This is a genomic window from Flagellimonas olearia (genome assembly GCF_004150225.1).
GTDB classification, from domain to species: domain Bacteria; phylum Bacteroidota; class Bacteroidia; order Flavobacteriales; family Flavobacteriaceae; genus Flagellimonas; species Flagellimonas olearia.
On the sequence record NZ_ML142907.1, the window covers coordinates 692,057 to 749,086 of the forward strand.

The 57,030-nt window shown below is 44.1% G+C and carries 63 protein-coding genes (2 of these 63 only partly in view); 37 read left to right on the forward strand and 26 right to left on the reverse strand.

Annotation, left to right across the window (positions count from 1 at the left end; genetic code table 11):
- A protein-coding gene (locus tag DN53_RS03125; protein ID WP_129652948.1) for a family 20 glycosylhydrolase crosses the window boundary here: on the forward strand, positions 1-1,355 show its 3' portion. The gene continues 223 nt to the left of window position 1, outside the view; the window shows 1,355 of its 1,578 coding nt (coding positions 224-1,578); the start codon falls outside the window, past its left edge; it ends in the stop codon at positions 1,353-1,355.
- Here the strand turns inward: DN53_RS03125 and DN53_RS03130 are convergent, their stop codons facing one another.
- From DN53_RS03130 to ruvX, 3 genes are read right to left on the reverse strand one after another with little or no spacing between them, the layout of a single operon-like run.
- On the reverse strand, positions 1,356-1,802 hold the full coding sequence (locus tag DN53_RS03130) for a DUF5606 family protein (protein ID WP_116218234.1): 447 nt from the start codon (positions 1,800-1,802) through the stop codon (positions 1,356-1,358). It lies immediately after the preceding gene.
- Between the two features lie 54 nt (positions 1,803-1,856).
- Positions 1,857-2,447: a peptide deformylase gene (def, locus tag DN53_RS03135; protein ID WP_129652949.1), complete on the reverse strand. Its 591-nt coding sequence runs from the start codon at positions 2,445-2,447 to the stop codon at positions 1,857-1,859.
- Between the two features lie 3 nt (positions 2,448-2,450).
- Positions 2,451-2,861, reverse strand: a complete 411-nt coding sequence (ruvX, locus tag DN53_RS03140; RefSeq protein ID WP_129652950.1) for a Holliday junction resolvase RuvX — start codon at positions 2,859-2,861, stop codon at positions 2,451-2,453.
- Positions 2,862-2,962: 101 nt separating this feature from the next.
- Here ruvX and DN53_RS03145 point away from each other — a divergent pair, with 101 nt between their 5' ends.
- Positions 2,963-3,778 (forward strand): 2,3,4,5-tetrahydropyridine-2,6-dicarboxylate N-succinyltransferase, encoded by an 816-nt coding sequence (locus DN53_RS03145; RefSeq protein WP_129652951.1) that lies wholly within the window; start codon positions 2,963-2,965, stop codon positions 3,776-3,778.
- Between the two features lie 254 nt (positions 3,779-4,032).
- Positions 4,033-4,836, forward strand: a complete 804-nt coding sequence (locus tag DN53_RS03150) for a glycosyltransferase family 2 protein (RefSeq protein WP_129653344.1) — start codon at positions 4,033-4,035, stop codon at positions 4,834-4,836.
- Here the strand turns inward: DN53_RS03150 and DN53_RS03155 are convergent.
- Complete coding sequence (locus tag DN53_RS03155) at positions 4,818-5,630, reverse strand: glycosyltransferase family 2 protein (protein WP_129652952.1); 813 nt, start codon at positions 5,628-5,630, stop codon at positions 4,818-4,820. The two genes, DN53_RS03150 and DN53_RS03155, sit on opposite strands and share 19 nt — an antisense overlap.
- Before the next feature lie 86 nt (positions 5,631-5,716).
- Here DN53_RS03155 and DN53_RS03160 point away from each other — a divergent pair, with 86 nt between their 5' ends.
- Genes DN53_RS03160 through DN53_RS03195 form a run of 8 tightly spaced genes read left to right on the forward strand, consistent with a single transcriptional unit; the run spans position 5,717 to position 13,458 of the window.
- A complete protein-coding gene (locus DN53_RS03160) occupies positions 5,717-6,760 on the forward strand; it encodes a glycosyltransferase family 52 (protein WP_129652953.1) in 1,044 nt (347 codons plus the stop codon).
- A gap of 9 nt (positions 6,761-6,769) precedes the next feature.
- Positions 6,770-7,942 carry an acylneuraminate cytidylyltransferase gene (locus DN53_RS03165; RefSeq protein ID WP_129652954.1) on the forward strand — a complete coding sequence of 391 codons (1,173 nt, stop codon included), beginning with the start codon at positions 6,770-6,772 and terminating at the stop codon, positions 7,940-7,942.
- Complete coding sequence (locus DN53_RS03170; protein ID WP_129652955.1) at positions 7,932-8,801, forward strand: N-acetylneuraminate synthase family protein; 870 nt, start codon at positions 7,932-7,934, stop codon at positions 8,799-8,801. The genes DN53_RS03165 and DN53_RS03170 overlap by 11 nt, the downstream gene beginning before the upstream one ends.
- Positions 8,802-9,374 (forward strand): L-threonylcarbamoyladenylate synthase, encoded by a 573-nt coding sequence (locus DN53_RS03175; RefSeq protein ID WP_129652956.1) that lies wholly within the window; start codon positions 8,802-8,804, stop codon positions 9,372-9,374. It abuts the gene before it with no gap.
- 1 nt (position 9,375) lies between these two features.
- Positions 9,376-10,806, forward strand: coding sequence for a CCA tRNA nucleotidyltransferase (locus DN53_RS03180; RefSeq protein WP_129652957.1), 1,431 nt, complete (start codon positions 9,376-9,378; stop codon positions 10,804-10,806).
- The gene (locus DN53_RS03185) at positions 10,803-11,816 is read left to right on the forward strand and encodes a COX15/CtaA family protein (protein WP_129652958.1); all 1,014 of its coding nucleotides are present in this window, start codon (positions 10,803-10,805) and stop codon (positions 11,814-11,816) included. The genes DN53_RS03180 and DN53_RS03185 overlap by 4 nt, the downstream gene beginning before the upstream one ends.
- Before the next feature lie 43 nt (positions 11,817-11,859).
- Complete coding sequence (locus DN53_RS03190; protein ID WP_129652959.1) at positions 11,860-12,360, forward strand: IS1096 element passenger TnpR family protein; 501 nt, start codon at positions 11,860-11,862, stop codon at positions 12,358-12,360.
- Positions 12,361-12,399: 39 nt separating this feature from the next.
- Positions 12,400-13,458 carry a nucleoid-associated protein gene (locus tag DN53_RS03195; protein WP_129652960.1) on the forward strand — a complete coding sequence of 353 codons (1,059 nt, stop codon included), beginning with the start codon at positions 12,400-12,402 and terminating at the stop codon, positions 13,456-13,458.
- On the opposite strand, the gene DN53_RS03200 is transcribed toward DN53_RS03195, so the two are convergent.
- Positions 13,455-14,531 carry a hypothetical protein gene (locus DN53_RS03200; protein ID WP_129652961.1) on the reverse strand — a complete coding sequence of 359 codons (1,077 nt, stop codon included), beginning with the start codon at positions 14,529-14,531 and terminating at the stop codon, positions 13,455-13,457. The two genes, DN53_RS03195 and DN53_RS03200, sit on opposite strands and share 4 nt — an antisense overlap.
- Before the next feature lie 74 nt (positions 14,532-14,605).
- Between DN53_RS03200 and DN53_RS03205 the strand changes: the two genes are divergently transcribed.
- The 4 genes from DN53_RS03205 to uvrB are packed head-to-tail and all read left to right on the forward strand — an operon-like array spanning position 14,606 to position 20,144.
- Positions 14,606-15,502: an ABC transporter ATP-binding protein gene (locus DN53_RS03205; RefSeq protein WP_129652962.1), complete on the forward strand. Its 897-nt coding sequence runs from the start codon at positions 14,606-14,608 to the stop codon at positions 15,500-15,502.
- A gap of 12 nt (positions 15,503-15,514) precedes the next feature.
- Entirely contained in the window at positions 15,515-16,348 is an 834-nt protein-coding gene (locus tag DN53_RS03210) for an ABC transporter permease (RefSeq protein WP_129652963.1), read from the forward strand.
- A 27-nt stretch (positions 16,349-16,375) separates the two neighbouring features.
- The gene (locus DN53_RS03215; protein ID WP_129652964.1) at positions 16,376-18,106 is read left to right on the forward strand and encodes a T9SS type B sorting domain-containing protein; all 1,731 of its coding nucleotides are present in this window, start codon (positions 16,376-16,378) and stop codon (positions 18,104-18,106) included.
- A gap of 49 nt (positions 18,107-18,155) precedes the next feature.
- A complete protein-coding gene (gene uvrB / locus DN53_RS03220; protein WP_129652965.1) occupies positions 18,156-20,144 on the forward strand; it encodes an excinuclease ABC subunit UvrB in 1,989 nt (662 codons plus the stop codon).
- Positions 20,145-20,246: 102 nt separating this feature from the next.
- Here uvrB and DN53_RS03225 read toward each other — a convergent pair whose 3' ends face one another.
- The 4 genes from DN53_RS03225 to DN53_RS03240 all read right to left on the reverse strand — a co-directional run bounded on the left by DN53_RS03225 (position 20,247) and on the right by DN53_RS03240 (position 23,364).
- Entirely contained in the window at positions 20,247-20,672 is a 426-nt protein-coding gene (locus tag DN53_RS03225; RefSeq protein WP_129652966.1) for an Hsp20/alpha crystallin family protein, read from the reverse strand.
- A gap of 116 nt (positions 20,673-20,788) precedes the next feature.
- Positions 20,789-21,190, reverse strand: coding sequence for a TerB family tellurite resistance protein (locus tag DN53_RS03230; protein WP_129652967.1), 402 nt, complete (start codon positions 21,188-21,190; stop codon positions 20,789-20,791).
- Between the two features lie 213 nt (positions 21,191-21,403).
- Positions 21,404-22,597, reverse strand: a complete 1,194-nt coding sequence (gene sucC, locus DN53_RS03235; RefSeq protein WP_116218257.1) for an ADP-forming succinate--CoA ligase subunit beta — start codon at positions 22,595-22,597, stop codon at positions 21,404-21,406.
- Positions 22,598-22,725: 128 nt separating this feature from the next.
- Complete coding sequence (locus DN53_RS03240; RefSeq protein ID WP_129652968.1) at positions 22,726-23,364, reverse strand: LON peptidase substrate-binding domain-containing protein; 639 nt, start codon at positions 23,362-23,364, stop codon at positions 22,726-22,728.
- Positions 23,365-23,525: 161 nt separating this feature from the next.
- Between DN53_RS03240 and lysA the strand changes: the two genes are divergently transcribed.
- The 3 genes from lysA to DN53_RS03255 all read left to right on the forward strand — a co-directional run bounded on the left by lysA (position 23,526) and on the right by DN53_RS03255 (position 25,764).
- Positions 23,526-24,764: a diaminopimelate decarboxylase gene (gene lysA, locus DN53_RS03245; RefSeq protein WP_129652969.1), complete on the forward strand. Its 1,239-nt coding sequence runs from the start codon at positions 23,526-23,528 to the stop codon at positions 24,762-24,764.
- Entirely contained in the window at positions 24,765-25,178 is a 414-nt protein-coding gene (locus DN53_RS03250) for a DUF3995 domain-containing protein (protein WP_129652970.1), read from the forward strand.
- A 70-nt stretch (positions 25,179-25,248) separates the two neighbouring features.
- Positions 25,249-25,764 carry a thioredoxin family protein gene (locus DN53_RS03255; RefSeq protein ID WP_129652971.1) on the forward strand — a complete coding sequence of 172 codons (516 nt, stop codon included), beginning with the start codon at positions 25,249-25,251 and terminating at the stop codon, positions 25,762-25,764.
- 15 nt (positions 25,765-25,779) lie between these two features.
- On the opposite strand, the gene guaB is transcribed toward DN53_RS03255, so the two are convergent.
- The gene (guaB, locus tag DN53_RS03260) at positions 25,780-27,252 is read right to left on the reverse strand and encodes an IMP dehydrogenase (RefSeq protein ID WP_129652972.1); all 1,473 of its coding nucleotides are present in this window, start codon (positions 27,250-27,252) and stop codon (positions 25,780-25,782) included.
- 147 nt (positions 27,253-27,399) lie between these two features.
- On the opposite strand from guaB, the gene DN53_RS03265 reads away from it, so the two are divergent.
- Complete coding sequence (locus DN53_RS03265) at positions 27,400-27,750, forward strand: DUF6686 family protein (protein ID WP_129652973.1); 351 nt, start codon at positions 27,400-27,402, stop codon at positions 27,748-27,750.
- 31 nt (positions 27,751-27,781) lie between these two features.
- Here the strand turns inward: DN53_RS03265 and DN53_RS03270 are convergent, their stop codons facing one another.
- From DN53_RS03270 to DN53_RS03300, 7 genes are all read right to left on the reverse strand, one after another.
- Positions 27,782-28,279 carry a hypothetical protein gene (locus DN53_RS03270; protein ID WP_129652974.1) on the reverse strand — a complete coding sequence of 166 codons (498 nt, stop codon included), beginning with the start codon at positions 28,277-28,279 and terminating at the stop codon, positions 27,782-27,784.
- Complete coding sequence (locus tag DN53_RS03275) at positions 28,279-28,809, reverse strand: FMN-binding protein (protein WP_165357247.1); 531 nt, start codon at positions 28,807-28,809, stop codon at positions 28,279-28,281. The genes DN53_RS03270 and DN53_RS03275 overlap by 1 nt, the downstream gene beginning before the upstream one ends.
- Positions 28,810-28,884: 75 nt before the next feature.
- Complete coding sequence (locus tag DN53_RS03280; RefSeq protein WP_129652975.1) at positions 28,885-30,063, reverse strand: hypothetical protein; 1,179 nt, start codon at positions 30,061-30,063, stop codon at positions 28,885-28,887.
- A 118-nt stretch (positions 30,064-30,181) separates the two neighbouring features.
- The gene (locus DN53_RS03285; RefSeq protein ID WP_129652976.1) at positions 30,182-31,045 is read right to left on the reverse strand and encodes a hydroxymethylglutaryl-CoA lyase; all 864 of its coding nucleotides are present in this window, start codon (positions 31,043-31,045) and stop codon (positions 30,182-30,184) included.
- Positions 31,046-31,066: 21 nt separating this feature from the next.
- Complete coding sequence (locus DN53_RS03290; RefSeq protein ID WP_242502054.1) at positions 31,067-31,726, reverse strand: LysE family translocator; 660 nt, start codon at positions 31,724-31,726, stop codon at positions 31,067-31,069.
- Between the two features lie 6 nt (positions 31,727-31,732).
- Positions 31,733-32,773, reverse strand: a complete 1,041-nt coding sequence (locus tag DN53_RS03295) for a quinone-dependent dihydroorotate dehydrogenase (RefSeq protein ID WP_129652977.1) — start codon at positions 32,771-32,773, stop codon at positions 31,733-31,735.
- Positions 32,774-32,827: 54 nt separating this feature from the next.
- On the reverse strand, positions 32,828-33,247 hold the full coding sequence (locus tag DN53_RS03300) for a hypothetical protein (protein WP_129652978.1): 420 nt from the start codon (positions 33,245-33,247) through the stop codon (positions 32,828-32,830).
- 100 nt (positions 33,248-33,347) lie between these two features.
- On the opposite strand from DN53_RS03300, the gene pepT reads away from it, so the two are divergent.
- From pepT to DN53_RS03315, 3 genes are all read left to right on the forward strand, one after another.
- Positions 33,348-34,577, forward strand: coding sequence for a peptidase T (pepT, locus tag DN53_RS03305; protein WP_129652979.1), 1,230 nt, complete (start codon positions 33,348-33,350; stop codon positions 34,575-34,577).
- A 1-nt stretch (position 34,578) separates the two neighbouring features.
- The gene (locus DN53_RS03310; RefSeq protein ID WP_129652980.1) at positions 34,579-35,169 is read left to right on the forward strand and encodes a YdeI/OmpD-associated family protein; all 591 of its coding nucleotides are present in this window, start codon (positions 34,579-34,581) and stop codon (positions 35,167-35,169) included.
- Positions 35,170-35,314: 145 nt separating this feature from the next.
- Positions 35,315-36,373, forward strand: coding sequence for a class I SAM-dependent methyltransferase (locus DN53_RS03315; protein ID WP_165357249.1), 1,059 nt, complete (start codon positions 35,315-35,317; stop codon positions 36,371-36,373).
- Here DN53_RS03315 and DN53_RS03320 read toward each other — a convergent pair.
- The 5 genes from DN53_RS03320 to nusB all read right to left on the reverse strand — a co-directional run bounded on the left by DN53_RS03320 (position 36,363) and on the right by nusB (position 40,497).
- Positions 36,363-37,280 carry a hypothetical protein gene (locus DN53_RS03320; protein WP_129652982.1) on the reverse strand — a complete coding sequence of 306 codons (918 nt, stop codon included), beginning with the start codon at positions 37,278-37,280 and terminating at the stop codon, positions 36,363-36,365. The genes DN53_RS03315 and DN53_RS03320 overlap by 11 nt on opposite strands.
- A gap of 15 nt (positions 37,281-37,295) precedes the next feature.
- Positions 37,296-38,642, reverse strand: coding sequence for a Gfo/Idh/MocA family protein (locus DN53_RS03325; RefSeq protein WP_129652983.1), 1,347 nt, complete (start codon positions 38,640-38,642; stop codon positions 37,296-37,298).
- A gap of 88 nt (positions 38,643-38,730) precedes the next feature.
- Complete coding sequence (gene yajC / locus DN53_RS03330) at positions 38,731-39,018, reverse strand: preprotein translocase subunit YajC (protein ID WP_116218275.1); 288 nt, start codon at positions 39,016-39,018, stop codon at positions 38,731-38,733.
- A gap of 13 nt (positions 39,019-39,031) precedes the next feature.
- Positions 39,032-39,511 (reverse strand): DUF1573 domain-containing protein, encoded by a 480-nt coding sequence (locus DN53_RS03335; protein ID WP_129652984.1) that lies wholly within the window; start codon positions 39,509-39,511, stop codon positions 39,032-39,034.
- Positions 39,512-39,549: 38 nt separating this feature from the next.
- Positions 39,550-40,497, reverse strand: a complete 948-nt coding sequence (gene nusB, locus DN53_RS03340; protein ID WP_129652985.1) for a transcription antitermination factor NusB — start codon at positions 40,495-40,497, stop codon at positions 39,550-39,552.
- Positions 40,498-40,675: 178 nt separating this feature from the next.
- Between nusB and DN53_RS03345 the strand changes: the two genes are divergently transcribed.
- The 3 genes from DN53_RS03345 to DN53_RS03355 all read left to right on the forward strand — a co-directional run bounded on the left by DN53_RS03345 (position 40,676) and on the right by DN53_RS03355 (position 45,500).
- Positions 40,676-42,427 carry an ABC transporter ATP-binding protein gene (locus DN53_RS03345; RefSeq protein ID WP_129652986.1) on the forward strand — a complete coding sequence of 584 codons (1,752 nt, stop codon included), beginning with the start codon at positions 40,676-40,678 and terminating at the stop codon, positions 42,425-42,427.
- A gap of 83 nt (positions 42,428-42,510) precedes the next feature.
- Positions 42,511-42,882 carry a PUR family DNA/RNA-binding protein gene (locus DN53_RS03350; protein WP_129652987.1) on the forward strand — a complete coding sequence of 124 codons (372 nt, stop codon included), beginning with the start codon at positions 42,511-42,513 and terminating at the stop codon, positions 42,880-42,882.
- Between the two features lie 89 nt (positions 42,883-42,971).
- Entirely contained in the window at positions 42,972-45,500 is a 2,529-nt protein-coding gene (locus DN53_RS03355; RefSeq protein WP_129652988.1) for a M14 family zinc carboxypeptidase, read from the forward strand.
- Here DN53_RS03355 and DN53_RS03360 read toward each other — a convergent pair.
- On the reverse strand, positions 45,475-46,521 hold the full coding sequence (locus tag DN53_RS03360; protein WP_129652989.1) for a lysophospholipid acyltransferase family protein: 1,047 nt from the start codon (positions 46,519-46,521) through the stop codon (positions 45,475-45,477). The two genes, DN53_RS03355 and DN53_RS03360, sit on opposite strands and share 26 nt — an antisense overlap.
- Entirely contained in the window at positions 46,521-47,438 is a 918-nt protein-coding gene (locus DN53_RS03365; protein ID WP_165357251.1) for a bile acid:sodium symporter family protein, read from the reverse strand. Before DN53_RS03365 ends, DN53_RS03360 begins: the two co-directional genes overlap by 1 nt.
- Before the next feature lie 88 nt (positions 47,439-47,526).
- Between DN53_RS03365 and DN53_RS03370 the strand changes: the two genes are divergently transcribed.
- The 3 genes from DN53_RS03370 to DN53_RS03380 are packed head-to-tail and all read left to right on the forward strand — an operon-like array spanning position 47,527 to position 48,929.
- Positions 47,527-48,081 (forward strand): thioredoxin family protein, encoded by a 555-nt coding sequence (locus DN53_RS03370; protein ID WP_129652990.1) that lies wholly within the window; start codon positions 47,527-47,529, stop codon positions 48,079-48,081.
- Positions 48,082-48,405: a cupin domain-containing protein gene (locus tag DN53_RS03375; protein ID WP_129652991.1), complete on the forward strand. Its 324-nt coding sequence runs from the start codon at positions 48,082-48,084 to the stop codon at positions 48,403-48,405. It abuts the gene before it with no gap.
- 2 nt (positions 48,406-48,407) lie between these two features.
- Positions 48,408-48,929, forward strand: a complete 522-nt coding sequence (locus tag DN53_RS03380; RefSeq protein WP_165357252.1) for a GNAT family N-acetyltransferase — start codon at positions 48,408-48,410, stop codon at positions 48,927-48,929.
- A 1-nt stretch (position 48,930) separates the two neighbouring features.
- Here DN53_RS03380 and DN53_RS03385 read toward each other — a convergent pair whose 3' ends face one another.
- Positions 48,931-49,473 (reverse strand): YfiT family bacillithiol transferase, encoded by a 543-nt coding sequence (locus DN53_RS03385; RefSeq protein ID WP_129652993.1) that lies wholly within the window; start codon positions 49,471-49,473, stop codon positions 48,931-48,933.
- Positions 49,474-49,637: 164 nt separating this feature from the next.
- Between DN53_RS03385 and DN53_RS03390 the strand changes: the two genes are divergently transcribed.
- Together DN53_RS03390 and DN53_RS03395 are read left to right on the forward strand one after the other, a co-directional pair.
- On the forward strand, positions 49,638-50,276 hold the full coding sequence (locus tag DN53_RS03390; protein ID WP_129652994.1) for a peroxiredoxin: 639 nt from the start codon (positions 49,638-49,640) through the stop codon (positions 50,274-50,276).
- Positions 50,277-50,364: 88 nt separating this feature from the next.
- Complete coding sequence (locus tag DN53_RS03395; protein ID WP_116218286.1) at positions 50,365-50,559, forward strand: cold-shock protein; 195 nt, start codon at positions 50,365-50,367, stop codon at positions 50,557-50,559.
- Positions 50,560-51,027: 468 nt separating this feature from the next.
- Here DN53_RS03395 and DN53_RS03400 read toward each other — a convergent pair whose 3' ends face one another.
- Positions 51,028-51,960: a peptidylprolyl isomerase gene (locus DN53_RS03400; RefSeq protein ID WP_129652995.1), complete on the reverse strand. Its 933-nt coding sequence runs from the start codon at positions 51,958-51,960 to the stop codon at positions 51,028-51,030.
- 135 nt (positions 51,961-52,095) lie between these two features.
- Between DN53_RS03400 and DN53_RS03405 the strand changes: the two genes are divergently transcribed.
- The 7 genes from DN53_RS03405 to DN53_RS03430 all read left to right on the forward strand — a co-directional run.
- Positions 52,096-53,181 carry a TlpA disulfide reductase family protein gene (locus DN53_RS03405; protein ID WP_129652996.1) on the forward strand — a complete coding sequence of 362 codons (1,086 nt, stop codon included), beginning with the start codon at positions 52,096-52,098 and terminating at the stop codon, positions 53,179-53,181.
- A 24-nt stretch (positions 53,182-53,205) separates the two neighbouring features.
- Positions 53,206-53,829, forward strand: a complete 624-nt coding sequence (locus tag DN53_RS03410) for a class I SAM-dependent methyltransferase (RefSeq protein WP_129652997.1) — start codon at positions 53,206-53,208, stop codon at positions 53,827-53,829.
- Positions 53,830-53,925: 96 nt separating this feature from the next.
- Positions 53,926-54,351 carry a hypothetical protein gene (locus DN53_RS18140; protein ID WP_313790124.1) on the forward strand — a complete coding sequence of 142 codons (426 nt, stop codon included), beginning with the start codon at positions 53,926-53,928 and terminating at the stop codon, positions 54,349-54,351.
- Positions 54,352-54,367: 16 nt separating this feature from the next.
- Complete coding sequence (locus DN53_RS18145) at positions 54,368-54,679, forward strand: helix-turn-helix domain-containing protein (RefSeq protein WP_313790125.1); 312 nt, start codon at positions 54,368-54,370, stop codon at positions 54,677-54,679.
- A gap of 93 nt (positions 54,680-54,772) precedes the next feature.
- Complete coding sequence (locus tag DN53_RS03420) at positions 54,773-55,345, forward strand: sugar O-acetyltransferase (protein WP_129652998.1); 573 nt, start codon at positions 54,773-54,775, stop codon at positions 55,343-55,345.
- Positions 55,342-55,842, forward strand: a complete 501-nt coding sequence (locus DN53_RS03425; RefSeq protein WP_129652999.1) for a cupin domain-containing protein — start codon at positions 55,342-55,344, stop codon at positions 55,840-55,842. The genes DN53_RS03420 and DN53_RS03425 overlap by 4 nt, the downstream gene beginning before the upstream one ends.
- Positions 55,843-55,974: 132 nt before the next feature.
- Positions 55,975-57,030, forward strand: the 5' portion of a protein-coding gene (locus DN53_RS03430; RefSeq protein WP_242502055.1) for an NAD(P)-dependent alcohol dehydrogenase. Its footprint extends 9 nt past the window's final position; 1,056 of the gene's 1,065 nt are visible here — the first part of the coding sequence; its start codon is at positions 55,975-55,977; the stop codon falls past the right edge of the window.

A 57,030-nucleotide genomic window follows, 5' to 3' on the forward strand; every position in this document is an offset into this window, starting at 1 on the left:
TTTCCGAAAAAATCAAATGGTCCACTGGGTTGGATCTTGCCGTGAATGCAACGGACGACTCAAAATCCGTGGAACGGTTCATCTACATCAATTTGGCCGATGATGCCAGCTTGGAAACAGAAGAGTCCTATCAATTGGACATTAAAAAAGATTCCATCCTATTGAATGCCAAGACCGCTGCGGGAGCTTTTAGGGGAATACAGACCTTGCGACAGCTCATTCCTGAAAAAAGCAACGATACCTTGACGGACCATGCCCTTTGGCCTATCCCTTCGGGACAAATTGTGGATAGTCCAAAGTTTGAATACCGAGGTGCCATGTTGGATGTGGCCAGACACTTCTTCACTTTGGATGAAGTAAAGAAATACCTCGATATCTTGGCGTATTACAAGTACAACACCCTGCATTTGCACCTGACCGATGACCAAGGATGGCGTTTGGAGATCAAATCCTGGCCCAAATTGACCGAAGTTGGTGGTGAATTTGAAGTGGGTGGCGGTAAAGGTGGTTTTTACACCCAAGAAGAGTACAAGGAGCTTGTGGCCTATGCTGCAGATAGACACATCACCATAGTCCCTGAAGTGGACATGCCGGGACACACCAATGCCGCTTCAGTAAGCTATCCATTCCTTAATGGAAATGGAAAACCTGTCAAAACCTACACTGGTACCCAAGTGGGCTTCAGCACCTTTGATGCCCAAAAAGATACCGTATACAGTTTTCTGGATGATGTAATCGGTGAGATTGTTGAACTGACCCCTGGCCCATACTTCCACATGGGAGGCGATGAAAGCCACGTTACCAAGAAAAGTGATTACATCCTGTTCGTGGAAAAGGTGGAGAAAATCATCCAAAAACACGGTAAAAAAATGGTGGGATGGAACGAAGTGGCCCAAGCCGACATCAGCTCTTCCAGCGTGCTCCAACTTTGGAACGAGGCAAAATATGCCACCAAGGCCGCACAAGATGGTTCCAAAATTATTCTTTCCCCAGCCGAAAAAGCCTATCTGGACATGCAGTATGATTCACTTTCCAAATTTGGATTGCACTGGGCCGCGTATATTCCTGTTGATGAAGCTTACAACTGGAATCCCGAAACTTACATTGAAGGGTTGCCCAGAGAAAGCATTTTGGGTATTGAAGCCCCACTATGGTCCGAGACCATAAGCAATAGTGCCGAAATGGAGTACTTGGCCTTTCCACGCGCCATTGGATATGCCGAATTGGGCTGGTCCCCTGCAGAGCACTGCAACTGGGAGGACTACAGACAGCGCTTGGCGCAGCAGGTAGCGTACCTCAATAAAAAACAAGTAGCTTACTATCCCACCAAACTGGTGGATTGGAAAGAGGAGTAATTATTCTTCTTCACTGGAGGCGACGGCGGATTCTTCCCCTTCGCCTTCAGTTTTTTCTTCCACAAAATCCGTGATGTTGTTATCGGTAAGAAGGTTGTACCACTGGATAATTTTCTTGATATCACTGGCATACACCCTATCTTCATCATAGTTGGGCAGTACACTGAAAAAATATTCCTCCAAATCTATTTTGTCCGCCTTATGGCTAACGGAGGTCTTTTCCCCTCCTTCTTTCTCCTTGATCTTCTGAAAGACTTCCCGTAATGGCATTTCTTCCTCCAAGGTGTAGATGGCAATTTCCGACAAGACACTCACATTGCTCCGCATTCCAACGGTAATACGCTTGCCGTCCAAAAGGGATTCACCCACAAAACCACTTCTGGTCTGGGTCAATAATTTGTAAAGTCCTGGTTTACCACCTATCGATAAAATCTTGTCCAATGCCATTCAAAATAAATTTATGCGCGCAAAAATATGTTTTTATCGCGAACGCCGATTTTTTTAACGTGCTTTTTTGATATTGGGAAATCGCATCTTGTAGTCCACACTGATCTTTCCCTTGGAAATTTTATCCAATCGGTTTTTCAAAAGACGCTTTTTAAGGGATGATAGCTTATCCGTGAACAAAACTCCCTCTATATGATCATATTCATGCTGGATGACCCGGGCTAACAGACCATTGTAGGTTTCCTTATGAGGTTCAAAGTTTTCATCCAAATAGCTAATGGTCACCTCAGGTTTGCGCTTTACATCCTCCCGAATATCAGGAATGCTCAAACAACCTTCATTAAAATCCCATTCGGTTCCGCTTTCTTCTTCAATTTTGGCATTGATGAACACTTTTTTGAAACCTTTCAATTGCTCCTGTTCTTCTTTGCTGAGATCTTCATCATCTGAAAAAGGGGAGGTATCCACCATGAACAAGCGGATGGGCAATCCCACCTGTGGCGCGGCCAACCCAACACCATGGGCATTGTACATGGTCTCCCACATATTGGGGATCAACGTGTCCAATTTGGGGTAGTCTTTTGTAATATCGGTTGCGACCTTACGCAAAACGGGGTCACCGTATGCTACTATGGGTAAAATCATAAATCAGTTTCTGTTAAGGTATGCCTGCAATATTAGCGTGGCACTTATTTCATCAACCAGGCCCTTGTCCTGACGTTTTTTCTTTTTCATTCCACTGTCCAGCATGGATTGAAATGCCATTTTGGAAGTAAATCGTTCATCTTGGCGTTCCACAGGAATATCTGGAAACTGGGCCGTGAGTTTTTGCAAAAAGGCTTGAATCAACCCTTCCGATTCAGAAGGGGTATTATCCATTTGCTTGGGCAATCCCACCACAAACCGTTCCACCGACTCGGTTCCCACGTAATCGATAAGGAACGAAATCAAGTCCTTGGTCTGGACTGTGGTAAGACCCGAGGCTATCAATTGCAGCTCATCCGTAACCGCAACCCCCGTTCTTACTTTCCCATAATCCAACGCCACGATTCTTGCCAAATCAATTTTTTTGGCAAAAATAACCCTAAAAATGTTATGCCCTTAAAATAGGCCTTAATATTCTCGGGAGGGGGTTATCTTTGTCAAAATTTTAAGAAAAAATGACAGATTTAAGGGCACTTATTGAAAAAGCATGGGACAATAGGGAATTGTTGTCTGAGGAAAAAACCCAGAATGCCATCCGCAAGGTGATCAACCTGATTGATTTGGGAGAACTGCGATGTGCGGAACCCACAGAAGATGGTTGGCAAATCAATGAATGGGTAAAAAAAGCAGTGGTCCTTTATTTCCCCATCCAAAAAATGGAGGTGCTCGAAGCTGGCATTTTTGAATACCATGACAAGATTCCATTAAAGAAAGGATATCAGGAAAAGGGAGTCCGTGTGGTTCCCCATGCAGTGGCCAGACACGGCGCCTATATCTCCAAAGGAACCATTCTTATGCCCAGCTACGTTAACATAGGTGCTTATGTGGATGAAGGTACGATGGTAGACACATGGGCCACAGTGGGTAGTTGTGCCCAAATTGGAAAGAACGTCCACTTAAGTGGTGGCGTAGGTATTGGCGGGGTATTGGAACCCTTACAAGCCGCTCCCGTAATTATTGAGGATAATGCCTTTATAGGTTCCCGGTGCATTGTTGTTGAAGGGGTCCGGGTTGAAAAAGAAGCCGTTCTCGGAGCCAATGTGGTCTTGACCGCCTCCACCAAAATCATTGATGTTACCGGAAATGAGCCTGTGGAACTTAAAGGAAGGGTCCCAGCAAGATCCGTGGTCATTCCAGGAAGTTATACCAAGCAATTTCCTGCAGGGGAATACCAAGTGCCTTGTGCCCTGATCATTGGAAAACGAAAGGAAAGTACGGACAAAAAGACCTCACTGAACAATGCGTTACGTGAGCATGATGTAGCTGTATAACAACCTTAACGGGCAATCGCGACTGCCATTCCCAAAAAAACTCCATTGGGTTGTTTTCTTTAGCTTTAAAAAAAAAAAAAAAGAAGCAACCCATTCGGGTTTTCATACTCTATTGTATATAATACAACTATAAAATCAATCAAAAAGTAGGGGATTCTGATGTTCAATTGTTGTAAGAAAAATAAACGGCTGAACAATTTTATGCCTGTTTTTTTGTTATAGTTTTGTATTTACTAAACCGTATGCCATTGAAAATGCCCGAATTGAGTACCCCAAAGCAAAAAATATCAGCGTTGATCATTACCTACAATGAAATGGGTTACATTGAAAAATGTATCGATTCCGTTTCATTTGCTGATGAAATTATCGTTGTTGACTCGTACAGCACCGATGGCACCTACGAGCATTTACTGGCGCATCCCAAAGTAAAGGTCATACAAAACCCTTTTGAGAATTTTACCGCCCAAAAATCATTTACCCTAAAACAGGCAAAAAATGATTGGGTCCTATTTTTGGATGCTGACGAGGTGGTGACCCAAAAATTACAAAACGAAATTACTGCCACCATAAATGACCCTGAAGCTTGCGAAGCCTATTGGTTTTATCGCAAGTTCATGTTCCAAAACACACCTCTTAATTTCAGTGGATGGCAAACAGACAAGAACCATAGACTCTTCAGGAAAAGTAAAGTGCGTTTCACCGACAAAAAATTGGTGCATGAAACGCTGGAAGTGGACGGTTGTTCCGGTATCTTAAAAGAGAAACTTACCCATTATTGCTATAAAGATTACGAAGATTATAAAGGCAAAATGCTTAAGTACGGACAGTTAAAGGCCAAAGAGGACTTTTACAAGGAAAAGCATTTTAACTATGTGCTCATGACCGTGAAGCCCCTTTGGAAATTCTTCAACCACTACATTATTCGATTTGGTTTCTTGGATGGCAAAAAAGGCATCAAAATCTGTTACCTAAACGCCCTTGGGGTATTGGAAAGGTTCCGTGAGCTTAAGCGACTGGAAAAGAAAAACGAATTGGCCTACTATTTGGTGATGCCATAGTACGTCCAAACTGCCTTTTTGGACTTTGTCTCTTTACGAATCAATTGATTTTTAGCAATCGCTTCTGGGGTTTTGTACCCCCTCTTATGGTCCAAATGAACGCAGACCGCACTATATCTAAGCTGTTTTGACCTAATTCCAAAATTGAACAGACGCTCTCCCAATTCCCTGTCCTCACCTCCATATTGCATCCGTTCATCAAAACCGTTCACATTAAGGATATCCTTTTTCCATGCTGAAGAATTATGACCGTTCCAACTGGCATTGGTCGGTGTAATTGTATTCAAAAGCTTTGAAATAAACCCACTTGCAGTCAATTTGTTGTTCTTAAAGGTCTTGGGGATACCCTTTTCCTTCAACCATTGGATATTGAAACAGTTCTGTTTTTCAATATCTTCCAAGGTAATGGCCTTTGAAATATTCATGGGTAGCATATAATACCCCCCAGAAATAAAATAACCTTGCTCTTTGTTAATATAATGCACCTGGACAAAATCTTCCCTGGGGATACAATCTCCATCAGTCATGATAATGTACTCGGCATCGCACACATCAATGGCCTTGTTCAGGATTCGGCATTTCTGGAATCCATCATCTTCTTGCCAAACATGCTTAATGTCGTAGAAGACCTGTTCCCGCATTTCCTCTACCATCTGTTTCGTCTCCGGCCCCGAACCATCATCGGCCACAATAAGCTCAAAACCCTTGTATGTTTGGCAATTGAAACCCCATAGGACTTTTTTCAACCATTCCGGGTTGTTGTAGGTACTAACTATGACGCTTACCTGAATCACTGAATATTGTTTACTTTTGAGTAATTTTACAAAAGTAGTTTTTTGCCATTCATCTCCAATAAATTCCGTCTATTAATCTGACCCGTATGTCCAGAACCTATGTGGGATCCACCATATATCACATTTATCTTGCACTCCTGCATATCCTAAAAGATTCGAGATACGAAACGGAAAACCTAGGGGAAAACTTGCTTTTTTTAGTGGAGAGTACCCCCATGATCGAAACCCTTATCCCCAACCTAAAAAAGCATTTTTTTAGGGACGTCCACATTATATCGGAACGGAAAGACCATGTTTCCGACCTTGGGAAATTCAATTATTCATTTCGAAGGAAACAAAAACTCATTCCTTATCTGGAGTCCAAACACCCTGTTCTTGCCAAGGAAAAACCCTTTATCCAAAATTCCGATATCTATCTATGCGACACCGATTCGTCCAAAAGCTATTTTCTCTACGAGTTTGGCAAAAAGGACCTCAATATGATAGAGGATGGTGCGCGAACCTATAGCCAAAGGCACAGCGGCTTTGAACAATTCATAAAGGCCTACCTCACCAAGACACCCATTGGTGGGGGTTTTGATAAAGAGATAAAGACCATTTTTGCCCAATTCCCTGAAAAATTGCCCCGTCCACTCCCCAAAAAGGCTGTTGAGCTGAACATTAAAAAAGAGGTGGCCAAGCTGGATGAAAAAACCAAACAGGAAATTTTCTCCATTTTTCTTCCTGAAAATGCCTTTGCCATCAAAGGGGACAACAACGCCCTTATCCTGACCCAACCCATATCCGAGGACAAGGTCATAAAGAGCGAGGCCGAAAAAATAGCCATCTACCGGGATGTGATTTCCAAGGTACCTTCGGACATGAATATCATTTTGAAAACCCATCCAAGGGAGACCACCCAATACGAAAACCATTTTAAGGACATTACCGTGTTACCAGCGCTTTTCCCAATAGAAATATTAGGGCTACGTGAAGGTTTTTTCTTTGAGCAGGGCTATACCCTATTTTCCACCGCACTTTCCAATTTGGAAATTGTTAAGCACAGATTTTTTCTGGGCAAGGATTATTTGGATAAATTTACCGTTAAAGCAACCAAGAACCTGATAAAGAACATGGACGTTCATCCATAACATTCAGTTATGTCAAAAAAAAGCATCGGATTCATACCACTACGAAAAAACTCAAAGGGCATCCCTGGCAAGAACAAAAAGAAATTGCTGGGCAGACCCTTGTTCACCTGGGTGTTGACAGAAGCCATCTTCTCAAACCTTGACGAGGTCTATGTCTTTACCGATGACAATGACATCATCGATTACATCTCCCAGCATTTTAAATGGGCACCCAAGGTAAAACCCTTGAAACGCTCCGATGAAAATGCCTCGGATACGGCTTCCACCGAAGCGGCCATGTTGGAATTTTGTGAGTCCGCGCAGATTGATTTTGATGTGTTTTGCCTGTTGCAAGCTACATCTCCCCTCACCAAAAGAAAGGACATCAACGCTGCCTTGGCCAAATTGGACGATGAAGGTTTTGATGCCGTCCTCAGCGTGGTAAATACGCACCGCTTTACTTGGTCCAAAGACGGCAAACCGTTGAACTACGATTTCAAAGCAAGACCAAGACGACAGGATTTTGATGGACTTCTTATTGAAAATGGGGCGGTCTACTGCACCAATAAAGAAGCACTTCTGGAGTCCAAAAACAGGTTGAGTGGTTCCATTGGCCTTATTGAAATGCATGAGGAAACCTTGGTGGAGATTGATTCCGAAACCGACTTTCAGATTATTGAACAATTGCTGATTTCCCATTTCAAATCCAACAAATCTGCACAACGCATCAACCATTTCATTTTGGATGTGGATGGTGTTTTCACGGATGGCAGTGTCACCTTCAACAAAGAAGGGGAATTCTCCAAACGCTTTGACATGCGCGATGGTATGGGGCTGGAAGTGTTGCGCGAGCATGGGGTCAATGTCATGGTCATGACCTCCGAAAATTCCCAAGTAGTGAGTCAGCGTATGAAAAAATTAAAAATAGCGGATACCTTTTTGGGGGTAAAGGACAAATACTCTTTTCTGGAAAACCTTTGTTCCGAAAGAAATATTTCTCCAAAGGAGATTGCCTATATTGGGGACGATGTAAACGATTGGAGCAACATCCTTAGGGCCGGTTGGTCTTTTTGCCCCTCAAACGCTACCAAGCACATCAAGTACCATGTGGATATGGTCTTAAAGAACAAATCTGCACAAGGTGCCATTCGCGAGGCTTGCGAATTTATCATCAACTATAATCTAAGATTCAATGACCTATAAAGAACCCTATATTATTGCCGAAATCGGATGCAACCACAAAGGCGACATGAAAATCGCCAAGGAGTTGATCAATATGGCCAAAATTTTTGGTAATGCCAACGCGGTAAAATTCCAAAAACGGAACAATAAAGAATTGCTCACCGAGGCACAGTACAATGCCCCCCACCCCAATCCCATCAACTCTTACGGGAATACCTATGGGGCGCACCGGGAGTTTTTGGAGTTCGATGTGGACCAACACCAAGAATTGAAGGACTATTGCGAAGAAGTAGGTATTACTTACTCCACTTCGGTTTGGGAAACCACCTCCGCCAAGGAAATTGCTGGATTGAATCCCGACTTTATAAAAATCCCTTCAGCCTGTAACAACAATTTTGAGATGTTGGAATGGCTGTGCGATAATTACCATGGGGAAATCCACATCTCAACAGGAATGACCACCAAGGATGAGATTAAAATCCTTGTGGACTTTTTTGATGAGCGAGGTAGAGGCAAAGACTTGGTCGTCTACAATTGCACCTCGGGCTATCCGGTCCCTTTTGAAGACGTCTGCCTCTTGGATATTCTGACCCTTCAGGAAAAATATGGGGACAAGGTCAAGAGCATTGGATTTTCTGGTCACCACTTGGGAATTGCCATAGATGTTGCCGCCTACACCTTGGGCGCCCATGTCATAGAAAGGCATTTTACCCTAGACCGAACATGGAAAGGAACCGACCATGCCGCTTCTTTGGAACCCATGGGGCTCAGAAAGCTGTGCCGGGACCTAAGGGCCACCCACAAAGCACTGACCTACAAACAAAAAGACATTCTGGATATTGAAAGCGTTCAGCGCGAAAAGTTGAAATACAAAAAATAAATGGGTGCCGATTTTAATGAAGAGCTGCAAAAATGCTTCGAGGTTCTGAAGCAAGGCGGACTGATCCTTTACCCCACCGATACCGTTTGGGGCATTGGTTGCGACGCCACCAACCCTGAAGCCGTCCAGAAAGTATATGCCCTTAAAAACAGGGAAGACAGTAAGGCCCTTATTTGCCTTGTGGCCAATCAGGCCATGTTGGAGCGCCATGTAAAAGAGGTGCCCGAAGTGGCCTATGACATTATGGATTTGGCTACCAAACCCACTACCATCGTATTTGATGAACCCATTGGTGTGGCCCAAAACCTGGTTGCCGAAGACAATACTTTGGCCATACGGGTGGCTTCAGACAAGTTTTGCCAGTACCTTATCAACAAATTTAGAAAGCCCATTGTATCCACATCGGCCAATATCTCTGGAGAACCCACTCCAAAACGGTTCAAGGATATCGGCCCTGAAATTTTAAAAGGAGTGGACTATGTGGTAAATTTGCCGGACGAAAACAAAGATCCTTCCCCATCATCCATTATAAAATTAGGCAATGATGGGCAGGTGAAGGTAATCCGGGAATAAAATGACGCAGGAATTCCATAAAGAGGCCATACAACACCCTATTTTTCAGCTTATCGGAGAAGCTTCCGATGAATTGGGTGTGGATTCCTATGTGATTGGTGGATATGTCCGTGATTACTTTTTGAACCGAAAAACACCCAAGGACATTGATATCGTTGCCGTGGGCAGTGGAATTCAGCTTGCCAAAGCCGTGGCCAAAAAATTAAAGGGAAGACCGGACATATCGGTTTTCAAGAATTTTGGGACGGCCATGATCAAACATAAGGATTTGGAACTGGAGTTTGTGGGCGCAAGGAAAGAAAGTTACCACCGGGATAGCAGAAAACCCATAGTGGAAGATGGCACTTTGGAAGATGACCAAAATCGACGTGATTTCACCATCAATGCCATGGCTTTGGCACTGAACAAAGCTAATTTTGGGCAACTTCTGGACCCTTTTGACGGATTGGCCGATCTGGATAGGGAAATCATCCGAACTCCTTTGGAGCCGGGCATCACTTATTCCGATGATCCCTTGCGGATGATGCGGGCCATTCGGTTTGCCTCCCAACTCCATTTTACCATAGAATTGAAATCGCTCCAAGCCATTTCTGAAAATCAGGAACGCATCAAGATTGTTTCCGGGGAACGCATTGTGGACGAACTTCATAAAATATTGCTCAGTGAAAAGCCATCCGTAGGTCTTTCGTTGCTGCACAAAACGGGACTCTTGTCCATTATACTTCCTGAATTGACGGCTTTACAGGGCATAGAAGAGATTGAAGGGCAGCGGCACAAGGACAATTTTTGGCATACGTTGGAAGTAGTGGACAATATTTCTGAAACCACGGACAACATTTGGTTGCGATGGGCAGCACTTCTGCACGACATTGGAAAGGCGCCCACAAAAAAGTTCCATAAAAAAATCGGATGGACCTTCCATGCCCATGAATTTGTGGGGTCCAAAATGGTTTACAAACTCTTCAAGCGGTTACGGATGCCCTTGAACGAGAAAATGAAATTTGTGCAGAAAATGGTATTGATGAGTTCTAGGCCCATTGTCCTGGCCGAAGACCATGTTACCGATTCTGCGGTACGACGATTGGTATTTGATGCCGGCGATCATGTGGACGACCTCATGACCCTCTGCGAGGCGGATATCACCACCAAAAATCCCAAGAAACAAAGAAGGTACAAGAACAACTTCCAATTGGTCCGTCAAAAAATAGTGGAAGTGGAAGAACGGGACCACGTTCGCAATTTCCAGCCCCCGGTTTCTGGCGAGGAGATCATGAAAACCTTCAATTTAAAGCCCTCAAAGGAAATCGGCATCATCAAAGAGGCCATTAAGGAAGCCATTTTGGAAGGTGAAATTCCCAATGAATATGAGGCCGCTTACCAGTTTATGCTGGAAAAAGGCAAAAAATTGAACTTAAAAGTCCAATCGGAATGAAAACGAACAAAGCTGTTGTGTATTGGTTGTTGACGGGCTGCGCGCTCATTTTTGTGATGGTATTGGTAGGCGGAATTACCCGTCTTACCCATTCCGGGCTTTCCATATCGGATTATAAATTGATCCACGGCACCCTTCCACCCATGAACGAGCAAGCCTGGCAGGAGGCGTTTGACCTATACAAACAGTACCCAGAGTACCAAAAGCTGAATTCCCATTTTGATATCGAAGATTTCAAGGATATTTACTTTTGGGAGTGGTTGCACCGCTTCATTGGAAGGTTTATTGGCATTGTCTTTATTTTACCTTTCCTCTACTTTTTGTTCACTAAAAAACTGGACCGGCCTACCATTAAAAAATGTTTGGTCCTTTTGTTTTTAGGTGGATTTCAAGGTTTTTTGGGTTGGTATATGGTAAAAAGCGGGTTGGTGGACCATCCCGATGTGTCCCATTTCAGGTTGGCATCCCACCTCACCATGGCCTTCCTCACCTTTGCGTTCAGTCTTTGGGTGGCCTTGGACCTGATCTACCCCACTAAAAAAGAAATCAACCGCAACATACGAAACCTCATCCGTGTTGGGTATGTGGTCTTATTGCTCCAAATTATCTGGGGTGCCTTTGTGGCCGGATTGGACGCCGGTTTTATCCACAACCATTGGCCCATGATGAGTGAGGGAAAATTAATGCACGAGACCGTTTACATAGAACATCAGCCTGTAATAAAGAACTTTTTTGAAGGCAAGAGTGGTGTACAATTTGTGCACCGCTACTTGGCTTATATTGTGGTTGGATTTATAGCACTTATCTGGCATAAAACCCGAAAAGTGGAACGTACACCCCTTCAGGAAAAAGGATTGAAATTGTTACTGGCCTTGGTCGGTTTACAATTTGTTCTGGGAGTACTTACGCTAATATATGCGGTTCCCCTGTGGTTGGGCATTGCGCACCAAATCGGAGCATTTTTCCTGTTGGCGGCCATGACCTTTACCCTACATCGGTTCACCAAATAACACCTATTTGTCGTAAATTTGTGCCCACTCTAAAAATTTTTGGATGATTTATAAGATCAGGATTATTCTTGATGCTGAGGAAGATATCTTCAGGGACATTGAAATTGAGGATAACAACACGTTGGAAGAATTCCACAATGCTATAACCCAAGCCTTTGGTTTTGAAGGTGGTGAAATGGCCTCTTTTTATACCTGTGATGAGGAATGGAACCAAGACGAGGAAATCGCCCTGTTCGATATGAGCGAGAACGGTTCCGATGTGCGGTTGATGAACGAAACCGCACTGGATGATGTCATGACCGAAAAGACTCCAAAGATGATCTATGTGTACGATTTTTTCAGCATGTGGACCTTTTTTGTGGAATTGGCGGATATCGTGGACAAAGAAGATGGAAGAATATACCCCAATGTCCTCTTTAGTTTTGGGGAACTCCCGGATTCCCCACCAGAAAAAAAGTTCGAATCCGACCCTGATGCTTCCGTTGATTTTGACAATCTTCTAGACAGTTATGACGACATGGATTTTGACGAAAACTGGAACTAACAACCCCTAACTCCTAATTCCTAATTCCTAACTTAAAAAATGCTAAACCTATATTCCGCCCAAATTGAAAGTATCTCCCTCCACAGAGTAGGCAATAAGAGCAAGAACGAATCCGCCTTTTTGTCCGCGGAGCCTTTTTCATTGAATGATGAAATGGCCGGATTGCTCAAAGAATACTTCTTTAAGCCTTTTCGGGAGAAGGAAGAAAACTATTTTAGGTTCTTCAACGATGTGGATTTGGAGTTCAATGAGGTATACAAATCAGTTGCCGAATTGTTCTTGGATCACGGAACGGCGCACCAAGCCTCCAAAAAAATCACCACACACCTGTTTGAACAATCCAACCACCCCCACATCAAAAGCGGGGAAGTGTATGTAGTGCATTTTTCGGACATGGTCATCGACAATAAAAAGACCGATGCCGTTGGTATTTTTAAAAGTGAGCTGAAGCATGATTTCCTTCAATTCCAAGAAAAGGAACAGAACCTGGAAATTTTGATCCGCCAAGGCATCAACATCAACAAATTGGACAAGGGCTGTATCATTTTCAACATGGAAAAGGAAGAAGGGTTCAAAGTTTTGTCCGTTGATAGTAACCGCTACGATGCCAAATATTGGCTGGAGAACTTTTTGGGTATTGTTCCCTTGACCGATGAAAACTTTTATACCAAAAACTACCTTAAGTTCTGTCAAAACTTCGCCAAGGATGTGGTATTGCCCGCCGAGGACAAACAACAGGAAGTGCTGTTCATGAACCGCGCGGTGAACCACTTTGCCAAGAACGATGCCTTCGAAGAAACCTCTTTTTTAAATGAGGTGATGGAAAACCCGGAATTGATTCCCGAGTTTAAGCATTACAAGGTTGAAAAAGGCCCCAAATACAGCATTGAGGACGTTTCCAATTTTGATATTGCCAACAAGGCTGTATCCGATGCCCGGAAAAAAATCAAGAATGTCATCAATCTGGATACCAACATCCAGATAAAAATGGACTTCATCAATCCGGAATCCGCCCAAAAATTTGTGGAAAAGGGTTGGGACGAGGAACGGCAGATGTACTACTATTTGGTGTATTTCAACAAGGAGCAGAAGAGCTAGAATTTCTTCTCGATGATCTGTTTCATGCTCACATCCTCATAATTTCGTTTGACAAAATCCAACGCAAGGGCCAATACTTCGCCCATGGTTGTGCTTTTTTTGAAATCCATGTCCTTGGTAAGGTCATAGATTTCGAGCTTTAGTTGCTCAATGTTCTCTGGTAACGATATGGTATCCGGCTTAACGGCAGCAATCAACCTACGGATACGGTTTCCTGAACTTAAAATCCGTTTAGCCACAATGGAACGCTCCTCAATTTTATACTGGTCTACCGAATCTTTTTGCAGTTTGGTACGTACCAGTTCCACCATTTTATAATTCTCCTTAAAAAACTGGGGGCGGTACACCTTTAATTTCCCTTCAAAACACTGCTGGTCAAAATCAATGGCCCTGATCTTATAGACCACATGATCAAAATCATGGACCGGGACAATGACATAGTTATAAGAGCGCATATCGCCCAATAACCGAATCATACAACGCTCATTGAACTTCACAAATTCTTTGGCCAATTGGGCCTTCTCGGATTCGGAACATTTGGGCAGCATGTCCTTGATGAAGACATCCCCCGGAATCCCAGCAATATGTTCTTCGATAAGTGTTCCCTTGTAGACCAAAAAGTTAAGATTGTACGGGGAGAGCATATGCTCCAACTCCAAGCCGTATATCCGTGACGCATCGGTCTTCTTTACGTAAAAATAGGTGTAGTTGTCGTTGAGGATGTTCCGCACTTTGATACGGAAAGGTTGGGAATTCCCGAAGGTGCAAAAATCAATGGCATCAACATTCAAGTACTCCAGAATTCGATCACTACCATCCGAATGCAAAATAGAATACACCTGTTTTAAGCTCATATCGATTTCCTGCCGATCAAAATCCGAATAATACACCCTTACCCAAAGTGTGTCTTCCTCGTTGGCATCGTAGACCACCACGGAACCCGAAAAGCGGAGTAAATCATCATAAAAAATGGGGATTTCTATCTTTCTATTGTATTTATGGAGGTAACTATCCAGTTTTTTATGGACCGGATAGGCAGGCTTTTTCTTGGACATCAGTCTTTCCTCGGACATTCTTTTCCTATTTTGTAACAAATTACGCTATACCTCGTCAAGTTACTATAAACTAATCAAAAAACGATTCCATCTTGGAGACTATACTCACCGTAAATCACCTCACCAAAAAATTTGGCCCATTGACCGCGGTCAAAGACCTTTCTTTCACCATAGAGAAAGGTAACGTCTATGGTATTTTGGGACCCAATGGCAGTGGCAAGTCCACCACCTTGGGCATTATTTTGAACGTGGTGAACCGGACTTCCGGTGATTTTAGTTGGTTTGATGGCTCCACCTCTACCCATGAGGCCTTGAAGAAAGTGGGCGCCATTATAGAGCGCCCCAATTTTTACCCGTACATGACCGCTATCCAAAATCTTAAGCTGGTGTGCAAGATCAAGGAGGTGCCCGAAACCAAGATTCAGGAAAAACTGGAATTGGTGGGTCTTTGGGACAGGAAAGACAGTAAATTCAAGACCTATTCCCTTGGAATGAAACAGCGTTTGGCCATTGCTTCTGCGTTGCTCAATGACCCTGAAATCCTTATTCTGGACGAGCCCACCAACGGATTGGACCCCCAAGGCATCCATCAGATACGGGAAATCATTAAAAAAATTGCCGGACAAGGCACTACCATTCTTCTCGCCTCCCATTTGTTGGACGAGGTGGAAAAGGTATGCTCCCACGTGGTCATCCTTCGGAAAGGTGAAAAACTATATTCGGGTCTTGTAGATGGTATGATGGCCAGCCATGGTTTTTTTGAACTTCGCGCTACCGACATGGAACAACTAAAATCCTTTTTGGAACAGCATGCCAGTTTTGGGAAAATCGATAGTTTCAATGGTACCCTCACCGCCTATCTGAAGGAAGAAATGGACGCTGAATCGCTCAACAAAATATTGTTTGAAAAAGGCATAGTGCTTTCCCATCTGGTAAAACGCAAGGAAAGTCTGGAGCAACAATTTTTAAACCTGACCAAGAACAACTAATCCACCAAACGAATGCTACGTCTCCTACAAATAGAATTCATAAAGCTTTGGAACAATAGGGCCAGTAAAGTACTGATCATCTCCTATTTTATCCTATTGACCTCCATTGCGCTGATTGCCGCCATCAAGTTTGACATTGGCCCGGTACAATTCCACTTGGCCGACCAAGGAATTTTTAATTTCCCCTATATCTGGCATTTCAACACCTTTGTGGCCGCGATTTTCAAGCTATTTTTGGCCATAGTCATTGTTTCCATGATGGCCAACGAATACAGCAACAAGACCATCAAACAAAATTTGATAGACGGGTTTTCCAAAAAGGAGTTCCTCATGTCCAAGGTACTTACTGTGATTTCCTTTGCCTTGATTTCAACCGTTTTTGTGTTTGTGGTGTCCTTGATTTTGGGGTTGACTTATTCGGACTACAACGAGTTGTCCATCATTTTTTCGGATTTGGAGTTTCTATTGGCTTTTTTTGTAAAGCTGGTCGGTTTTTTCTCTTTCTGTCTCTTTTTGGGCATTTTGGTAAAACGATCGGCCTTCGCCCTTGGATTCCTGATTCTATGGACCATATTGGAGCAGGTCGTCTTTGGCCTACTGGGTTGGAAGGTCATGAGTTGGCCCGCCGCCAAACGGGTCAAGGATTTCTTTCCTTTGGAATCCATGATGAATTTGATCAAGGAACCTGGATCTAGGCTTTCCGCAGTACAGAATATTGGAGACCAGATTGGGGAAAACCTTCGGTTTGATTACCACACCTACTGGTACGAGTTTTTGATTGTTATCTGTTGGACGGCCATATTCATCTATTTGTCCTACCTACTACTCAAAAAGCGTGATTTGTAGTATCTTATGATGATTTAATCATCTTGGATGTTAAAAAAAGTACTCTTTTTTTTCACCTTTTCCTTCATGGTCTTTGCTCAAGCACAGGTATGTCCCAACTTGGTCAGTCCCGCTGAAGGTTCCTCCAATGTCCCTGTGGATACGGCCATCAGTTGGCAACCTGATGAGGATGCACAGGCCTATATTGTTTCCTTGGGAACCACTCCGGGAGGCACCGACCTCTTGGCTCCTCAATTTTCCGGAGGAACGTCCTACACCCCTCCGTTGGGGCTACCGGAGGATACGGACATTTATGTGACCATTACCTTATTCTTTTTTGACCAACCCAACATCACCTGCCCAAGTAGGCAATTTAGAACCGGGCTATTGACCTCGGCTCCTACTTGTACCCAATTGACCAATCCTTTGGATATGGCCGTCAATATAAACCCCTCCACTAATATCTCATGGGCCTATGTGTCAGGAGCCACTGGGTACCGTATAAGTTTGGGCACTACGGCTGGAGGCACAGATATTTTAAACAATTTTGACGCGGGAAATACGTTGACCTTCAACCCCATTGATGACCTCCCCCCGGAACAGACCATATACGTCACCATAACACCCTATAATAGAATTGGGCAAGCCATAGGCTGCTCTTCCCAACAATTTACCACCAGTGCCGTTTCTGAATTGCCCAACTGTACCAGCATGATCTATCCTCCCAACGGCGAGATCAACGTACCGCTTACACCTTTGCTGCAATGGAATGAAGTTTCAGATGCCATAGGGTATCGGGTAACTATTGGGTCATCTCCCAACCAAAGCGATATTTTGGACAATGCCACATTTTATACCAATTCCACGCTGGTAATTGACTTTGAGCCCAACAACACTTTTTTTATCAGAGTGACTCCTTTCAACGATGCCGGTGAAGCCGTGGGCTGCATTCAGGAAAGCTTTACCACCTTATTGGGGTGTGGGCCCTATTTGGATATAGACTCGGGGGAATTTGTAACCCTCAACCCAAAAATCAATTTCCCGGAAACCGTATCCTTTTGCGAAGACCAAGCTCCCTTATCCATTTCCTCAAGTGATGACGCAGATGGTTTTCGATGGTTTCAAGTTGATCAATTTGGCCAAGAAACCTTAATTTCCGAAACAAGGGAAGCCTCCATTCTAGAAGAAGGAACCTATAGATATGAGGCCTACACATTGGTTTCCCAAAACGGCAATGAGATAGAATGTCCAACAAGCATGGAATTCAATGTTGTCTCTTCCGAAACTCCGACCATTGACCGTTTGGACTTTGTTGAGAACACAAGTTCGCTCCAAGTTACCGTGCAAACCTTAGGAGCCGGAAGCTACGAGTATGCCGTGGACAATAGGAATGGGCCCTATTCCGACAGTAATATTTTCAGTGGATTGGAACCCGGTTCGCATACCTTTTACGTGCGGGATAAAAACGGATGCGGCATCGCCGAAAAAACATTCACCCAAGATCTTACGGTAGAAGGGTTCCCCAAATTTTTCACCCCCAACGGGGACAACATCAATGATTTCTGGCAATTCATACAACCTCCCAACGGGGATAAAATCATACTAAAACGTATTTATATTTTTAATCGGTACGGCACCCTTTTGAAGGAATTCTCCCAAAATTCAAGTGGTTGGGACGGCAATTTCCGGGGGCGACCGTTACCTGCCGGGGAATATTGGTTCAAGGCCATTGACGATTCCAACAGGGAAGTCCAGGGACACTTTGCCCTAAAGCGATAATATTTCCCATTCGCTTTATTATAGCCCCTCCCTTTACTATTTTTATCCTATGAAATTTCAGGTAGTATCAGACTTTAAACCGACCGGTGACCAACCGCAGGCGATAAAACAATTGGTAGAGGGTATTGAAGGCAGTGAACGTCATCAAACCCTACTGGGTGTGACCGGTTCCGGGAAGACTTTTACCGTGGCCAACGTGGTGGAATCCGTACAACGGCCCACGTTGGTATTGGCCCACAACAAGACCCTGGCCGCACAGCTGTATTCCGAGTTCAAGCAGTTTTTCCCGAACAATGCCGTGGAATACTTTGTGTCCTATTACGATTACTACCAGCCTGAAGCCTATATTCCCACCAGTGGATTGTACATAGAAAAAGACCTTTCCATCAACGAGGATATTGAAAAGCTCCGGTTAAGTGCCACTTCTTCCCTCCTTTCGGGGCGCAGGGATGTATTGGTGGTCGCATCGGTTTCCTGTCTATATGGTATTGGAAACCCCATTGAATTTCAAAAGAACGTGATCACCATCCACAGGGACCAAGTGATTTCACGCACAAAATTCCTGAAACAATTGGTGCAAAGCCTCTATTCCCGTACCACGGCAGATTTTAGAAATGGGAATTTCAGGGTAAAGGGTGACGTAGTGGATGTATTCCCCGGTTATGCGGACCATGCTTTCCGCATTCATTTTTTTGGGGATGAAATCGAGGAAATAGAAGCCTTGGACCCCTTCAACAACAAGGTCATTGAAATCTATGATTCCTTGAACATTTATCCGGCAAACATGTTTGTTACCTCCCCAGATATACTCCAAAATGCCATTCGACAAATACAGGATGATTTGGTAAAGCAAGTGGATTATTTCAAGGAGATTGGGCGACCCTTGGAAGCCAAACGCTTGGATGAACGAACGAATTTTGATTTGGAAATGATCCGCGAGCTTGGGTATTGTTCCGGAATTGAAAACTATTCCCGCTACTTGGACGGCAGGGAACCCGGTACCCGACCTTTCTGTTTGTTGGATTATTTTCCGGACGATTACCTTATGGTGGTCGATGAAAGCCATGTGACCATCCCTCAAGTCCACGCCATGTACGGTGGGGACCGCTCTAGAAAGGAAAATCTGGTGGAATACGGATTTCGACTTCCGGCAGCCATGGACAACCGTCCCTTGAAATTTGAGGAGTTCGAGACTCTTCAAAACCAGGTCATCTATGTGAGTGCCACTCCGGCAGATTACGAATTGGAACTGAGCCAAGGCATTTATGTGGAGCAGGTCATTCGCCCTACAGGGCTTTTGGACCCCATCATTGAGGTGCGACCCAGTGCCAATCAAATTGATGATCTGGTGGAAGAGATACAACAACGTGTGGAATTGGACGAGCGCACCCTTGTGACCACGCTGACCAAACGAATGGCCGAGGAACTGACCAAATATTTGGCGCGAATAGACATTCGATGCCGCTATATACACAGTGATGTGGATACCTTGGAGCGGGTAGAAATCATGCAGGATCTTAGAAAGGGACTTTTTGATGTTCTGATCGGGGTAAACCTGCTCAGGGAGGGATTGGATTTGCCTGAAGTCTCCCTTGTGGCCATTTTGGATGCGGATAAGGAAGGATTTTTGCGAAGCAATCGTTCTCTTACCCAAACGGTGGGCCGTGCCGCCAGAAACCTTAACGGGAAGGCCATCATGTATGCGGACAAGATTACGGAAAGCATGCAAAAAACCATTGATGAGACCAATTACCGCAGGGAAAAACAAATGGCCTATAATACGGAGCATAACATTACCCCGAAGGCCTTGAAAAAGAATCTGGACAATGCACTGGCCAAAAACTCAGTGTCCACCTATCATTTTCAAAAAGAAGAGTTACGGGCCGCAGAACCCGATTTGGCGTACCTGACCCAAGATCAACGTGAAAAACTGATACGGGACAAGCGCAAGGCCATGGAAAAAGCAGCCAAAGAGCTCAACTTTATGGAAGCCGCCAAATTACGTGATGAAATAAAGATGCTCCAGGAACAGGAATAAAAGAAAGCGCGCCCCGAACAGTACTGCAGGAGCGCGCCAACTAACTAACCAACTAATCCAACCATCATGAAACACCTATAGTTGGTGCTCTTCATATTTTACTTATCCGATTGAAATCAATCGTTTGGGTTTGGGCAATGCCTCTTGTTTTTTGGGCAAGGTCAACTTCAATATACCGTCCTCGTATTTTGCATCGATTTTGGAACCGTCTACGGTTTCCGGCAAGGTAAAGGCCCTTTTGAAGGAAGAATAGGAAAATTCCTTTCGGGTGTAATTATCCTTGGCCTCTTCATTTTCAGATTTCATTTCGCTGGAAATGGTAAGGACATCGTGGTCCACCTCTACGGTAAAATCATCTTTCTTGACCCCGGGAACTGCCAATTCCAATTCAAATTCCTTTTCATTGTCCTTGATATTGACCGCGGGGACCGTAGTGTTCCACTTATCGGTACCTCCAAGCCAATCAGGACCCATAAAATCGTTTAACAAGGATGGAAAAATCAGATTGTTTCTTTTTACTATACTCATGGCGATTTATTTTTTAGGTTAAACTTTCAATCACCATGCATAGGGCAAATTGTATACCACTAGCCAACACATGCCTATTTGACATGTTTTTAACATAAAATTATGTCAACATGTCATTAATTGTAATGTGCCTTGAAAATATTGATCAATACATCTGGTGGAATGACCTTATCGGGATAGTTGTGCATCACTTCGAGTACTTGACTGATAGCGGCCGGTGGAAGTCCCATATGAAGACCAATATTGTAGAGGGTACTCACTTCCTTTTTATGCTGTTCTTGGTCAACGTTCATCAAGAGCAACAACCTGTGGAACTGAACTATACGCTCTGCCTGGGTTTTAAGGATGACTTTAGGGGATTTTTCACTCAAAAGGTGGTCAAAGACTTCTTTTTCAACACCAAGGTTCGTTGCAACCTTGAGCAAAAATTGGTATTCAGATTCCTTCAAAGTATGATCCACCCTTGCAAAGGCAATCATCTCCGAAAGAATACTAAGTTTTTCCTTGTAGGTACCCATGGGCGCTCACTATTTAACAGGTTCCTCTAATACATAACTCCAAAACGCCCATTTTAGTACATTAAAAGCCGTTTTGGAAATCCTTGTCCAACACGGATTTTTACACCGAATCCCATATTCTTTGACGAACAGAAAAAGGTTTAAGCTAAAACCTTATAAAATAAAAAGGGCAACGTTTAAAACGTTGCCCCATATCTTGAATACAAAGGGAGATTATCCCAAAACTTCTTTTACTTTATCAGCAGCTTCCTGGAATTGTACGGCAGAATGTACCGCCAGTCCAGAGTTGTCGATAATTTCTTTGGCCAACTCTGCATTGGTACCCTGCAACCTAACAATGATAGGAACCTTGATGGCATCACCCATATTTTTATAGGCATCCACTACACCTTGGGCCACTCGATCACAACGTACGATACCTCCAAAGATGTTGATCAATATGGCTTTTACGTTGGGATCCTTAAGAATGATCCTAAAGGCCTCTTCTACCCTTTTGGCATCAGCTGTACCTCCTACATCCAAAAAGTTGGCAGGCTCACCACCGGCCATTTTGATCAAATCCATTGTGGCCATGGCCAATCCGGCCCCGTTCACCATACATCCCACGTTACCATCCAAATCCACATAGTTCAATCCTACTTCACGCGCTTCAACCTCAATAGGGTTTTCCTCGCGAAGGTCACGCATTTCAGCATAGGTCTTTCTTCTGTACAATGCATTGTCGTCAATGGATACTTTGGCATCAACAGCCATGATTTTATCGTCCGAGGTCTTCAATACTGGATTGATCTCGAACAAACTGGCATCACTTTGCTCATACGCCTTGTACAACGCAGTGACAAATTTTACCATTTCCTTGAATGCAGTTCCGGAAAGCCCTAGGTTAAAGGCAATACGTCTTGCCTGAAAAGGCAAAAGTCCAGTTGCGGGATCTATTTCTTCGGTAAAAATAAGGTGAGGAGTCTTTTCGGCTACTTCCTCAATATCCATTCCTCCTTCAGTGGAGTACATGACCATGTTTCTTCCTGAAGCCCTATTCAACAAAACGGACATATAAAATTCATTGGTCTCACTATCCCCAGGATAATACACATCCTCGGCAACCAACACTTGGTGTACTTTTTTACCTTCAGCAGATGTTTGCGGCGTAACCAGGTTCATCCCGATGATACTACCTGCCAATTCCTCAACTTCTTTCAAGTTCTTTGCCAGCTTAACACCTCCTCCTTTGCCACGGCCTCCAGCATGCACCTGGGCCTTGATCACGTGCCATCCGGTACCTGTCTCCTGTGTAAGTTGTTTGGCGGCATCTACCGCTTCATTGGCGTTTCGGGCAACAATTCCGCGTTGTATCCTTACTCCAAAACTGGCTAAAATTTCTTTTCCTTGATATTCGTGAAGATTCATCTGTGAATTAACTTTTGTTTGCCGACAAAAATAGAAAACCCCACTGAGAAATAGAAGGTGAAAAAAGAATAATTGCCGTCTAAGGCCACAACTATAACAATTAGACAGGATTTTATAGGATTATCCCATCAAATTTTAAAGTCCTGGAAGTCCAATGGATCAAAATTCTTGAAATGACCGTTCATTTCAATAACGGTCTTGGTATGGTTCACTTGGTTTAAAATGGCTGTAGTGGACTCCAAATGGTTTTTGATGAACAGCAACCGATCAGTCTCATTGGAAATCTGCAACAGTTCATACTCTTGTTCAAAAGAGAGTCCCATCTTATGGGCCAAGGAATAACTACTGAACTGTTTCGGGGAGATTTGGGTAAAGGGCACATCCATAAGCTCGTACAACTCCTCCACCTTGGCCAACACTTCGGCCCTCAGGTTTTCATCGGCACTGCTCTCCATATCCAAAAAATCAACGTCCCCGCCCGCATAAAGCTTTCCTTCCATTTGGTTCTCAAAGGAACGTATCTTAAAAACTTGCCGGGCCACACAGACCACATCCATTTCGCCATTGTCGTACGTGGTCACCACCTCGGCCAATTGTACTTCGGTACCATAGGAAAGGGTGTCATTGATAAAAACAGGAATCCCAAAAGTGATCGCTTCCTTTCTACAATCATTGATCAACTGCTTATACCGCTCTTCAAAAATGTGGAGCGGAACGGTTTCACCAGGAAAAAAAACAGATTGTAAAGGAAATAGCGGTAGTCTCATTGTTGGAGTTTGCCTAAATGTACAATGCGAAACCCAAAAGAGCAAGTCCAAAAACACACTGGTTGTTATTTTTGAAACAATTTGTTATAAATATATTTATGACGTTTTTATTCTTGTAGAACCCAAGTACAAGGCTTAGTTTTGCGCGAAAGACTAATGATATGAATTCCAAAAATTTATTGAAGCTCGCCGGTGAGTTCGGAGCCCCATTATACGTTTACGATGCTGAAAAGATAGCTTCGCAATACCACAGATTGACCAAAGCCTTTGAAGGCGTATCCAATCTTAGATTGAATTATGCTGCCAAAGCACTGTCCAACATCAGTATTCTAAGGTTCATGAACCATTTGGGAAGTGGCCTGGACACGGTCTCCATTCAAGAGGTGAAGTTGGGACTTCTGGCAGGTTTTGCCCCTGAATCCATCATCTTTACACCCAATGGGGTCTCTTTGGAAGAAATTGAGCAGGCTGCAGCACTTGGGGTTCAAATCAATATAGACAACCTGTCCATTTTGGAGCAGTTTGGAAGCAAGCATCCGGACATCCCCGTTTGCATTCGAATCAATCCCCACGTAATGGCGGGAGGGAATTCAAAAATCTCCGTAGGACATATCGATTCCAAATTTGGCATCAGCATACATCAGATTCCACATTTGCTCCGAATTGTGGAACTTACCAATATGAACATCAATGGTATCCACATGCATACCGGAAGTGATATTTTGGACATTGACGTATTCCTGTACGCCTCGGAAATCCTATTTGAAACGGCCAAGAACTTCAAAGATTTGGAATTTATAGATTTTGGCAGTGGTTTTAAGGTTCCCTACAAAAAAGGGGATATCCAGACCAATGTAGAGGAATTGGGCAAAAAATTGACAGACAGGTTCAATGAATTCTGCACCGAATATGGCCGGGAGCTTACATTGGCCTTTGAGCCCGGTAAATTCTTGGTAAGCGAGGCCGGATACTTCTTGGCCAAAGTGAATGTGGTAAAACAGACTACATCCACGGTTTTTGCCAGTGTCGATTCAGGATTCAACCACCTGATTCGCCCTATGCTGTATGGCTCAACGCACGAGATTGTCAATATTTCCAACCCCAAAGGAAGGGAACGGTACTATTCTGTGGTCGGCTATATCTGTGAAACGGATACTTTTGGCAGCAATCGCAGGATCAATGAAATCTCCGAAGGTGACATTCTTTGCTTTAAAAATGCCGGGGCCTATTGCTTTACCATGGCCAGCAACTATAACTCTAGGTTTAGACCTGCCGAGGTGTTATGGTACAACGACAAAGCCCACCTTATCCGGGAGAGGGAGACCTTTGACGACATCCTAAAAAACCAAGTAGACGTAAAGGAACTTTTTGAAGCACCCAAAAAGGAAGCCGTAAAATAAATGGAGGTCATAGCCCTGCTGCTTGCCACCGTGTTCATCTTCCTTTCGGGACTACATTTGTATTGGGTCCTTTTTGGCATCAAGGATCCTACCCAAGTGCTGCCTACCAATGAAGACGGCAAACTGTTGATGGGACCCGGAAAAATAGGGACGTTGCTCGTAGGGTTGTTTCTGGCATTTTTTGCATCCGTTTACCTCAACAAAGTATTGGAGTTTTTCAGTTTTGACGGATTGACCTATATCTCCTTTGGAATTGGTTTTCTATTTCTGGCAAGAACCATTGGGGATTTTAAATATGTTGGCTTTTTCAAGTCTGTGAAAAGCACCAATTTTGCATTCATGGACACGAGATATTACTCCCCATTAAGCTTGATGGTCACTGTGCTCATCTTCGTTCTGGAGATTTGGGGATGAATACTTTTTTGGCACAATTTTCGTTAGTTTTGTAATGATCGGTAGACCAATACCTCAAAACATCAGCACTATGCGCACAATTTTTACCCAAATCAGTTTGTTGTTTCTTCTTTTTGTAGGGTTTCAAGCCCAAGCACAGGATATCAATTGGATGTCTTGGGAAGAAGCCGTGCAGTTATCCCAAACCGACGCCCAGCCCAAAAAAATATTCATCGATGTATACACCGATTGGTGCGGATGGTGCAAGAAAATGGATAAGGACACCTTCCAAAATCCAGAGGTTTCAGCCTATATGCAGGATAACTTTTACATGGTAAAATTGGACGCCGAAGGCAAAGACCCCATCGAATTTCAAGGAAAAACCTTCAAATTTGTCCCTTCCGGAAGAAGGGGTTATCATGAGTTTGCCGCTGCTTTATTACAAGGAAAAATGAGTTATCCCACCGTTGTCTTTTTGGATGAGGATTTAAAAATGCTCTCCCCGGTACCCGGATACCAAAAAGTGGAACCCTTCCTTCAAATTGCCCGTTATTTTGGGGACAATATCTACAAGGATAAGGATTGGCAAACGTATGCTGGGAAATAAACCCAACTACTTTTACTACCTGCTGTAATTTGGACTTTCCTTGGTGATGGTCACATCATGCGGATGACTTTCATGGATTCCACTGGAGGTGATTTTCACAAACTTCCCTGTTTCTTTCAAGGTTTCAATATCCTTGGCACCACAGTAGCCCATTCCGGCACGAAGACCACCAATAAATTGGTGCATACTTTCGTATAGGTCACCTTTGTAAGGCACGCGGCCCACAATACCTTCCGGAACCAATTTCTTGATATCATCCTCCACATCTTGGAAGTAACGGTCTTTACTACCCGATTTCATGGCCTCTACAGAACCCATACCTCGGTACGATTTAAACTTTCGCCCTTCATAAATGATGGTTTCCCCTGGGGATTCCTTGGTACCCGCCAACAAGGAGCCCAACATCACCGTATCCGCACCTGCCGCAATGGCTTTGGGAATATCACCTGTATACCGTATGCCTCCATCAGCAATTACAGGAACGCCTGTGCCCTTAATGGCGGCAGCCACTTCCAAAACTGCGGAAAACTGAGGGAATCCAACACCCGCCACCACACGGGTCGTGCAAATGGAGCCTGGCCCAATACCCACTTTTACAGCATCGGCACCGGCTTCCACCAAATATTTGGCGGCTTCACCCGTGGCAATGTTACCCACTACCACTTCAAGTTCTGGATAGGATTTTTTAACTTCTTTCAAAATACTGACCACACCTTTGGTGTGACCGTGTGCCGTATCAATGATGATGGCATCCACCCCGGCATTTACCAAGGCACCTGCCCTATCCACCGCATCAGCGGTTACCCCAATGGCAGCGGCTACCCGCAAACGTCCATACTGATCTTTATTGGCAATGGGCTTTTGGGTAAGTTTGGTAATGTCCCTAAAGGTGATAAGACCGATCAATTCATCTTTGTCGTTCACCACGGGTAGTTTTTCAATCTTGTTCTCTTGAAGAATAACCTCGGCTTGTTGCAATGAAGTTCCCTCTCCTACAGTCACCAAATTTTCCGAAGTCATGACTTCACCAATGGGGCGGTCATCGTTTTTCTCAAAACGCAAGTCCCTATTGGTCACAATACCAATCAATTTTTTGTTCCCATCCACAATGGGGATCCCACCAATGCTGTGCTCCTTCATGTTGGCCTTGGCGTCCCTTACCGTAGAATTTAGGGGAAGGGTCACCGGATCCATGATCATGCCGCTTTCCGCTCTTTTTACCTTACGGACTTTAAGCGCCTGCTGCTCTATGGTCATATTTTTATGCAAGACCCCAATTCCTCCTTCGCGCGCCATGGCGATGGCCATACGAGATTCGGTCACCGTGTCCATTGCTGCAGAAACAATGGGAACATTAATTGTAATGTTTCTAGTAAACTTGGATTGGATATTGACTTCCCTGGGAAGTACTTCGGAGTAGGCTGGCACAAGTAGGACGTCATCATAGGTCAATCCTTCGCCAACAATTTTGTTAAGGTGGGCTTCCATTGCAATTACGAATTAATTGCGTGCAAATATACCACCTTTTTAATTCATATCTATCTATTTTGACATTTGCTTCACTAGAGATGTAATTTATTTTTATTTAGACTTATTATAAATAATTAATATCTTTATCGTCCAAGACCATCTATTATGTGTGAATCCCTGATTATTCTGGACCAATCCAAAAATGGTATACTAACGTTTTGCAACCGAAGTAAACTCTTCCAATTGATCTTTAACAACCTATGTTTTGAATTATATGAATGGGAACTGGAAGCGTTCAAGGAATACCTCTTCCAATTGGATGCATCGTATTGGGAAAAACAATTGAGACACTGGTCCCAACAGCGTAAAATTCCCATTTCCGTAGGCAAGAACCACTTTATCATCCTAGTGAACAAGGAAGAACTATTCGAAATAAAACAATTACTACGCTATAAAAAACCCCGACCGGAACTTATCGGGTACCACGACATTGATTATCGATTTATTGAAAACTAACAAGTTCTGGAAATCAGTTGCTCTCCAAAGCTTATCGTTTTTGGGAGGGTCTGGCACACTGCCACAAGACCACTGCTGCAGAACAGGTAAAGGTAAAGGTCATCAATATACCGGAGAAAATAACCACATATTTAAACCAAGATATACCCTTCCACATGAGATAAATTCCTCCAAAGGTCAAAATCACGGACAGAAAAGGTTCTATGGTCAAAAAAAGCTTCCATTTTTTTGGCAAGTGGGTCAGCCATACCAATCCGCCCAACAAAAAGAAAATCATGGACATGGACAAAATATGTGTGTGGACAATGGTGAGCATTTCCCGGTCTCCTTTCTTGAACTTCATCACCGTTGCCTCTTCATCTTCTTCATTGCCCAGATAATTTTCCTCAATGCCTGCTGGAGTGGTGGATTCGGTTTCCTTGATAAAGAGCAATCCTGTGAAGAATCCAATGGAAAGTATAATCACAAAAGCACCTATAAACAGGCGGATTTCTTTGGGGAATGTGGACAATAAACCGTTATATATCATTATAAATGTCCTTTATCCTGAAGTATTCCGATGGTCTGGAGCAGGTTGTCCATGGATCGGGTCATGGAATTTACCGAAATGGTGGCGCCGGAAATGGCATCGATGTTGGACTCAGGGCTCACACGGTCCCCACCTGTCTTCCCCAAAAATTGCTTCAACCATCTTTTACTCCCAATTTCCCCTCCGTATTCTTCCCGGTACACCAACACTTTTGTGTTGATGATTTTTACGGCATCATCAAATAGCACCAAATAATCAAAATTTGCCGTTTTGCTTGGGGCCTGGTCGAAAAATGCATAACCCAAGGTTGAATCCCCAGCAGTGATTCGATACAAGTTTTCACCTGAAATTTTGGTAGGCAGCTGTGCATTTACATCCGTAGAAATACTAATGGGCTGCATGGCAAAATCTACCACCTCAAAGGTCTTTTCCACTTCTTTCAGCACTCTTTTGTTTACCTCTTTGGGAGGTGTGAATGCAAGGAGCATCAAAATAAGGGGAATAGCTAAATAGGGTTTTGCCGATTTCATCCCACAAATATATTAATTTAGACTCATTATGAATAAAATAGGGCGGAATATTGCATCCGCCCTGTCCGTATTTTTTTAGAACCAAACTCCTATTCCGAAGTTCAAACGGTCCTGCACATCTGAGTTGTCCGCGGCATTGCTTCGGAACTGATAGTCGCCTTTGACCACCACCCCTGGTGCGATGTGGTAGGTCAATCCCGTGGTTACATCGGTCCGGTCATAGGCTTCATTTTTTGTCAATCCACCTTCGGTATCCGCATGGGTATTGTACATCTCGTACCTGGCAAAAGCAAAAAGCTTTTGTCTATTTCCGGCAGGAAGGACATTATAAGCTCCTTCCAAGTACCATCCCTGTAATGCACTTCCCAGATTACTTCCGGTCAAATCGTTATAGGCATCGGTATCTGATAAAGAAGCATGGATGAATTGCCCCCTTGCCGTAAAGTTTTGATACGCATAACGGGCATCCAATCCAAACATGGCGATGCCAATATCAGCACCATCAAATTCCTCTACATCATCATCGGCTTGGGTACGTCCAAAATAGGTTGAAAAGCCCAAACGCAGTCCGGGAATGCCGTAGTAATCCAACTTGGTGGATAGGTTGGGGCTATCAATGGTGGATTGGATTCCCTTTTGTCTTCCTCCACGAAGACCACTGGAACCGCTCAACTTTCCGGCAACACCGCCTTCGCCATCGGCTTCGGCAGATTTAAACCCATTAAAAAGATAGGCCTGATATCCCAAGGAAATGGAGTTGAACCTTCCGGTCACCCCTACCCCAAGCTCACGCCAAGTGGTAGGAATAATGGAATTGTCCAAACCAGGGCGCTCGGTTCCATTAAACGTGGTGGGTTCATGGAATTCGTTGATGATTCCCATGGGCACCAACATCAAACCTCCCCGGATGTTAAGGTTGGGAGCTGCGTTGTAGTTTACAAATGCCTGTTCTACAAAAACCTCCTCAACATGCTCAAATTCCACTTCCGTAACAAATTGGGTACGGTCGTCAAAGCGGTATCCAAAAAGGAGCACCAAACGTTGCACATCCAGTTCCCCGTTATCCCCTTCGGGTTGATTGTACAACATTTCACCGTAGGCTCCTACAGTCACTGCAGAAGCATAGTTCCCTGAAAGTAAACGCTGTGCGGCGTTGATCTGTTTCTGTGGATCCAGCTGGATTGAGTCGGTTTTGGTCTGTGCGAAGGAGAATGACGCACATAGTAAAGCAAATAGAATCGTTGTTTGTTTCATGGTGTTTTAATAATTGCGCGGCAAATATATTTCTACACTACGAAGCAGCCAAATTTAATTAGACTTAGTTTAAATAAAATTAAAGACGTAACGTTTAGGAGCAATTACGTTGAATACCTCAATGGTAGGCAGAGAAAAGTTCGGTCGCTTTGTTGTAAGCTGCTTCAAAGACCATCCAGTTTACACCGGTATCCGCCTTTTCCGCAGTAAAATAGGAGAGCATTTTCTCGGTGGGCATATTGCCAGTGAGTTCATCCTTGGCCATGGGGCAACCTCCAAAGCCCTGCACCGCGCCATCAAATCGTCTGCATCCTGCCTTATACGCAGCATCCACTTTTTCGTGCCACTTGGTCGGGGTGGTGTGCAAATGTGCCCCAAATTCAATGTCGGGATATTTAGGAATAAGATTGGAAAATAAATAGGATATGGTTTTGGGTGTGGAACTTCCAATGGTGTCTGAAAGCGATAAAATTTTAGTACCCATCTCGGCCAATCTTTCGGTCCATTGCCCTACTACCTCAACATCCCAAGGATCACCATACGGATTTCCAAATCCCATGGAGATATAAGTCACCACTTCTTTATCGTGGGCATTGGCCAACTCCAGAATACCCTTTAGGGTATCCACCGATTGTGCAATGGTCTTATGGGTATTCCGCATTTGAAAGTTCTCGGAAATTGAAAAAGGAAACCCCAAATACCTTATGGCCCCATGCTTACAAGCATCTTCCGCGCCTCTAATATTGGCCACAATGGCCAAGAGCTTGCTTTTGGTCTTGGAAAGGTCCAACCGCGCCAAAACCTCTGCGGTATCCTGCATTTGCGGAATGGCCTTGGGCGAGACAAAGCTGCCAAAATCCAAAGTGTCAAATCCACAACCCAAAAGCGATTGGATATACCTTGCTTTCTCCTCGGTGGGAATAAAGGATTTGATGCCCTGCATGGCATCCCTTGGACATTCTATGAGCTTGATCTTTGACATAGGTTGCCTGTAAAATTACCACTATTTATCCGATAGCAATAGATAAATGGCGATTCCCAAAAAAACTACAATCTGAACCCATTTCAGGTAAATCCCTGCCTTGGGGTGGCGCATTAAATAGGTTGAAATGTTTCCTGCCAATACAGCAATAGTTCCAAAAATAATGAAGGCAACCAACATGAAAAGCAGGCCTAGTACATAAAACTGCATCACGGTTCCCAATGTTTCACTGAACAGAAATCCTGGAAAAAATGCCAAAAAGAAAATGGTGACCTTGGGATTGAGCACATTCATGGCAAAACCGGTCTTGAACAGCTTAAAAGTTCCTTGGGAGGGTTGCTTTTCCTTATCCAATAGAATGGAAGCGTCACTTCTGTAGACCTTTATGGCCAAATACACCAAATAAGCCGCACCAAACAACTTAATGCCCAAAAAGAGGCTATCACTTCGCTTTATGACCTCTGACACGCCAAAAGCCAGCAAAGTGGTATGCACCAAACATCCGCTCACCAAGCCTACCACAGTGGCCAGTCCAGCCTTGACGCCATTGGATATGCTTTGGGTCAGCACAAATATATTGTCCGGTCCCGGGGAAATGGCCAAAGCCGCCGAAGACACCAAAAAACCAATAAGAACGGAATAATTCACGGACTCAGGGCTCATTAGTATCAAATAGGGCATCTTGTACTAGGATGTGCGGGCCAAAATGGCCTTGTTGATTTTTTTGATCAGGGCAGGACCTTCATAAATAAACCCAGTGTACAACTGGACCAAGTCGGCCCCGGCATCCAGTTTCTCAAGGGCATCTTGCGGGGAATGTATGCCCCCAACCCCAATGATGGGAAATGCCTTGTTGCTCTTTTCTGCCAAAAACCGAATCACCTCGGTACTTCTTTGGGTCAATGGTTTACCGCTAAGCCCACCCTTCTCTTCGGAAAGAATAAGATGGGATTTTAGACCTTCTCTGGAAATGGTGGTATTGGTCGCAATGACCCCATCAATTTCAGTGGTCTTGACAATGCTGATAATATCCAAAAGCTGGTCATTGGTCAAGTCCGGGGCAATCTTTAAAAGGATGGGTTTCTCCTTTTGATTGGATTTTTTGGCCTGCTTACCATTCTGCTTTTTTAGTTTTTTCAAAAGATTGGTCAAAGGTTCCTTGTCCTGAAGCTCCCGTAAACCGGGTGTGTTGGGAGAACTCACATTGACCACAAAATAATCCACATGGTCAAATAGGGCCTCAAAACAGATGAGATAGTCCTTAATAGCTTGGTCATTGGGCGTGACCTTGTTCTTACCAATGTTACCTCCAACAATTACCCTGTGCTTTTTCTTGAGTTGTTCCACCGCTTCAAAAACACCGTTATTGTTGAACCCCATACGATTGATGATGGCCTTATCCTCCCTTAACCGGAACAATCTTTTCTTGGGGTTTCCAGGTTGGGGTTTGGGGGTGAGGGTTCCAATTTCCACAAAACCAAAACCGAAATCGGAAAATTCATTGTAGAGCTTGGCATCCTTGTCAAACCCAGCCGCCAAGCCAACAGGGTTCTTAAATTTTATTCCAAAAACCTCCCGTTCCAATTTGGAATTCCTTACTTCAAAAATACTTCTGAACAAAGGTCCCAGTCCCAATTTCGAAAACAATTTTATAGCCCAAAAAGAGAAGTGGTGCACTGCTTCCGGATCAAACAAAAACAGGATTGGGCGGATGAGGATTTTATACATTCAACAGATTTTCAACAAAAATAAAAACTCTTAAAACAGAACACACCATATCATTTATTTTTCGTCAACCGACTTATTTACATGGATAGGGCGCAGGGTAAGCTGATCGCACAATTTCACATAAAAACCGTATTGCTTTGGATTGAAAATTGACAGTAGCCTTTTATCCATCATCCGGATGTTCAGCTTCATACTGTCCATAATGGTTTTGTATTCGCGGGAAACGGTCATCAATACTTCAGGCGGGCTTTCTTCATGCTGTTTTAGAAGAAATTCGGCCCGGTTTCTGAGGATTTCATTTCGAATTTTCAACTCCGCACTCCAATTCTTAAGGCTTTCCTTTTGCTCTTCATTCAATTGAAACACCTCTGCAATAGTTTCATCATCCATACCCCCCACCCCCAAGGCACACTCCTCTTGGGCCGACCCAAGAAACATCGACAATAGGAAAATGAACAGAACAGCTCCCTTCAATTTAGGTTGATTTTAAAAAGTAGGTGAAAAGATACTTTTTTAAGCTACACTTTCTTAAAATCACGATTGAATAACCATTATTTTTGATAAAAAGCACAGCATGGAAAAACTTTTGTCCCGATTTCTGGATTATGTAACCACCGATACCCAAAGCGACCCCTATTCCAAAACCACACCCAGCACGGAAAAACAATGGACTTTGGCCAAGAAATTGGTCTTGGAACTGCACCAAATTGGTTTGCAGGAAGTTTCCATTGATGAAAATGCCTACATCATGGCAACCTTACCGGCCAATACGGACAAAAAAGTACCCACCATAGGTTTTATCTCGCATATGGACACTTCTCCAGATTTCTCGGGAAAGAATGTAAAACCGCAACTTGTAAAGGATTATGACGGCAAGGATATTGTCCTCAACAAAACAAAGGGCATTGTGCTTTCCCCTGACTATTTTGAAGACCTATTACAGTACAAAGGCCAGACCTTGATCACCACGGACGGGAATACCCTGTTGGGTGCCGATGACAAGGCGGGCATCGCCGAGATTATCACGGCCATGGAATATTTGGCCCAACATCCCGAGATCAAACATGGAAAAATACGCGTGGCCTTTACCCCAGATGAGGAAATAGGCAGGGGCGCCCATAAGTTCGATGTGAAAAAATTCGGAGCTGACTGGGCCTATACCATGGACGGCAGCCAAGTGGGCGAGCTGGAGTATGAAAACTTCAATGCGGCCAGTGCCAAGATCATTGTCAAAGGAAAAAGTGTCCACCCTGGCTATGCCAAGAACAAGATGGTCAACGCCATTGCCATTGCCAACGAATTTTTAAGCCTCCTCCCCCCACGGGAAGTACCCGAACATACCACGGGCATGGAAGGCTTTTTCCATGTGCACAAAATAAAGGGGGAAATAGAGAATGCCCAAATAGATATGATCATCCGTGACCATGATGCCATACATTTTCAGGCCAGAAAAGAGCTTCTTTCCAATATCTCAGAAAAGCTTACCCAAAAACACGGGGATTGCATCACGGTGGAAATCGAAGACCAATACCGCAACATGCGCGAAAAGGTGGAGCCGGTATTCCATATTGTGGAGATTGCCCAAGAGGCCATGGAATCATTGGGCATTGAACCCATCATTAAACCGATTAGAGGTGGAACGGATGGATCCCAGCTGAGTTTTATGGGGCTGCCCTGTCCCAATATTTTTGCGGGAGGACATAATTTTCATGGAAAATATGAATATGTTCCTTTGGAAAGTATGGAAAAGGCCGTTAAGGTGATCGTGAAAATTTGCGAACTTACGGCCAGTCAGATCAAATGACATGGAAAAATCCGGAAAAATAGACGCCTATTACGATACAGACCATCCGTTCAAGGAAGGTATTGCCCAACTCCGAAAACTGGCCCAACAAACGGAATGTGAGGAAGATTTTAAATGGAGTTTCCCCGTGTATACCATCCAAGGCAAAAATGTATTTGGCATCTGTAAGTTCAAAAACCATTTTGGGGTCTGGTTCTTTAACGGAGTGTTCCTGAAAGATCCTAAAAAAGTGTTGGAAAATGCCCAAGAAGGAAAAACCAAGGGCATGCGGCACTGGAAGTTCCCCACATTGGACACAATTGATAAAAAGGGTGTTCTTGCCTATATGAACGAAGCCATTGAAAACCAGAAAAAGGGCATGGAAATCATAGTGGAAAAAACTTCAAAAGTGACCATCCCGACATTGCTTCAGGAAAAATTAAAGGAAAACAAAGACCTACAAACCGCCTTTAAAAATTTTACCCCCTACAAGCAAAAGGAGTTTTGCGAATATATCTCGGAGGCCAAACAAGAGCAGACCAAGCTTAGACGGCTGGAAAAAATACTCCCCTTGATCCAAAAAGGGGTGGGCCTACACGATGGCTACCGCTAAATAACCCCATCCGTCAACCCAAACGGGGCATCCGTCAATTCTTCCCTGATGCACCCAACCCAATTTCCCAACTTCACTATTTGAACTGAACAGGTTTCAGTAATCAAATGCTAAATCGGCATTGAAGACGATGTCCAGTTCAACAATGGACAAAATTCTTGCTTTACTATCAAGTCATATGATATCCAATAGGTTCAGGAATGACAGAAAGCCTTTGATAAAACTAAAGGCCATTCAAGTAGAGGCAATACAGGATATTGAGGCAAAAATCCTGAATGGGCACTATACCTTCGAAAATTGCCCCTGCCCCATCTGCAAGGTATCAGATACTGTAGTTCTGTCTGAAAAGGACCGATATGGATTGGAATTCATGGTCGTGATGTGCAAAACATGCGGTTTGATCTATACGAACCCCCGGATGACCCAAAGGTCTTATACTGATTTTTACAACTCCGAATATCGAAGGCTATACGGTGGTACCCATACCGCAACTGCCAACTTCTTTCAAAAACAGTACGAGCAAGGGCGACAAATCTTTGATTTCATCCAATCAACCTTTCGCGATAAGGATTTTATTGGTTTAAAGGTTTTAGAGGTAGGTTGTGGCGCCGGGGGCATTCTTCACTATTTCAAACAACAAAAATGTACGGTTTTGGGAGTAGATTTGGGTAAAGAATATATTGACTATGGAAGAAGTCATTTTGGGCTGAATCTACAATATGGATCTTTAGATAATGTAACGGACTTCACTCCCGATGTGGTTATATATTCTCATGTGATGGAACATATTTTGGATTTGGAATCAGAATTGTTGACCTTAAAAAGAATAGGCCATAGTGAAACCCTTTTTTACATTGAGGTTCCGGGAATAAAATATATTCCCAAAAACTATAAAATGGATGCCTTGCGGTATTTCCAAAATGCGCATACATTCCATTTCACGCTGACTTCATTGACCAATCTGTTCAACACCTATGGATTTAAACTGATCAAAGGCTCTGATGAAGTAAGAAGCATCTTTTGCCAAACCCATGGCGGGAAACATAAAATTACCAATGAGTACCCCTACATCTATCATTTTCTCAAAAAAATGGAGGCCAAAAGGTATTCGTACTATTTTAACCCCAACCTTGCCAAGAGGTTTGCATTGAAGTTCTTTTCTAAGCTTAGAACAAAAGAATTAAAAGCCTTTTTTAATCCATGATGGCCTTTACAAAAGCTGTTATGCCATGCAAATGATCCACATGATCCGGGGCGGTATTGCCCACAAATGCCTTGACCGAAAAATTGCCCTTTTGGGTTTCGGATACTTGCTGCATGCCCATGGGACCCCATTCCAAGATAGGGTTTCGCTGTAATCCGAGTTCATGGATCAGCCAATCCGCGGTTTCAGTGGTACTGGCATAGGTTCCCGGGAAAATCTCGGAATGCGTAACGAGCATCTTCTTTTCTCCGTTGACCGCCTTTTGGGCAAAGGCCAAGAAACCTTTCATTTTTTCCGCATTCAATTGCCCTCCTTGGGCCAAAGGAGTGGAATCAGGAATATAATCGGTATGTAGTCCATCCAAGAGTAAAATACCGTCAATTTTGGCCTCGTGGGCTTTCAATAACTCACGGACGGCCCCATATCCTGCACTAAAGGAGCTGAAATATACTTTTCCAATCCGGTCCACTCCCAATTTTTCCTGTATGGCCTTCAACAAACGGGGATAGACATCCACATCAACAAAAGGTGCTGCATAGACCGAGGAACCCGAACCTTGTTGCACCACGGCCAAGGCCATGGGTTTTTTCAAGGCATGAACGGCCTGCATGGCCACAAAGGGTGCTCCATGGAAGTGGATGAGCAAATCCAATTCTTGAACTCCATTGGCAGCGGGAGGCATATACACCGTCACCGGTTTGGACAATATACCCTCCAACACCTTCTTAGTACCCGGAGGTTCTTCATTTTTCAGTCGGGCATGTTCCCGGATATGGTCCTGCATGGGAGAAGGTGCCTGCCTCATTTGGGGAACAACTTCCTTTTTTGGAGTGGCACAACCCAGCATTAGCATGCCTACAAGCCCCAAGCTTATCACTTGGGAACGGAAAGTAACATATGTATTCATAAAATTGATGAAGACTTACTTTTTGGGCATTTTCCAGCCGTTGTGGTATTCATTGGTCAACAATACATCGGCTTCTTTATGGTTGAATTGACCTTTCTGCGCGTCCCAGAACAGGCGTTCCCCCGTTTTATAGGCCACATTGCCCATATGGCTGACCACAGCGGCATCATACCCTACTTTGATTGGGGCATTGAGAATGCTTTTGTCCCTTTTCTTAATGGCTTCCAAGAAATTCACTGTATGCAGATCCAAACCATTGGCTTTCACCGTTTGCAGGCCTACTCCCGCTATTTTAGGACCCAAATCCTCGCTCCAGTTAGGGCGATTTTTCTCCGGAATCACCTCCCAACCACCACGGTCCAAAACCAACGTACCATTATTACCAATAAAAGCAATACCGTGGTTTCTTCCATAGTTTCCGCCATCAATGCCGTTGGCGTGTTCCCAGAGGAGTGAAAACCCATCGAACTCATACACGGTCTGTAAGGTGTCCGGGGTCTCGGCAGCATCGTTGGGATAGGCGAACTTTCCTCCCATGGCCATAACGGATTTGGGCGTAGAGGCCTTCATACCATAGAGGGCATAGTCAATCAAGTGTACGCCCCAATCGGTCATCAACCCTCCTGCATAGTCCCAAAACCATCTAAAATCGAAATGGAACCGGTTCTTGTTGAAAGGGCGGTCCTGTGCAGGGCCCAACCACATTTTATAATCCACGCCTTCCGGTGCGGGACCGTTGGGCACTTGGGGAATGGATTTCATCCACCCTTGGTAGGCCCAGGTCTTTACCAAACGTATCTGCCCCAATTTCCCGGAATGCACATAGTTTATGGCATCCACAAAATGGGGTTGGCTGCGTTGCCACTGTCCTATCTGCACCATTCGGTCACTGGCGTCCACGGCAGACAGCATGGCTTCGCATTCGGCTATGGAATTGGCAATGGGCTTTTCGCAATAGACATCCTTGCCGGCATCCACGGCATCCACCAACTGAAGACAATGCCAATGATCGGGGGTTCCCACGATGACAATATCAATATCCTTATCGTCCAACATTTTCCGATAGTCGGTATACCACTTCGGTTTTTTGATGTTGGCCTTTTCCAAATCCGCGGTCTTGGCCCGAAGTACATTTTCATCCACATCACAAAGGGCCACCACCTCCACCTCGCTGTTCTTCAAGAGGGAGGTAAGGTCCGCAAAGCCCATTCCGTTGCACCCGATAAGTCCCACTTGAATCTTGTCATTGGGACTCACCGTCCTTCTCAATGAAGCCAAGATTTCAGTGGGAAAGAACAAGGAGGTTCCCAAACCGACCGTATATAATGATCCTTTTCTAATGAATTGTCTTCTAGTGCCCATTTTGTCAAATTTTGAATAAGATACAAAAAAACGTCCCCCGCAAACTCAATTGCAGGGGACGTTTTAAACTATGTTGCTCTAGAAGCCTTTATTTGTCCGAAGCAGCGTTCAATTTTTTGCTCATTTCCATGGAAATGGCGGAACGATCAAACTTTAAACGGCCAGCCATGGTTTCAATGACACAAGAGAAATCCTTGTCGTTCATTTCCACAATCTTGCCATGGAGTCCGCTTTTGGTGATGATGCGGTCTCCTTTTTTCAACTCCGAAGTAAACTTCTTCTCATCCTTCTGACGCTTGATCTGAGGGCGAATCATAAAGAAATACGCCACGGCAAAAATCAATATCAGAGGTAAAAACTGTCCTAAACTTTCCATTAAGGTATTTTATCTATTTAACAGGACCAGCTGCTGCTGCTTCCTTAGGATTAACGAAGGCCTTGATTCTTAAGATCTCGGTTCCTTTTTCTGTGTTGGCCGTAACAGTAATGGTCTTGGTCACCTGATTTTGTCCAGAACCATTGAATTTTACCAACAATTCGCCAGTTTCTCCAGGCGCAATAGGTGCATTCTTTGGATATTCCGGCACGGTACAACCACAGCTACTCTTTGCATCGGTGATGATCAAAGGGGCATTACCGGTGTTGGTGAATTTGAATGTAGTCTCTTGTGGAGTGCCTTGGGCTATGGCACCAAAATCATGCTCGGCCTTTTCAAAGCTCATCACGGGAAGTTGCTTTTGCGCTTCATCCCTGGAAGTTGCGCTTTCCACATTGTCCGCAACGATTTTGTTGGATGCCTTGTCCTTGCAGGAAACGCCCATCACGGCAACTGCCATGATCAAACTAAAAACTGTTGTTATTCTTTTCATGATAATAATTTGTTTTTCCAAAAATACTCAAATATTGTTTATTGTAGTCCTCTACCTATTTTTTGAAGCCTTCCATCGGATTTATATTCCTTGGCCAACTTGTCCAAAACCCCATTGATAAAGATACTGCTCTTGGGCGTGGAGTACTCCTTGGCAATTTCCAAATACTCATTTAACGTCACTTTCTCCGGAATGGATGGAAAGTTGAGCAGCTCACAGATGGCCATTTTCAGGATGATCAAGTCAATCTCGGCAATACGGTCATTGTCCCAATTGGGGGTTTTCCCCTCAATTTCCTTTTCCCATTTGGCGTCATGAAGCAAGGTCTTGGTCAACAAATCATTGGCAAAGACCATATCCTGTTGGTCCTTGAGCAACGCAGGGATAAAATAACGTTCCCCAGAGGTTTCAGTGGCCTTGCGCAATCGTTTGGCCAAATAGGTGTTCACTATGGGGAAATCGTCCACCCAAGTGAGTTTGTCATCCTCAAAATACTCATAGATTTTGTCGTTGGGGGCAATAATGTCCTTGAAAAGCTGAAGTACCACTTCCCTATCGTCCTCATAATCGTTCTTTCCATTGGTCATGTACGCTTTGTAGATATCGCTGGCCACGACCTCTTTGTACAGAATCTTCACGTACTCATCGTTCAAGTACCAGTTGTCCAGTTTTCTTTTGGAAAGTTCACTTTTGAGGAGCTCATTCTCCGAAATCTGGAGCAACAACCGGTTCTTCACGAACTTTTCGCGATCGGGATAACCATCTTCTTCCGTGGCAAGGTATTTTTTTGTGGCATGACTGGCATGTTTGGCGGCCAGATGCTGCAGTTCGGCCAAGAGGCTCAGTACCAACAAATAGAGCACGTACATATTTTCAATGCTCACTCTTAGGAATTTTTCCTGTTTCTGCAAGGAATCGTCCTTGGATTGGACCAGTGCATAAATGCACTGCATCACTTTTACTCTGATATGCCTTCTAGTAAGCATTTTTAAAGAACTTTTAAAGTCATTGATTGGCTTTCACTGCGCAAAAATAACCTTATATTTCGATGTGGCCTACCAAAGTTGTTTTCTTATCAGTTTTATAACATTTATTTTTGGACCAATGGTATATCTTTGTTCGATTGTCAATCATCAGACCTACTAAAAAACTACCTTCCCTCCTATGAAGGAACTGAAACACCTTAACAAATACTTTAAAAAATACTGGTTTAAGCTATTGATGGGGGTTTTGATCACCATCGTTGCCCGATTGTTCTCTTTGGTCCTACCCCATTACGTGAACAATTCCATCCAGATTGTAGAAAAGTATACCGGAAATACCATTACGCTTGCCGAAGCCAAACAATCTTTGTTCCATTATATATTGATTGTTGTTGGTGCGGCCCTACTTTCGGCACTGTTCACTTTTTTGATGCGGCAGACCATTATCAACGTATCCCGGTATATTGAATATGATTTGAAGAACGAGGTGTTTGACCACTATCAAATCCTGAACCTTGATTTTTATAAGAAGAACCGTGTAGGGGACCTCATGAACCGTATCAGTGAAGATGTCAACCAAGTGCGTATGTACGGAGGACCGGCAATTATGTACGGTATCCAGACCCTTACGCTTTTTGCCTGTTTGATTCCATTGATGTTCATAAAGGCACCGACCTTGGCAGCCTATACCTTGTTGCCCCTTCCAGTTTTATCAGTCTTGATCTATCAGATCAGTAAAATCATCCATAAGAGAAGTACCAAGGTTCAGGAATTCCTGTCCACCCTGTCCACTTTTACCCAAGAGTCTTTCTCAGGGGTTTCGGTCATCAAAGCCTACAGCATAGAACCACGGATCAACCAAGAGCTCAGGAATCTGGCCACGGAAGGCAAGGATACCAGCATGGCGTTGGCCAAGGTAAACGCTTGGTTTTTTCCCTTGATGGTACTCCTTATCGGAATCAGCAATACCATTGTCATCTACGTGGGGGGCATGCAATATATTGATGGGAAGATAGAGTCCTTCGGAATCATTGCGGAGTTCATTCTATATGTGAACATGCTTACTTGGCCCGTGGCCATTGTAGGGTGGCTTACCTCCATCATCCAAAGGGCCGAAGCGTCCCAAAAACGAATCAACGAGTTTTTAACGATTCAACCCACCATTACCAATGAGGTTGTGGAACCCACACCCATCAAAGGGGATATTGAATTCAAGAATGTGTCCTTTACCTATGACGACACCAACATTACTGCCTTGGATAACGTATCCTTTAAAATTAAGGCTGGGGAGACCGTGGCCTTTTTGGGAAAAACCGGGTCTGGAAAATCCACTATCCTGGATTTAGTGGCCCGCCTGTACGATACCACTTCGGGAGAGGTTTTGGTGGATGGTATTCCCGTTCAAAAACTCAATCTGAACAGTCTACGGAGTTCCATTGGTGCGGTACCACAAGATGCTTTCCTCTTTTCGGACACCATTGAGAACAACATCCGGTTTGGCGATGAGAATGCCTCATTTGATGAAATTGTGGCCGTGGCCAAGAAAGCCGTTGTCCATGACAACATTCAAGGGTTTGCCAAAAAATACGATACCATTCTAGGGGAAAGGGGCATCACCCTAAGTGGAGGACAGAAACAGCGGGTCTCCATTGCGCGGGCATTGCTCAAAGACCCTAAAATCTATCTTTTTGATGATTGTTTATCCGCCGTGGACACCGAAACCGAGGAAGAAATCCTGAACAATCTTAAGCGTGCATCCCAAGACAAGACCACTTTGATAGTGAGCCACAGGGTCTCTTCCGCCAAAAATGCAGACAAGATCATTGTCCTTGAAAACGGTAAAATCATTCAAGAGGGCACTCATGACCAGTTGAACAATGTTGATGGATATTATAAAGAACTCTATATCAATCAGCTTTCAGGGAAAGAATAATAAAAAAGTTGCTGAATTAGCTTTTTTTTTACATTTTTGGTAGAATTATACAACATAAGAAACTAATTACAACACAAGACCACATGGGCGAGAAAGATATCATGGATCAGGAAGAGATTTATTCCAAAGTCTTACGGGCCGGGAGAAGAACCTACTTTTTTGATGTAAGGAGCACCAAGGCCGGCGATTACTACTTAACCATTACGGAAAGTAAAAAGTTTACCCATGATGATGGTTCTTTCCACTACAAAAAGCACAAGATTTACCTATACAAGGAAGATTTTACCGCTTTTAAGGAGATCATGGAAGAGATGATGGATTATATTATTGACGAAAAAGGTCAGGAAGTAATTTCTGAGCGTCATCAAAAAGACTTCAAAAAAGAAGAAAACGACATCAGCGAAAACGGAACCGCTTCAGGGAGTTTTACCGATGTGAGCTTTGATGACATTTAACAACATCATCTTATTAAAAAAAGAAGAAACGGCCTGCCAATGCAGGCCGTTTTTTTATTTTTATCAAACGACTAATTCAAAATGACCTCATGAAAAAAATCAACTTCCTATTCCTAGCGATAATCATGGGCCTCAATCTAAGTGCCCAACAAGTCACACTGGACTATTATCTCCCCAACAATATCTCGTACGATAGCAGCATCCCTAAACCAGCCGAAATCATCGGCCATGAGGTTGGGGAATGGCATGTGACCCATGATAAATTGGTGTTCTATATGCAACAACTTGCCGCATCCAGTGATCGGATAAGCATTGAAAACCGGGGAACCACTTTTGAAGGCAGGCCTTTGCTCTTGTTAACGGTCACTTCACCCAAAAACCATCAAAATCTGGAAAGTATACGGGAACAGCATATTGCACTTTCCGAAGGAAATGGCAATACCGACACTGCCAACATGCCCATTGTGGTCTATCAGGGCTTTTCCATCCATGGAAATGAACCCAGTGGCGCCAATGCAGGATTGGCCTACGCCTACTACCTTGCCGCGGCCCAAGGTCCAGAAATTGAATCCCTTTTGGACAACACCATTATCCTTATGGACCCTAGTTTCAACCCGGATGGACTACAGCGCTTTGCCTATTGGGCCAATATCCACAAGAGTCAGAACCTAAATCCGGACAGCAACGAGAGGGAGTACCACGAGGTTTGGCCTGGTGGACGTACCAATCACTATTGGTTTGATATGAACCGGGACTGGTTGCCCGTACAATTACCGGAGAGTAGGGCTCGAATTGAAACCTTTCACCAATGGTTGCCCAATATTTTGACCGACCATCACGAAATGGGCACCAATTCCACCTTTTTCTTTCAACCTGGGGAGCCAACACGGGTACACCCATTGACTCCTAAAATCAACCAAGAGCTCACCAAGGAAATTGGAAGCTATCATGCCAAGGCCTTGGACAAAATTGGTTCATTGTACTATTCCGAAGAAAATTATGATGACTATTACTATGGCAAGGGTTCCACATTTCCGGATGTAAACGGCGGTATCGGGATTCTTTTTGAACAAGGTAGTTCGCGGGGGCATATTCAAGAGAGCGACAACGGTCTCCTGACCTTCCCTTTTACCATACGAAACCAGTTTACCACAGCGCTCTCCACCATAGAAGCCGCACAGAACATGCGAACCAAAATTTTGGATTACCAGCAAGGGTTCTATGCCGACATGCGCAACGAAACTTCTCGCAGTAAAACCAAGGCCCTGATTTTCGGGGACAGCAAGGATGCCTCCAAAACTTGGCATTTGGCAGAAATTCTTAAAAGACACAAAATAAAGTTCCATGAATTGGCCTCAGATGCTACCATCAATGGAAAAGCTTTTAAAAAAGGAAATAGCTATGTGGTTCCCATGAACCAGAAAAACCCAAGATTGATCAAGGCGATGTTTGAGAAACGTACCACTTTTACGGACAGTCTCTTCTATGACATTTCGGCCTGGACCTTTCCATTGGCTTTCAATGTGGATTATGCCGAGCTCAACTCCCTGTCCAATGCAGGGCCAGAAGTAATCGATTTTAAACATCCCGAAGGAAGTGTCAGTCAAAAAAGCAACTACGCCTATGTATTTGAGTGGCATGAATATTACACTCCAAAAGCCCTCAACAAAATATTGGAAAAAGGATTGCGGGCAAAGGCGGCCAAATCCCCATTTACTTTAGAGGGCACCCAGTATGATTATGGTTCCATCATGGTTCCGGTACAGAACCAAAAATTGGATACCGACGAACTGTACGCCTTTTTGAATAGCGTTGCCCAAGAAAGTGGTATCCGCATCCATGGGGTTTCCACGGGCCTTACCCAAGGCATAGATTTGGGGAGCAATGATTTTGAAGCCTTGAAAAAACAAAAAGTGGCCTTATTGGTAGGTGAAGGTACCCGTTCTTACGATGCCGGGGAAATCTGGCACCTATTTGATACTCGGTACGATATGAAAATCACCAAAATAGATACGCGCTATTTCAATAGTGTCGACCTTGATTCCTATACGGCCTTGATCCTTACGGGAACCGGTTGGGGAGGTGGTACGCTTTTGGATAAAAAAGGAGCCGAAAAGGTCAAGGAATGGGTGAAAAATGGTGGTACCATTATTGGATACCGAAACACGGCCAATTGGTTTAAAAGCAATGAGTTCCTGGACCTTGTTCTACGTAAGGACACCTTGGTCGCCAAGAACATTGCCTTTGATCAAAAGGAGGATTTTCAAGGGGCTCAAGTTACGGGTGGTGCCATTTTTGAAGCCAAATTAGATCGTTCCCACCCTATCAATTACGGATATAAAAATGATGAGTTGGCTTTGTTCCGAAATACCAACATCTATTTGGAACCGGAAAAGAACAGCTATGACAACCCCATCCAGTATACCAATAACCCGCTACTAAGCGGTTATATTTCAGAGGAAAATGCCGAACTCATCAAGAACAGCGTTCCGTTCAAAGTCAAACGAATGGGCAAAGGAAGGGTTGTGCTTTTTACCGACAACACCAATTTTAGGGCATTCTGGTATGGCACCAATAAACTATTGATGAACGCTATTTTCTTTGGGCCGATGATGTAATACCCATTTTTACAAGGACAAGATTTACCACGGCATGCCCCAATACAAAAAGGCATGCCGTTTTTGTGTTGTACCAATTCCATATAAGCGAAAAGCAAACTCCATAGACCAAGGGATAGACCAATAGCGCAAAACCAAAACGAAACGTAGCTTCAAATTCAGCTTCGGGAACCTTGGGCTTCAGCACACTTCTCCACAACAACATAAATGGAAGGTTCCATATCGTAAATATTACCTTTCGAAGGGAGTTCCCAACCTTCTTTTTTTCATCGACCTCCCTTGAAAGATCTCCTTGGTCAATCAATACATTTACCGCTACGGGGTCAAGATAATGCTCGCCGTTTTCTCCCAGATTTTGTACTACACTATCATATTCTGTTTCGGGGATATGGGTCGTCAATTGCATGAGAGCCTGCTGAACTTCTTCTTTCAGTCTGTTAATAAAATCAGGAGCTGTTTTATGGTCTTGGACAGAGATGGGATTCCCAAAAACCAAGGTTGCTGAATCCCCAGCTTGTTGGGGATAGGCATAGTTTTGTCCAATGGGCACCAACTGGATATCCAAATTTGGGTTTTGTTCCAAAGTGGCTTCAATAATACGGGTAAACCCTTTGCTAAGGGGTCTTACCCGTCTTTGCAAACTATGGTTGGCTTCGGGAAACAACAGAATGGCGTGGTTGGCTCCCAGCAATTGGGCGCATTTTTCAAACACCGCTTTATTTTTGGGAACACTGGACTTGCCATCCCTTATCCGATACACCGGCATCATTTGCAAAAAACCGAAAAAAGACTTTAAAAAGGAGGTCTTAAAAACATCGGATCGAGTCAAAAACCAAAGCTTTTTGCCACAATATACCGCAATCAGGAGCACATCCATAAGTGCATTCTGATGGTTGGAAAGAAACAACACCGGCCTATCCAAAGGAATAGTACTCCTACCCACTATCTTGATTTTCCGATAATAGAAAAACAAGCCTACAGCAACCCAAAGCTTAAGGACGGAATATGCCAATTGCCTCATTATACCAGTTCCTCTTTTTCAATGGGCCTATATCCCCAGACCGTTCCCAGCACCAATCCGGAAACGAGATGCCAAATTCCCCAAAAAGCGGTCAACAAGGCCATACCTCCCAAGCCATCAAAAAACGTAAAAATCAACAGCAGTCCCAATCCTGAGTTCTGGATACCGGTCTCTATGGTGATGCAGCGGATGTTCTCTTGGGACAATCCCAACGATTTGGCAACGGAAAATCCAGTCAACAGTGCCACCAGATTATGCACCACCACCAACCAAAAAACGTAAAGCACATACTCCATAAAAACATCAATGTTCCGGTATAAGGCCAAAAACACCAAGACCACAAAGAACAATAAAGAGCCTATTTTAAACCCTTTTGCCATTTTCTTTGCGGCACGAGGGGCATAATGGTTGAACAACATTCCCAACACCAAGGGTATACCCAACAAAAGGGCCACCAATTTCACCATGTCATAAGGAGAAATGGAAACTTCCTGTAAAATGGAGGCCGTTGGCCCATACATTCCGCCCCAGAAACTTAGATTGACCGGGGTCATAAAAATGGCCAATAGGGTTGCAATAGCAGTCAAAGTGACCGACAAAGCTGCATTTCCTTTGGAAAAATGGGTGAAGAAATTGGACACGTTGCCCCCTGGGCAGGCCGCCACCATAAACATGCCCAACGCCATACTGGGTATGGGTTCCACCATCCAAACCAAGGCAAAGGTGATGGCCGGTAGCACCAAAAACTGACAAAAAACACCTGCAATCACGGGTTTAGGGGTCCGTAACAGCCTTTTGAAATCGTTGAGGGTAATCTCCAAAGCCACTCCAAACATGACCAAGGCCAAGGCAATGTTCAAGGTCCAAAGCGATTTCTCATCAAAATTGATGTGTACCGTATCTATGATTTGCTCCAAAACAATGGTGTTACCATCACAATATACAGGATTCTTTCCATTAGAAGAAAGCTCATGAATTTTATACCTTTAAACCCTAAAAAAAGATATGGCCCGTACCCCAAGTAACATGCTCGCATTGGGCACCAAAGCTCCAGAATTTGAATTATTGGACACCGTATCCAATGAGACCCTTTCCTTGGAAAAACTGAAGGGAAAGAACGGAACCGTGGTAATGTTCATCTGCAATCATTGTCCTTTTGTGATCCATGTAAACCCGGAACTATCCAAATTGGGAAAGGAATACCAAGCCAAAGGAATTGGCTTTGTCGCCATTTCCAGTAATGATGTGGTCAATTATCCGCAAGATGCCCCTGACCTTATGAAAGAGAAGGCCAAGGCAATGGAATATTCGTTTCCATATCTATATGATGAGACCCAAGAAGTGGCCAAGGCCTATGATGCCGCCTGCACCCCAGATTTTTATCTGTTCGATGCGAATTTGGAGCTGGTTTACAGGGGACAACTGGACGATTCAAGACCAGGGAATGGCCTGCCCTTGACCGGTAGCGACCTGCGCAATGCCATGGATGCCGTTTTAAACGGAAACGCTGTCGATTCCAATCAGAAACCCAGTATTGGCTGCAATATTAAATGGAAATAAATGAAGTTCAATCCCAAAGAAGCACTCCAACAATTATCAGCCCAGGACGGTCCTTTTATAAACTTGTTTGAGCATGGCACCTTGTCCGTTGAGATCTATAAACCGGAAAAGGTGGACCTACAACAACCCCATTCCAGGGATGAAGTATATGTGGTCATTTCGGGAAGTGGTGAGTTTTTGAACAATGGAGAAAGAACTACCTTTTCGCAAGGTGATTTTCTTTTTGTACCAGCCGGGGTCGAACATCGATTTGAAAACTTTACCGATGATTTTGCCACTTGGGTACTTTTTTATGGCCCTGAAGGAGGGGAAAATAACCCATGAGCATGGAAGCTACTTTAGAAACTGTAGATCTATCCACATTGGACATGTACTGTTCGGTTGGGCAAAAATCGTATCGGGAGCATTATCTCCATTTATGGGAAAATGAGGACCCAACCCCATACATTGCCCATAGCCTTGAAAAATCTGTTGTGATGCAAGAGTTAGAGGACCCCAATGCGGCCCACTACCTTGTAAAAGTTGGACAGGAAGTCGCTGGAATTGTAAAATTGGTCAAGAATTGCGGTATTGATGAGCTTTCTGATGACATTTCCCTAAAAGCAGAAAAAATCTATCTACTGAAAGCCCATTCCGGCAAGGGACTGGGCAAAAAAGTGCTTCAACTGATCGAACAGGAAGCCTTGGCGCTAAAAAAGAAAGTGATCTGGTTGGATACCATGCAAAAGGGAAATCCCATTCAGTTTTATCAGAAAAATGGATTTGTGGTAAAACGGGAAAGCGAGCTTACCTTGGCTGGAGCCAAAGCTTCTGAAAAAGCCATGTACATTTTGACCAAAACCCTTTAAATCACCACCCTTTTCGTTCCAAAAGGTTCTTGATATGGGCGAAATGGTGACTACCATGCCATGCGTAGCGTCCAATATTCTCTTTTAGGGTGGTCTCTTCATTCCCATCCGGATGGGTAAACTTCCGTTGAAGTTCTTCTTCTGACAGCCCTTTCAACAGATAGACCAACTTGGCATGCACTACCTTCAAATGGTCCAATGACATCTGTATGGGAGCAGATTTGGAATCAAACAACGCTGTCCAAGCCTTCTCATCATACGGTTTGATCAATGGGTTATCTTCGGTAAGCGCCCATTTAAACCGGATGTAGCTATGGTGGTGACTGTCCGCAATGTGATGCACCAATTGTCTTACGGTCCAACCCCCCGGTCTATAGGGAGTTTCCAATTGATCCTCGGAAAGTGGGATAACCATTTCGGCCAAGCGTTGGGGAAGATGCTCCAAAACCGCGATCCATTCATCCAAATGTTCCTGTGTGATCGGATTGGGAATTTGATAATGCCCAATAGGGTAACGAAGTTGCTCCAATTGTTCTTTTTCCATACACCAAAAATAAGGAACTCTTCCACAGAATAGGATAGCGTTCAATCATAAAACGCAGAAGCGACCTCAATTTTAATACACTTTTAACGCCATGAAAAACATGCAATTAAATTATCTACTAATTTTGTAGGACAACTATTTTTTAATCTAAAAACAAAACATATATGGCCGCATTACGATTGGGCGATACCGCTCCTGATTTCACTGCCTCAACTTCTGAGGGCACATTGAACTTTTACGACTATCTTGGTGATGGTTGGGGTATCCTTTTTTCGCATCCCGCTGATTTTACCCCGGTATGCACAACAGAACTGGGCACAGCTGCCAAGTTCAAGGGCGAATTTGACAAACGCAATGTAAAAATGATGGCATTGAGCGTTGATGGTGCCGAATCCCACAAAGAATGGATCAAGGATATCAATGAAACACAGAACACCGTGGTCAATTTTCCCATCATTGCCGATGAGGACAAAAAAGTGTCCGACCTATATGATATGATCCACCCCAATGCAAATGATACGCTTACCGTTCGTTCGGTATTTATCATTGGCCCGGACAAAAAGGTAAAATTGATCTTGACCTATCCCGCATCCACAGGACGGAACTTCTACGAGCTTTTAAGGGTTGTAGACTCCCTACAATTGACCTCCAACCATAAAGTGGCCACACCCGCAAACTGGAAAAATGGGGAAAAGGTTGTGGTCAGTCCAGCCATACCCACCGAAGAAGCAAAGCAAATCTTTTCGGGTGGGGTTGAAGAAGTTAAGCCGTATTTGAGGTTGACACCGGACCCCACTGCATAATCTTTTTTTGAGAAAAAATAACAAAAACCCTAATTATCAATAAATTAAACGTACATTCGCTGCTCAAATTAATTTTTTAGTATTTATTATGAGTAAAGGAACAGTAAAATTCTTCAACGATTCAAAAGGTTATGGCTTTATCACTGAAGAAGGTTCAGAAACAGATCACTTTGTACACATTTCAGGTCTAATCGATGAAATTAGGGAAGGTGACGTTGTAGAATTCGAACTACAACAAGGTAAAAAAGGATTGAACGCCGTAAACGTACAAGTTATTGATTAAGGTACAAACGCTCTTTTTTATAAATAAAACCCGGGTTTTTCCCGGGTTTTTTATTTTTTAAAAAATTGAACGCAACCTCTTTTCTTTTTTATATCTATCCTATAAAGAACGTTCCCCACAACCATTAAATAAAAATGCTATGAACACTTTTTTTGGGATACTCCTTCTCCTTTTGGTCGTTAACGCACTGCTACTTATTCTGAGTGTCAATGGCTCCAAAAAAGGCTTCTTCGGTGGAATTTTTCACAAAAATTAGGCCTCAACCTAAATATCAAGACAATACGGTAGGGGTTTTCCACGTTCAATTGTTATCATAGAAAGACAATATCCTATTATGGGCACATTCTTTACCGTTTTACTACTATTACTTTTCCTGAACTTCTGCTTGCTTTTGGTCAGTGTCAATAGAGCCAAATAAAAAGCCTCCTGTTTAGGAAGCTTTTTATGTTGCACATCTCTGGAAGTTATTTATTTGACACCCATAAGTTCCACATCAAAGATCAACGTGGCATCAGGCGGAATAACCCCTCCGGCTCCAGCACTTCCATAGGCCAAGTGTGAAGGAATCACAAAACGGGCCTTATCACCCACTTGCAATAGACCAATTCCTTCATCCCATCCTGGAATGACCTGACCTACACCCAAGCTGAAGTCAATGGGTTGATTTCTTTTATAGGAGGAATCAAAAACCTGTCCATCGGACAAACATCCCTCATAATGTACAGAAACCGTGCTGCCTTTTTGAGGTTTGGCCCCACTCCCTTTTTGAATGATCTTGTATCGAAGACCACTGTCGGTTTTGTCAAACCCAGCGGCCAATTCTTCCATCTCCGCTTCGGCTTTGGCCTTGGCTTCCGCAATTCGTTTCTCCCGGGCTCCCTCAAAGGTCCTGAAAGCCTCAATGGCATTCCAGTTTTGGGCGTCGTCCCCTACCCTCACAATTTCCAAACTTTCAATTGCATCGCCTTGGGCAATGGCGTCCACTACTTCCTGCCCATGCTCCACATGTCCAAAAACAGTATGCTTGTTGTCCAACCACGGTGTGGCCACATGGGTAATAAAAAACTGGCTCCCATTGGTACCAGGACCTGCATTGGCCATGGAAAGCACTCCCGGCCCCTCATGGGTCAACTCTGGGTGGAACTCATCATCAAATTTATATCCCGGGTCACCGGTACCGGTTCCCAAAGGACACCCCCCTTGAATCATAAAATCCGCAATCACCCTGTGGAACTTCAGTCCATCATAATAGGGTTTGCCCTGGGGTTTTGCCGAATTTTCCATGTTACCTTCTGCCAAAGCCACAAAATTACCCACGGTACCCGGGGTTTTGTCATACGTAAGCTTTACCAATATTTCACCTTTGGAGGTGTTGAATTTCGCGTAGATGCCGTCTTCCATATCTTCTGATTATAAAAATTATTGGGTATTATCTTTTACAAGATTGCAAAGGTAGGGGTTTTAAAGGGCAATCCCTTGAAGGTCCGATCTTTTGCCAAATAAGAAGTATTTTTATAGAGCAAAATTCGCCATCCAATGAAACAACTCTGCATCATCTTCCTAATATTTGCAATAACAATTTCATGCCAAAACAAAACAGGTACCGATGGGTATAACATCCAAGGAACCGCAAAGAATGTACCTGATGGAACCCATATTCTCCTGTACTTCTTTCCCAACACCCATAAAGTTGTGGACTCTACGGTTGTCATGGGTGAAAAGTTTCAGTTTAAGGGAAATCTGGACCGTCCTACTTTGGCCCATGTACGAATGCCCAATAGCAGGGACGACAAGACCTTCTGGTTGGAAAATGCCAAAATAAGGGTTGTTGGCGAAAAAGGACGTTTTTCGGATGCCGAAATAACCGGCTCCAAAACACAGGATGAGTCCGCTTTACTTTTGGCACGCAAAGATTCCCTTTTTAATGAAATGGAAAAATTGGAGGCCATGGTAACGGACAGCAATAGGGATTCCCTTTTTACAATCTATGAGCAAATGCAGAATGTGGAGGTGGGCATTAACCAAAAGTTTATTGCGGAATATCCAGAATCCTATGAAAGCCTTACCCGATTGAACTGGTCCAAGGAACGTCTTGGGAGCCATAAGACCGAGCAATTGTTTTCTTCCTTGGGCACGGAACTACAGACTTCGGAAGAAGGAAAGGCCATACAGGAATTCATTGCCAAGAACCAGACCCTTGCCATCGGTGACACCTATGTCGATTTTGAACAGTCCGACCCAGATGGTCAAATGGTCCGACTTTCTAACGTAAAAGGCAAGTATACCTTATTGGAATTTTGGGCTTCTTGGTGCGGGCCATGCCGAAGTTTCAATCCTGAACTGGTGGAACTCTATGACCAGTACCATGACCAAGGATTTGAAATCTTGGGAGTTTCCTTGGATTCCGATGAAAATCGATGGAAAGGGGCCATTGAAAAAGATGGGCTCACTTGGACCAACGTTAGTGACCTAAAAGGAGCCAACAATGAAGCCGCCATGATCTATGGGGTACGGGACATCCCGGACAATTTACTCATTGATGAAAATGGAAAAATCGTGGCACGGTTTATCCGCGGGGACGCCCTAAAAAACAAGCTCAAAGAAGTATTTGAAATCAAATAGGAAGACCCTTTAAAATAAAAAAGCATGAGTGACCCTTGGTTAAAACGATGGGACGAACGGTATAGCAACACCGCATACGCCTTTGGGGAAAAACCCAATGAGTATCTGCGAGAACAATTACAAAAACTTCAGCCCGGGAACATCCTTTTTGCGGCTGAGGGCGAAGGCCGCAATGCCGTGTATGCCGCCAAATTGGGATGGACCGTTTCCGCATTCGACATCAGTACCGAAGGACGTAAAAAAGCATTGCAGCTCGCCGAAAAGAACCAAGTTTCCTTGGACTACAAAGTAGGCCAACTTCCAAATTTGGAGTATACCAAAGGGCAATTTGATGCCATTGCATTGATCTATGCCCATTTTCCAGCCTCCATTAAATCCGCATACCACAAACTGCTCAACAACTATTTACGTAAGGGGGGAACGGTGATCTTTGAGGCTTTTGGAAAAAAACATCTGCCGTACCGAGAGAAAAATCCCAAAGTAGGTGGCCCAAGGGATTTGGAAAGCCTTTTCTCCATAGAGGAATTGCTCGAAGATTTTACGGATTACGAAATTACCGAACTTGTGGAAAAGGAAGTTGAGCTCAATGAAGGGCTTTACCACTCGGGAACTGGTTCGGTGGTGCGGTTTGTAGGGACCAAGAAATAATGCCTGACGCTTCTACCCCTAAAAAATGATCAGGGGCTGTAAAATTCGAGACTTTTTAATAGAAAAATATTTGAATTCCTTAACTTTAGGGTTGCTATGCGTACCCTATCAGACTTCAATACCGAGCTCAAACTAAAAGGCTTCAATGTTTTCCAAATCGAGGAAGATGGCAATGCGACCCGCGTATACAGCCGTAAGGAATTTTACAAAATTTGCCTGACTACGGGCAAGAGCAAAATCCATTACGCCGATAGGACCTTTGATGCGGAGGGCACCGTCCTATTTTTTGGGAATCCACATATCCCCTATTCCTGGGAGACACTTTCCACCAGTTATGTGGGCTATACCTGTTTGTTCTCGGAAGATTTTTTGGATCCGCACAACCGGTCGGACAGCTTGCAGAAATCGCCACTGTTCAAGTTGGACGGTACTCCTATTTTGAACATTACGGAAGAACAGCGAGAATTTCTGAACGGTATCTTCCAGAAAATGATAGAGGAACAAAAATCCGACTACCCGTAGGCTGGCCTCCGTATTTATGGAACTTTTGGAACGCCAATTTCCCATTGAAAGCCCCGACCGCCCCCTTCAACTGAGGAGTGCAAAGGATTATGCCAAACAACTGTCGGTACATGTCAACTATCTGAACCGGGCCGTGAAAGAAGTCACGGGAAAGTCCACAACAGGCCATATTTCGGATAGGATAACCCTTGAGGCCAAATCCATTCTACAGCATACGGACTGGAACATTTCCGAGGTTGCCTATGCCTTGGGATTTGAATACCCCACCTACTTCAACAATTTCTTTAAAAAACACACTGGGGCCACCCCGACCTCATTGAGAGCATAAGAGTTTGAATTTTATACATATTGGTTTGAAAGTCTTTATCCATTCAGGATAAGGCCATCTACCTTTGTATCGAGAAAACAAAAAAGCGTGGGATTGCAGGATATACATATCTTCGAACGGCTCAGGAAAGGGGAAACCGTACCTTTCAATGACCCCGAATATCCCCATATCAGAAAGGAATGCGGGGATACAAGGAAACTGTTGGTCCAATTGAACAATTCCACAGACCCTGCCGAAATACGGGAGATCCTGGGAAAGATCACCAATTCCCAAATTGATGCCGGCACAGGGATTTTCACCCCTTTCCATATCAATTATGGCAAGAACACGAAGCTTGGCAAGAATGTATTCATAAACTTCGGCTGTACTTTTCTGGATTTGGGCGGTATCACTCTGGAAGACAACGTTATGCTGGCTCCAAACGTCCGGTTACTGTCCGAAGGTCACCCCTTGCCCGCAGAAAAAAGGCAGGCACTGACCGTGGGACACATCCACCTAAAAAAGAACGTTTGGGTCGGGGCCAACGCCACCATTACCCAAGGAGTCACCATTGGTGAGAACTCCGTGGTCGCCGCTGGCGCCGTTGTCACCAAAGATGTCCCCGATAATGTTGTGGTGGGCGGAATCCCGGCAAAAATCATAAAACATATCACTGATTCAGTATGAAAACAATACACATCATTGCAGCCTTCACCATCATCTTGGTGGTTTCCTGCAACGAACAAAAATCAAAGAACATGAAAGAAAAAGAAGAATCAAAAGAAACTGCATTGGAGGCCATATTCCCCAAAGGGGAAAAGGGACCTGCCGAATTTTTCACTGGGAATGCCTATAACTATGGCCTCGTCCCCATGGATTCCATCTACACCAGCTTGGTGGGCAATGTGTATTTTGAGCCTGGAGCCAGGAGCAATTGGCACACCCACCCTTCCGGGCAGATTTTGATCATTACCGATGGGGTTGGGTACCATCAAATTGAGGGTCAGCCCATTGAAATCATAAAAAAGGGCGATGTGATAAAATGTCCTCCCAATGCAAAGCATTGGCATGGGGCCAGCGCCGATACAGGCCTACAGCAACTCTACATTGTTCCCAACACCGAAAATGGGGTCGTGGACTGGATGGAGGCCGTGACCGACGAACAGTACAACACAGCCGAATAAGCACCAATGAAATCAGGGAAACAACAATCGCGGAGGGGATTCATCCAACAGTCTGCCATGACCGGTGCTGGCCTCATGTTAAGTGGCCCCATACCCCTCTTTGCACAACACACACATTCAAAAAATACAACTATGAAAAAGAACATTACCTCCAAAGGGTATGCCGCATTTGATGCATCGGGAACCCTAAAACCATGGGAATTTGAACGTAGGCCCGTGGGCGATGACGACATCCTCATCGAAATCAAATACGCCAGCATTTGCCACTCGGACATCCACCAGATGAAAGGCGATTGGGGACCACAACAATATCCACAAATCCCCGGACACGAGATTGTGGGGGTGGTTGCCGAGGTAGGCAAAAATGTCACCAAATTCAAAGTGGGCGACCGCGCCGGCGTGGGATGTATGGTGGACAGCTGCATGGAATGCCATAGCTGCACCCATGGCGAGGAACATTTTTGCGAAAGGGGCGAAACCGTGTTCACCTACGGGTACCCCGAAGCTTCTTCCCCCACCGGGATTTCCCAAGGAGGCTATGCCACCAACATTGTGGTTCGCGATCATTTTGCGGTACATATCCCAGAGCACATCAGTTTTCAGGAGGCCGCTCCCCTACTTTGCGCAGGGATAACTACTTATTCGCCCATCATCAACGCCAATTTTAAATTAGGGGACAAAGTAGGGGTGGCCGGCATAGGCGGATTGGGTCATTTGGCTGTTAAACTTGCCGTGGCCAAAGGTGCCGAAGTGTATGCCTTCACCACATCCCCGGACAAGGTTGCGGATATTGAATCATGGGGCGCCAAGGAAGTGATAGTGGTTGATGAAGACCTCAAGAACCTTCAACCCTACCAGAAAAAATTGGACTATATGATCAGTACCATCCCCTACCAATATGAGGTGGCCCCGTATGTGGCCTGTGTAAAGCCCTACGGGCACTTTACCTATGTGGGCATGCCCAACGGGTTTCAATTGAGCTTTAACAATTTGGCCTTGGCCAGTTCCCGGGTCAATTTTAATGCCTCATTGATCGGGGGCATTCCCGAGACCCAAGAGGTGGTACATTTTTGTGCCGATAATGGGATCAAGCCGGAAATCCAGATCATTAAGGCCGAAGAAGTGAACGAAGCCTGGAACAAAGTGGTGAACAAGGAAGCACGGTACCGCTACGTGATCGATGCGGCC

Coding starts and splice junctions, on each gene's coding strand:
- DN53_RS03190 (WP_129652959.1), top strand. CDS start 11,860: ATGATTTATAAGATCAGGATTATTCTTGATGCTGAGGAAGATATCTTC.
- DN53_RS03325 (WP_129652983.1), bottom strand. CDS start 38,642: ATGGGCACTAGAAGACAATTCATTAGAAAAGGATCATTATATACGGTC.
- DN53_RS03280 (WP_129652975.1), bottom strand. CDS start 30,063: ATGAAACAAACAACGATTCTATTTGCTTTACTATGTGCGTCATTCTCC.
- DN53_RS03165 (WP_129652954.1), top strand. CDS start 6,770: ATGTCAAAAAAAAGCATCGGATTCATACCACTACGAAAAAACTCAAAG.
- DN53_RS03295 (WP_129652977.1), bottom strand. CDS start 32,773: ATGTATAAAATCCTCATCCGCCCAATCCTGTTTTTGTTTGATCCGGAA.
- sucC (WP_116218257.1), bottom strand. CDS start 22,597: ATGAATCTTCACGAATATCAAGGAAAAGAAATTTTAGCCAGTTTTGGA.
- DN53_RS03170 (WP_129652955.1), top strand. CDS start 7,932: ATGACCTATAAAGAACCCTATATTATTGCCGAAATCGGATGCAACCAC.
- nusB (WP_129652985.1), bottom strand. CDS start 40,497: ATGCTTACTAGAAGGCATATCAGAGTAAAAGTGATGCAGTGCATTTAT.
- DN53_RS03195 (WP_129652960.1), top strand. CDS start 12,400: ATGCTAAACCTATATTCCGCCCAAATTGAAAGTATCTCCCTCCACAGA.
- DN53_RS03145 (WP_129652951.1), top strand. CDS start 2,963: ATGACAGATTTAAGGGCACTTATTGAAAAAGCATGGGACAATAGGGAA.
- DN53_RS03210 (WP_129652963.1), top strand. CDS start 15,515: ATGCTACGTCTCCTACAAATAGAATTCATAAAGCTTTGGAACAATAGG.
- DN53_RS03310 (WP_129652980.1), top strand. CDS start 34,579: ATGGAAAAATCCGGAAAAATAGACGCCTATTACGATACAGACCATCCG.
- DN53_RS03185 (WP_129652958.1), top strand. CDS start 10,803: ATGAAAACGAACAAAGCTGTTGTGTATTGGTTGTTGACGGGCTGCGCG.
- DN53_RS03130 (WP_116218234.1), bottom strand. CDS start 1,802: ATGGCATTGGACAAGATTTTATCGATAGGTGGTAAACCAGGACTTTAC.
- DN53_RS03250 (WP_129652970.1), top strand. CDS start 24,765: ATGGAGGTCATAGCCCTGCTGCTTGCCACCGTGTTCATCTTCCTTTCG.
- DN53_RS03375 (WP_129652991.1), top strand. CDS start 48,082: ATGAAGTTCAATCCCAAAGAAGCACTCCAACAATTATCAGCCCAGGAC.
- DN53_RS03225 (WP_129652966.1), bottom strand. CDS start 20,672: ATGAGTATAGTAAAAAGAAACAATCTGATTTTTCCATCCTTGTTAAAC.
- DN53_RS18145 (WP_313790125.1), top strand. CDS start 54,368: ATGGAACTTTTGGAACGCCAATTTCCCATTGAAAGCCCCGACCGCCCC.
- guaB (WP_129652972.1), bottom strand. CDS start 27,252: ATGGAAGCCCACCTTAACAAAATTGTTGGCGAAGGATTGACCTATGAT.
- DN53_RS03320 (WP_129652982.1), bottom strand. CDS start 37,280: ATGAATACATATGTTACTTTCCGTTCCCAAGTGATAAGCTTGGGGCTT.
- lysA (WP_129652969.1), top strand. CDS start 23,526: ATGAATTCCAAAAATTTATTGAAGCTCGCCGGTGAGTTCGGAGCCCCA.
- DN53_RS03150 (WP_129653344.1), top strand. CDS start 4,033: ATGCCCGAATTGAGTACCCCAAAGCAAAAAATATCAGCGTTGATCATT.
- DN53_RS03395 (WP_116218286.1), top strand. CDS start 50,365: ATGAGTAAAGGAACAGTAAAATTCTTCAACGATTCAAAAGGTTATGGC.
- DN53_RS03390 (WP_129652994.1), top strand. CDS start 49,638: ATGGCCGCATTACGATTGGGCGATACCGCTCCTGATTTCACTGCCTCA.
- DN53_RS03270 (WP_129652974.1), bottom strand. CDS start 28,279: ATGATATATAACGGTTTATTGTCCACATTCCCCAAAGAAATCCGCCTG.
- DN53_RS03370 (WP_129652990.1), top strand. CDS start 47,527: ATGGCCCGTACCCCAAGTAACATGCTCGCATTGGGCACCAAAGCTCCA.
- DN53_RS03240 (WP_129652968.1), bottom strand. CDS start 23,364: ATGAGACTACCGCTATTTCCTTTACAATCTGTTTTTTTTCCTGGTGAA.
- DN53_RS18140 (WP_313790124.1), top strand. CDS start 53,926: ATGCGTACCCTATCAGACTTCAATACCGAGCTCAAACTAAAAGGCTTC.
- DN53_RS03255 (WP_129652971.1), top strand. CDS start 25,249: ATGCGCACAATTTTTACCCAAATCAGTTTGTTGTTTCTTCTTTTTGTA.
- DN53_RS03335 (WP_129652984.1), bottom strand. CDS start 39,511: ATGAAAAGAATAACAACAGTTTTTAGTTTGATCATGGCAGTTGCCGTG.
- uvrB (WP_129652965.1), top strand. CDS start 18,156: ATGAAATTTCAGGTAGTATCAGACTTTAAACCGACCGGTGACCAACCG.
- DN53_RS03425 (WP_129652999.1), top strand. CDS start 55,342: ATGAAAACAATACACATCATTGCAGCCTTCACCATCATCTTGGTGGTT.
- DN53_RS03345 (WP_129652986.1), top strand. CDS start 40,676: ATGAAGGAACTGAAACACCTTAACAAATACTTTAAAAAATACTGGTTT.
- DN53_RS03355 (WP_129652988.1), top strand. CDS start 42,972: ATGAAAAAAATCAACTTCCTATTCCTAGCGATAATCATGGGCCTCAAT.
- DN53_RS03180 (WP_129652957.1), top strand. CDS start 9,376: ATGACGCAGGAATTCCATAAAGAGGCCATACAACACCCTATTTTTCAG.
- DN53_RS03350 (WP_129652987.1), top strand. CDS start 42,511: ATGGGCGAGAAAGATATCATGGATCAGGAAGAGATTTATTCCAAAGTC.
- DN53_RS03400 (WP_129652995.1), bottom strand. CDS start 51,960: ATGGAAGACGGCATCTACGCGAAATTCAACACCTCCAAAGGTGAAATA.
- DN53_RS03405 (WP_129652996.1), top strand. CDS start 52,096: ATGAAACAACTCTGCATCATCTTCCTAATATTTGCAATAACAATTTCA.
- DN53_RS03315 (WP_165357249.1), top strand. CDS start 35,315: ATGGACAAAATTCTTGCTTTACTATCAAGTCATATGATATCCAATAGG.
- DN53_RS03290 (WP_242502054.1), bottom strand. CDS start 31,726: ATGCCCTATTTGATACTAATGAGCCCTGAGTCCGTGAATTATTCCGTT.
- yajC (WP_116218275.1), bottom strand. CDS start 39,018: ATGGAAAGTTTAGGACAGTTTTTACCTCTGATATTGATTTTTGCCGTG.
- DN53_RS03360 (WP_129652989.1), bottom strand. CDS start 46,521: ATGAGGCAATTGGCATATTCCGTCCTTAAGCTTTGGGTTGCTGTAGGC.
- DN53_RS03380 (WP_165357252.1), top strand. CDS start 48,408: ATGGAAGCTACTTTAGAAACTGTAGATCTATCCACATTGGACATGTAC.
- def (WP_129652949.1), bottom strand. CDS start 2,447: ATGATTTTACCCATAGTAGCATACGGTGACCCCGTTTTGCGTAAGGTC.
- DN53_RS03265 (WP_129652973.1), top strand. CDS start 27,400: ATGTGTGAATCCCTGATTATTCTGGACCAATCCAAAAATGGTATACTA.
- pepT (WP_129652979.1), top strand. CDS start 33,348: ATGGAAAAACTTTTGTCCCGATTTCTGGATTATGTAACCACCGATACC.
- DN53_RS03410 (WP_129652997.1), top strand. CDS start 53,206: ATGAGTGACCCTTGGTTAAAACGATGGGACGAACGGTATAGCAACACC.
- DN53_RS03285 (WP_129652976.1), bottom strand. CDS start 31,045: ATGTCAAAGATCAAGCTCATAGAATGTCCAAGGGATGCCATGCAGGGC.
- DN53_RS03200 (WP_129652961.1), bottom strand. CDS start 14,531: ATGTCCGAGGAAAGACTGATGTCCAAGAAAAAGCCTGCCTATCCGGTC.
- DN53_RS03275 (WP_165357247.1), bottom strand. CDS start 28,809: ATGAAATCGGCAAAACCCTATTTAGCTATTCCCCTTATTTTGATGCTC.
- DN53_RS03230 (WP_129652967.1), bottom strand. CDS start 21,190: ATGGGTACCTACAAGGAAAAACTTAGTATTCTTTCGGAGATGATTGCC.
- DN53_RS03175 (WP_129652956.1), top strand. CDS start 8,802: ATGGGTGCCGATTTTAATGAAGAGCTGCAAAAATGCTTCGAGGTTCTG.
- DN53_RS03215 (WP_129652964.1), top strand. CDS start 16,376: ATGTTAAAAAAAGTACTCTTTTTTTTCACCTTTTCCTTCATGGTCTTT.
- DN53_RS03160 (WP_129652953.1), top strand. CDS start 5,717: ATGTCCAGAACCTATGTGGGATCCACCATATATCACATTTATCTTGCA.
- DN53_RS03385 (WP_129652993.1), bottom strand. CDS start 49,473: ATGGAAAAAGAACAATTGGAGCAACTTCGTTACCCTATTGGGCATTAT.